At 66.2% G+C, this 55,281-nt stretch carries 52 protein-coding genes (2 of these 52 only partly in view); 26 read left to right on the plus strand and 26 right to left on the minus strand.

Translation table 11 applies throughout. From position 1 onward, the window contains the following. The 3 genes in view from FHW64_RS00615 to FHW64_RS00625 are tightly spaced (at most 55 nt apart) and all read right to left on the minus strand, a layout consistent with a single transcriptional unit that may run on beyond the window. Window positions 1-671 carry the 5' portion of a sensor histidine kinase gene (locus FHW64_RS00615; protein ID WP_260303591.1) on the minus strand. It extends 397 nt beyond the left edge of the window, so the window shows 671 of its 1,068 coding nt (coding positions 1-671); its start codon is at window positions 669-671; its stop codon lies beyond the left edge, outside the window. A 55-nt stretch (window positions 672-726) separates the two neighbouring features. After that, the gene (locus FHW64_RS00620; protein WP_184521993.1) at window positions 727-1,008 is read right to left on the minus strand and encodes a 2TM domain-containing protein; all 282 of its coding nucleotides are present in this window, start codon (window positions 1,006-1,008) and stop codon (window positions 727-729) included. A gap of 30 nt (window positions 1,009-1,038) precedes the next feature. Further along, entirely contained in the window at window positions 1,039-1,551 is a 513-nt protein-coding gene (locus FHW64_RS00625; protein ID WP_184521996.1) for a DUF6622 family protein, read from the minus strand. A gap of 236 nt (window positions 1,552-1,787) precedes the next feature. Here FHW64_RS00625 and FHW64_RS00630 point away from each other — a divergent pair, with 236 nt between their 5' ends. Genes FHW64_RS00630 through FHW64_RS00660 form a run of 7 tightly spaced genes read left to right on the plus strand, consistent with a single transcriptional unit; the run spans window position 1,788 to window position 13,198 of the window. Further along, the gene (locus tag FHW64_RS00630; RefSeq protein ID WP_184521999.1) at window positions 1,788-3,068 is read left to right on the plus strand and encodes an efflux RND transporter periplasmic adaptor subunit; all 1,281 of its coding nucleotides are present in this window, start codon (window positions 1,788-1,790) and stop codon (window positions 3,066-3,068) included. 19 nt (window positions 3,069-3,087) lie between these two features. Then, window positions 3,088-6,240 carry an efflux RND transporter permease subunit gene (locus tag FHW64_RS00635; protein WP_184522002.1) on the plus strand — a complete coding sequence of 1,051 codons (3,153 nt, stop codon included), beginning with the start codon at window positions 3,088-3,090 and terminating at the stop codon, window positions 6,238-6,240. A gap of 12 nt (window positions 6,241-6,252) precedes the next feature. Continuing rightward, window positions 6,253-9,516: an efflux RND transporter permease subunit gene (locus FHW64_RS00640; RefSeq protein ID WP_184522005.1), complete on the plus strand. Its 3,264-nt coding sequence runs from the start codon at window positions 6,253-6,255 to the stop codon at window positions 9,514-9,516. A 56-nt stretch (window positions 9,517-9,572) separates the two neighbouring features. Next, window positions 9,573-10,985 carry an efflux transporter outer membrane subunit gene (locus FHW64_RS00645; protein ID WP_260303670.1) on the plus strand — a complete coding sequence of 471 codons (1,413 nt, stop codon included), beginning with the start codon at window positions 9,573-9,575 and terminating at the stop codon, window positions 10,983-10,985. A gap of 14 nt (window positions 10,986-10,999) precedes the next feature. Then, a complete protein-coding gene (locus FHW64_RS00650; RefSeq protein ID WP_184522011.1) occupies window positions 11,000-11,641 on the plus strand; it encodes an aspartate/glutamate racemase family protein in 642 nt (213 codons plus the stop codon). Next, window positions 11,638-12,315 carry a GNAT family N-acetyltransferase gene (locus FHW64_RS00655; RefSeq protein WP_221210185.1) on the plus strand — a complete coding sequence of 226 codons (678 nt, stop codon included), beginning with the start codon at window positions 11,638-11,640 and terminating at the stop codon, window positions 12,313-12,315. The genes FHW64_RS00650 and FHW64_RS00655 overlap by 4 nt, the downstream gene beginning before the upstream one ends. 58 nt (window positions 12,316-12,373) lie before the next feature. Continuing rightward, a complete protein-coding gene (locus FHW64_RS00660) occupies window positions 12,374-13,198 on the plus strand; it encodes an undecaprenyl-diphosphate phosphatase (protein ID WP_184522014.1) in 825 nt (274 codons plus the stop codon). A 120-nt stretch (window positions 13,199-13,318) separates the two neighbouring features. Here FHW64_RS00660 and FHW64_RS00665 read toward each other — a convergent pair whose 3' ends face one another. From FHW64_RS00665 to FHW64_RS00690, 6 genes are all read right to left on the minus strand, one after another. Continuing rightward, on the minus strand, window positions 13,319-14,125 hold the full coding sequence (locus FHW64_RS00665; protein WP_184522016.1) for an alpha/beta fold hydrolase: 807 nt from the start codon (window positions 14,123-14,125) through the stop codon (window positions 13,319-13,321). Between the two features lie 166 nt (window positions 14,126-14,291). Next, on the minus strand, window positions 14,292-15,131 hold the full coding sequence (locus FHW64_RS00670; RefSeq protein WP_184522019.1) for a proteasome-type protease: 840 nt from the start codon (window positions 15,129-15,131) through the stop codon (window positions 14,292-14,294). Between the two features lie 26 nt (window positions 15,132-15,157). Next, a complete protein-coding gene (gene mutS, locus FHW64_RS00675) occupies window positions 15,158-17,785 on the minus strand; it encodes a DNA mismatch repair protein MutS (RefSeq protein WP_184522021.1) in 2,628 nt (875 codons plus the stop codon). 79 nt (window positions 17,786-17,864) lie between these two features. Further along, window positions 17,865-18,368, minus strand: a complete 504-nt coding sequence (locus FHW64_RS00680; protein ID WP_184522023.1) for a hypothetical protein — start codon at window positions 18,366-18,368, stop codon at window positions 17,865-17,867. A gap of 123 nt (window positions 18,369-18,491) precedes the next feature. After that, window positions 18,492-19,322: a siderophore-interacting protein gene (locus FHW64_RS00685; protein ID WP_184522026.1), complete on the minus strand. Its 831-nt coding sequence runs from the start codon at window positions 19,320-19,322 to the stop codon at window positions 18,492-18,494. Between the two features lie 5 nt (window positions 19,323-19,327). Then, a complete protein-coding gene (locus FHW64_RS00690) occupies window positions 19,328-19,909 on the minus strand; it encodes a PadR family transcriptional regulator (RefSeq protein ID WP_184522028.1) in 582 nt (193 codons plus the stop codon). Window positions 19,910-19,960: 51 nt separating this feature from the next. Here FHW64_RS00690 and FHW64_RS00695 point away from each other — a divergent pair, with 51 nt between their 5' ends. Both FHW64_RS00695 and FHW64_RS00700 read left to right on the plus strand, forming a co-directional pair. Then, window positions 19,961-20,926: a GyrI-like domain-containing protein gene (locus FHW64_RS00695; RefSeq protein ID WP_184522031.1), complete on the plus strand. Its 966-nt coding sequence runs from the start codon at window positions 19,961-19,963 to the stop codon at window positions 20,924-20,926. A gap of 86 nt (window positions 20,927-21,012) precedes the next feature. Next, window positions 21,013-21,210, plus strand: a complete 198-nt coding sequence (locus tag FHW64_RS00700; protein WP_184522033.1) for a hypothetical protein — start codon at window positions 21,013-21,015, stop codon at window positions 21,208-21,210. 59 nt (window positions 21,211-21,269) lie between these two features. Here the strand turns inward: FHW64_RS00700 and FHW64_RS00705 are convergent, their stop codons facing one another. From FHW64_RS00705 to FHW64_RS00715, 3 genes are read right to left on the minus strand one after another with little or no spacing between them, the layout of a single operon-like run. Further along, window positions 21,270-22,586, minus strand: a complete 1,317-nt coding sequence (locus FHW64_RS00705; RefSeq protein ID WP_184522036.1) for a sulfatase — start codon at window positions 22,584-22,586, stop codon at window positions 21,270-21,272. Between the two features lie 5 nt (window positions 22,587-22,591). Further along, window positions 22,592-23,560, minus strand: coding sequence for a Bug family tripartite tricarboxylate transporter substrate binding protein (locus FHW64_RS00710; RefSeq protein ID WP_184522039.1), 969 nt, complete (start codon window positions 23,558-23,560; stop codon window positions 22,592-22,594). 26 nt (window positions 23,561-23,586) lie between these two features. Further along, window positions 23,587-24,573 (minus strand): tripartite tricarboxylate transporter substrate binding protein, encoded by a 987-nt coding sequence (locus tag FHW64_RS00715; protein ID WP_184522042.1) that lies wholly within the window; start codon window positions 24,571-24,573, stop codon window positions 23,587-23,589. A gap of 115 nt (window positions 24,574-24,688) precedes the next feature. Between FHW64_RS00715 and FHW64_RS00720 the strand changes: the two genes are divergently transcribed. Then, window positions 24,689-25,198, plus strand: coding sequence for a MarR family winged helix-turn-helix transcriptional regulator (locus FHW64_RS00720; RefSeq protein ID WP_184522045.1), 510 nt, complete (start codon window positions 24,689-24,691; stop codon window positions 25,196-25,198). Window positions 25,199-25,219: 21 nt separating this feature from the next. Here FHW64_RS00720 and FHW64_RS00725 read toward each other — a convergent pair whose 3' ends face one another. After that, on the minus strand, window positions 25,220-26,212 hold the full coding sequence (locus FHW64_RS00725) for a tripartite tricarboxylate transporter substrate binding protein (RefSeq protein WP_184522048.1): 993 nt from the start codon (window positions 26,210-26,212) through the stop codon (window positions 25,220-25,222). Window positions 26,213-26,339: 127 nt separating this feature from the next. Here FHW64_RS00725 and pcaQ point away from each other — a divergent pair, with 127 nt between their 5' ends. Then, window positions 26,340-27,359: a pca operon transcription factor PcaQ gene (pcaQ, locus tag FHW64_RS00730; RefSeq protein ID WP_184522050.1), complete on the plus strand. Its 1,020-nt coding sequence runs from the start codon at window positions 26,340-26,342 to the stop codon at window positions 27,357-27,359. Here pcaQ and FHW64_RS00735 read toward each other — a convergent pair. The 3 genes from FHW64_RS00735 to FHW64_RS00745 are packed head-to-tail and all read right to left on the minus strand — an operon-like array spanning window position 27,265 to window position 31,630. Continuing rightward, entirely contained in the window at window positions 27,265-28,341 is a 1,077-nt protein-coding gene (locus tag FHW64_RS00735) for a mechanosensitive ion channel family protein (RefSeq protein ID WP_184522053.1), read from the minus strand. The two genes, pcaQ and FHW64_RS00735, sit on opposite strands and share 95 nt — an antisense overlap. Continuing rightward, complete coding sequence (locus FHW64_RS00740; RefSeq protein WP_184522056.1) at window positions 28,338-30,593, minus strand: FUSC family membrane protein; 2,256 nt, start codon at window positions 30,591-30,593, stop codon at window positions 28,338-28,340. Before FHW64_RS00740 ends, FHW64_RS00735 begins: the two co-directional genes overlap by 4 nt. Further along, a complete protein-coding gene (locus FHW64_RS00745) occupies window positions 30,593-31,630 on the minus strand; it encodes an inositol monophosphatase family protein (protein WP_184522059.1) in 1,038 nt (345 codons plus the stop codon). The genes FHW64_RS00740 and FHW64_RS00745 overlap by 1 nt, the downstream gene beginning before the upstream one ends. A 121-nt stretch (window positions 31,631-31,751) precedes the next feature. On the opposite strand from FHW64_RS00745, the gene FHW64_RS00750 reads away from it, so the two are divergent. Both FHW64_RS00750 and cysE read left to right on the plus strand, forming a co-directional pair. Beyond that, the gene (locus FHW64_RS00750) at window positions 31,752-32,504 is read left to right on the plus strand and encodes an RNA methyltransferase (protein ID WP_184522061.1); all 753 of its coding nucleotides are present in this window, start codon (window positions 31,752-31,754) and stop codon (window positions 32,502-32,504) included. 49 nt (window positions 32,505-32,553) lie between these two features. Further along, complete coding sequence (gene cysE, locus FHW64_RS00755) at window positions 32,554-33,330, plus strand: serine O-acetyltransferase (RefSeq protein ID WP_184522064.1); 777 nt, start codon at window positions 32,554-32,556, stop codon at window positions 33,328-33,330. A gap of 60 nt (window positions 33,331-33,390) precedes the next feature. On the opposite strand, the gene FHW64_RS00760 is transcribed toward cysE, so the two are convergent. Continuing rightward, window positions 33,391-35,088: an electron transfer flavoprotein-ubiquinone oxidoreductase gene (locus tag FHW64_RS00760; protein WP_184522067.1), complete on the minus strand. Its 1,698-nt coding sequence runs from the start codon at window positions 35,086-35,088 to the stop codon at window positions 33,391-33,393. 116 nt (window positions 35,089-35,204) lie between these two features. On the opposite strand from FHW64_RS00760, the gene FHW64_RS00765 reads away from it, so the two are divergent. Both FHW64_RS00765 and FHW64_RS00770 read left to right on the plus strand, forming a co-directional pair. Next, window positions 35,205-35,987 carry an SDR family oxidoreductase gene (locus tag FHW64_RS00765; RefSeq protein WP_184522070.1) on the plus strand — a complete coding sequence of 261 codons (783 nt, stop codon included), beginning with the start codon at window positions 35,205-35,207 and terminating at the stop codon, window positions 35,985-35,987. 15 nt (window positions 35,988-36,002) lie between these two features. After that, entirely contained in the window at window positions 36,003-36,425 is a 423-nt protein-coding gene (locus FHW64_RS00770) for a thioesterase family protein (RefSeq protein WP_184522073.1), read from the plus strand. A gap of 11 nt (window positions 36,426-36,436) precedes the next feature. Here FHW64_RS00770 and FHW64_RS00775 read toward each other — a convergent pair whose 3' ends face one another. After that, the gene (locus FHW64_RS00775; RefSeq protein WP_184522076.1) at window positions 36,437-37,804 is read right to left on the minus strand and encodes an ATP-binding protein; all 1,368 of its coding nucleotides are present in this window, start codon (window positions 37,802-37,804) and stop codon (window positions 36,437-36,439) included. After that, window positions 37,801-38,478 carry a response regulator transcription factor gene (locus FHW64_RS00780; protein ID WP_184522079.1) on the minus strand — a complete coding sequence of 226 codons (678 nt, stop codon included), beginning with the start codon at window positions 38,476-38,478 and terminating at the stop codon, window positions 37,801-37,803. Before FHW64_RS00780 ends, FHW64_RS00775 begins: the two co-directional genes overlap by 4 nt. A gap of 115 nt (window positions 38,479-38,593) precedes the next feature. Here FHW64_RS00780 and FHW64_RS00785 point away from each other — a divergent pair, with 115 nt between their 5' ends. Further along, complete coding sequence (locus tag FHW64_RS00785) at window positions 38,594-39,304, plus strand: phosphatase PAP2 family protein (protein ID WP_184522082.1); 711 nt, start codon at window positions 38,594-38,596, stop codon at window positions 39,302-39,304. 46 nt (window positions 39,305-39,350) lie between these two features. Next, window positions 39,351-41,120: a phosphoethanolamine transferase gene (locus FHW64_RS00790; protein WP_184522084.1), complete on the plus strand. Its 1,770-nt coding sequence runs from the start codon at window positions 39,351-39,353 to the stop codon at window positions 41,118-41,120. Between the two features lies 1 nt (window position 41,121). Here the strand turns inward: FHW64_RS00790 and FHW64_RS00795 are convergent, their stop codons facing one another. From FHW64_RS00795 to FHW64_RS00805, 3 genes are read right to left on the minus strand one after another with little or no spacing between them, the layout of a single operon-like run. Further along, on the minus strand, window positions 41,122-41,700 hold the full coding sequence (locus FHW64_RS00795) for a peroxidase-related enzyme (protein WP_184522087.1): 579 nt from the start codon (window positions 41,698-41,700) through the stop codon (window positions 41,122-41,124). Between the two features lie 31 nt (window positions 41,701-41,731). Continuing rightward, window positions 41,732-42,499 carry an ethanolamine ammonia-lyase subunit EutC gene (gene eutC / locus FHW64_RS00800; protein WP_184522090.1) on the minus strand — a complete coding sequence of 256 codons (768 nt, stop codon included), beginning with the start codon at window positions 42,497-42,499 and terminating at the stop codon, window positions 41,732-41,734. Beyond that, window positions 42,496-43,890: an ethanolamine ammonia-lyase subunit EutB gene (locus FHW64_RS00805; RefSeq protein WP_184522093.1), complete on the minus strand. Its 1,395-nt coding sequence runs from the start codon at window positions 43,888-43,890 to the stop codon at window positions 42,496-42,498. The genes eutC and FHW64_RS00805 overlap by 4 nt, the downstream gene beginning before the upstream one ends. Before the next feature lie 118 nt (window positions 43,891-44,008). Between FHW64_RS00805 and FHW64_RS00810 the strand changes: the two genes are divergently transcribed. Beyond that, the gene (locus FHW64_RS00810) at window positions 44,009-44,383 is read left to right on the plus strand and encodes an FKBP-type peptidyl-prolyl cis-trans isomerase (protein ID WP_184524144.1); all 375 of its coding nucleotides are present in this window, start codon (window positions 44,009-44,011) and stop codon (window positions 44,381-44,383) included. A gap of 13 nt (window positions 44,384-44,396) precedes the next feature. Here the strand turns inward: FHW64_RS00810 and FHW64_RS00815 are convergent, their stop codons facing one another. Next, window positions 44,397-45,995: a glucan biosynthesis protein gene (locus FHW64_RS00815; RefSeq protein ID WP_184522095.1), complete on the minus strand. Its 1,599-nt coding sequence runs from the start codon at window positions 45,993-45,995 to the stop codon at window positions 44,397-44,399. Between the two features lie 173 nt (window positions 45,996-46,168). Here FHW64_RS00815 and ada point away from each other — a divergent pair, with 173 nt between their 5' ends. From ada to alkB, 3 genes are read left to right on the plus strand one after another with little or no spacing between them, the layout of a single operon-like run. Next, window positions 46,169-47,251 carry a bifunctional DNA-binding transcriptional regulator/O6-methylguanine-DNA methyltransferase Ada gene (ada, locus tag FHW64_RS00820; RefSeq protein ID WP_221210182.1) on the plus strand — a complete coding sequence of 361 codons (1,083 nt, stop codon included), beginning with the start codon at window positions 46,169-46,171 and terminating at the stop codon, window positions 47,249-47,251. A gap of 26 nt (window positions 47,252-47,277) precedes the next feature. Beyond that, window positions 47,278-47,958 carry a 2OG-Fe(II) oxygenase gene (locus FHW64_RS00825; RefSeq protein WP_409350598.1) on the plus strand — a complete coding sequence of 227 codons (681 nt, stop codon included), beginning with the start codon at window positions 47,278-47,280 and terminating at the stop codon, window positions 47,956-47,958. Between the two features lie 10 nt (window positions 47,959-47,968). Next, entirely contained in the window at window positions 47,969-48,616 is a 648-nt protein-coding gene (gene alkB, locus FHW64_RS00830; protein ID WP_184522101.1) for a DNA oxidative demethylase AlkB, read from the plus strand. A 149-nt stretch (window positions 48,617-48,765) separates the two neighbouring features. Here alkB and FHW64_RS00835 read toward each other — a convergent pair whose 3' ends face one another. Both FHW64_RS00835 and FHW64_RS00840 read right to left on the minus strand, forming a co-directional pair. Continuing rightward, on the minus strand, window positions 48,766-49,818 hold the full coding sequence (locus tag FHW64_RS00835) for an MBL fold metallo-hydrolase (RefSeq protein ID WP_184522104.1): 1,053 nt from the start codon (window positions 49,816-49,818) through the stop codon (window positions 48,766-48,768). A gap of 12 nt (window positions 49,819-49,830) precedes the next feature. After that, on the minus strand, window positions 49,831-50,391 hold the full coding sequence (locus FHW64_RS00840; RefSeq protein WP_177142549.1) for a LuxR C-terminal-related transcriptional regulator: 561 nt from the start codon (window positions 50,389-50,391) through the stop codon (window positions 49,831-49,833). 126 nt (window positions 50,392-50,517) lie between these two features. Here FHW64_RS00840 and FHW64_RS00845 point away from each other — a divergent pair, with 126 nt between their 5' ends. From FHW64_RS00845 to FHW64_RS00865, 5 genes are all read left to right on the plus strand, one after another. Next, on the plus strand, window positions 50,518-51,318 hold the full coding sequence (locus FHW64_RS00845) for a CoA transferase subunit A (RefSeq protein ID WP_184522107.1): 801 nt from the start codon (window positions 50,518-50,520) through the stop codon (window positions 51,316-51,318). 1 nt (window position 51,319) lies between these two features. Further along, window positions 51,320-51,958: a 3-oxoacid CoA-transferase subunit B gene (locus tag FHW64_RS00850; protein WP_184522110.1), complete on the plus strand. Its 639-nt coding sequence runs from the start codon at window positions 51,320-51,322 to the stop codon at window positions 51,956-51,958. Window positions 51,959-51,968: 10 nt separating this feature from the next. After that, the gene (locus FHW64_RS00855) at window positions 51,969-52,886 is read left to right on the plus strand and encodes an NYN domain-containing protein (protein WP_184522113.1); all 918 of its coding nucleotides are present in this window, start codon (window positions 51,969-51,971) and stop codon (window positions 52,884-52,886) included. Window positions 52,887-52,924: 38 nt separating this feature from the next. Next, window positions 52,925-54,304 (plus strand): CoA transferase, encoded by a 1,380-nt coding sequence (locus FHW64_RS00860; RefSeq protein WP_184522115.1) that lies wholly within the window; start codon window positions 52,925-52,927, stop codon window positions 54,302-54,304. Between the two features lie 101 nt (window positions 54,305-54,405). Further along, window positions 54,406-54,669 (plus strand): hypothetical protein, encoded by a 264-nt coding sequence (locus FHW64_RS00865; RefSeq protein WP_184522118.1) that lies wholly within the window; start codon window positions 54,406-54,408, stop codon window positions 54,667-54,669. Between the two features lies 1 nt (window position 54,670). On the opposite strand, the gene FHW64_RS00870 is transcribed toward FHW64_RS00865, so the two are convergent. Beyond that, on the minus strand, window positions 54,671-55,281 hold the 3' portion of the coding sequence (locus FHW64_RS00870) for a LysR family transcriptional regulator (RefSeq protein WP_184524148.1). Its footprint extends 301 nt past the window's final position; 611 of the gene's 912 nt are visible here — the last part of the coding sequence; its start codon lies beyond the right edge, outside the window — the gene reads right to left on this strand; it ends in the stop codon at window positions 54,671-54,673.

Genomic DNA, 55,281 nt, shown 5'->3' on the forward strand with positions numbered 1-55,281 from the left:
CGGTCGAACTCGGCCGCCAGCGGATGCGCCAGCGAGCGCGAGCCGCCGAGCGTCACGCGCAGGTAGCTGTTGAGCCGGTCGAGCATCGCGATCGCGCGATCCGGGTCGGTCTTGATCAGCACGCGCAGGTTCGCGAGCGTATTGAAGAGCATGTGCGGCTCGAGCTGCGTTTCGAGCAGCTTGAGCCGTGCATCGGCCGCGTCGCGCTCGGCGATCGCGATGGCGCCTTCGAGGTACTTGCTGCGCCCGCGGCTGTAGTAGTAGTAGCAGATGACCACGCCCGAGACGACGGTGATGACCACCATCGAGGCCAGCTTCTGGGGTGCCATGGTCCAGAGCCCGAAGACCGGCGCGCCGTTGTAGGCATCGCCAATCGCATTACCGACGACGAAGCCCACGAAGATGCCGAAGACCACCAGCGCGATGCCCTTGGGGCCGTGCGGCCAGAGTTTGCTGGGGTCCGGGCTCATCATCAGGCGGCCCAGATCGATGATGAGCCAGCTGATCAGGCCGATCGCGAGCGAATAGACGAACTGCGAGATCCAGCTGCCATGCCCCGTGATGATGAAGATGATCGCGATCAGGCAGCAGATGAACGCGGTGCTCACCCCGTGTCGCAACACGTCCCGCATGTTTTCGCGCGTGAGGTTGCGCTTGAACGTGGCGATCAAGAGGCGTCTCCGGTCATGGCTGCCGATTCTGGACGAAGTTGCCAGTCAAAGGCCTTCACCACGGATCGCCATGGCTCGCATCGAGCTTGGCGCGCTCGTGCGCCACCATCCGTTCGAGCAGATTGCCGCCGGGCGCGAAGAGCCAGACGGAAGCGCCGTGCAGCGCAAGGCCCAGGCCCCATCCGAGCAGCGGGAAGATCGCCCAGCCGCGGCCGGTGTAGAGCGACAGCCCGATGAGCATCATGTTGACCGTCGCGTAGACGGTGGCGTGGATGAACCAGCCGATCTTCGCCTTCGCGCGCTTGCGGGCCAGGTGGTCGATGTCTTCGTTGGTCATGATCAAGCTCCTTCGTCTCTGGTTTGCGGTTCAGGCGGCGACCCCGGCGGCGTCTCCGCGCATCGCAAGGCGCCACAGGCGGATCGCACGGCCGACGAAGACGCCGGTAAACGTGCCGTACAGGGCGCTGATGCCGATGCTGAAGGGCGTCTGGTGAGCGTACTCCGGATGGAATGCCATCAGCACGCCGACGATGTACTTGGTGAAGAAGATGCCCATCATGAGCATCAGCGGCACCGCAGTCCCCGCGATATGGAAGCGGCGGGCCGCAGCGTCGTAGCGTGTGCCCGCGGGCAACTCGCGTTGCAGCACCAGCGCGAGCGTCGCGAAGACCATGGCAGCCCAGGCCAGCAGCGACACGATCGAATCGCCGAAAGCAGATGCGACCCCGAAGACCGACAGGCCGCCCATCACCACCGGCATGAGCGCCGTGCGGGTCATGCTCAGGCTGGACGCGACGAGTTGGCGGGCGCCGAGCCACAGCAGCAACGCGAAGAGGCCGAAGACCCACTTGGGGGTGTGAAGGAGGATCTGCATCAGCATGGTGTGCTCCGTGAGAGGTGGATGGGTTCCTGAATCGATGGGCGGACTGTGCCGGCGACCCGTCCCGCCCGCCATGGCGATGCGACGAACTGCACCCCGGCGGCGCCAGTTGCAGATCGCTGTCGCCAGATGCAGACGGCAACCTGGGCTTTACCGAGGCTTTACGGTTTGTAAGAACGGAGCGCTACGATTCCCGGCTCCACTCAGAGGCATACGTCCAAAGCCTGACTCCAACAATGTCGTCACCCAACGCCGAGCCCAACCTTCCCATCCATCCCGAACCCCGGCCTCCTTCACGTGGACGGCGCTGGCTGGGTACGTCGCTGGCGCTGATCCTCGTGGCGGGACTGGCGGCAGGCGGGTGGTATCTCATCAAGCGCTCGGGCGAGCCGGCAGGCGGACGTCCCGGCTTCGGCGCCGGTGGCCTCAGCCAGACGGTCGGCCATTCGGAGGCACGCCGCACGGACCTCCCCATCCTCATCGACGCGCTCGGCACCGTGACGCCGCTGGCGACCATCACGCTGCGGCCGCAGGTCGGCGGGGTGCTGACCGAGGTGCTCTATACGGAAGGGCAGACGGTCACCAAGGGACAAGTGCTCGCGCGAATCGATCCGCGCCCTTATGAACAGGCGCTGGCCCAGGCGCAGGGCACGCGGGTGCGCGACGAGGCGCAGCTCGAGGCCGCCCGCGTCACGTTGGCGCGCTATCGCACGCTGCTCGGCCAGGACTCGATCGCCCGGCAGGACGTCGACACGCAGGCCGCGCTGGTCAAGCAGCTCGAAGGTGCGGTGATCACCGATCGCGCCGCCGAAGCCGCAGCCAAGCTCAATCTCGAATACACGCGCATCACCGCACCGGTGGCGGGCCGCATCGGGCTTCGCACGGTCGACCCGGGCAACAACGTGACGGCCAACGCGACCACGGGCATCGCGGTCATCACGCAGATGAACCCGATCGACGTGCAGTTCGCGGTGCCGCAGGACCGCGTGCCCGACATCCAGGCCCAGCTCTCCAAGGGCGAGCCGCTGCACGTAAAGGCCATGGACCGCGTGCGCGCTTCGGTGCTCGACACCGGCACCTTCTCGACGCTCGACAACGTGGTCGACACCAGTACCGGCACCGTCAAGGCCAAGGCGCGCTTCGCGAACCAGGGCGCGCCGCTGTTCCCGAACCAGTTCGTCAACGTGCAGATGACGCTGCGCACCATCAGCGCCGTCGTCGTGCCGGTGACCGCGGTGCGCACTGGGCCAAACGGCACGTTCGTCTATGTGATCAACGAGGACCGCACCGTGTCCATGCGCGCGGTCAAGCGCGGCGAGTCGACGGTCGATCTGGTGGCGATCAACGACGGTGTGAAGGAAGGTGAACTCGTCGTCACCGAGGGCGGCGATCGCCTCAAGGACGGCGCGCGTGTGATGTTGCAGGGCGAAAAGCCGACGCCGCCGCGCCAGGGTGCGAAGGGCCAGCGCGGCGAAGGGCAGCAGCAAGGGCGTCGCCAGCGTCCGCCACCGCAGTAAGCAAGGGACAGGTAAGAAGATGAGTCCTTCGCGCGTCTTCATCGAGCGGCCGGTCGCGACCGCGCTGCTGATGCTCGCCATCGTCCTCGCGGGGCTGGTCGGCTTCCGGTTCCTGCCGCTGGCCGCTCTGCCGCAGGTCGATTACCCGACCATCCAGGTGCAGACGCTCTATCCGGGCGCGAGCCCGGAGGTCATGAGCCGCACCGTCACCGCGCCGCTGGAACGCCAGTTCGGCCAGATGGCGGGCCTCGATCGCATGAGTTCGACGAGCGCCACGGGCGTGTCGATCATCACGCTGCAATTCGCGCTCGACCAGACGCTCGACGTCGCCGAGCAGCAGGTGCAGGCTGCGATCAACGCGGGTGGCTCGCTGCTGCCGGCCGACCTGCCCGCGCCGCCGGTCTACGCCAAGGTCAACCCGGCCGATGCGCCGATCCTCACGCTGGCGGTCAGCTCCGAAACCATGCCGCTCACCGAGGTGCAGAACCTCACGAACACGCGGCTCGCGCAGAAGATCAGCCAGGTCGGCGGCGTCGGCCTGGTGACGCTCAACGGGGGACAGCGACCGGCGGTGCGTATCCAGGCAAACACCAATGCGCTTGCGTCGGTGGGTATCGGCCTCGACACGCTGCGGCAGGCGATTGCCGCGGCCAACTCCAACAGCGCAAAGGGCAGCTTCGACGGCCCTAAGCGCGCCTACACGATCAATGCGAACGACCAGCTCGTTGCCGCGGCCGACTACAAGAACCTGATCGTCGCGTGGAAGAACGGGGCGCCCGTGCGCATGAGCGACGTGGCCCGCGTGATCGATGGCGCCGAGAACACCCAGCTCGGCGCCTGGGCGGCGGTGCGGCCCGACGAGAAAGCGGGCGACGAAGAGGCCAAGCTGTATCCGGCCATCATCCTGAACGTGCAGCGCCAGCCCGGCGCGAACGTGATCGGCACGGTCGACGCGATCAAGAAGCAACTGCCCGAGCTCGAATCCTCGCTGCCCGGCTCGATCAAGGTCGAGGTGCTGAGCGACCGCACCACCGGCATCCGCGCATCGGTCAGCCACGTGCAACTCGAACTGGCGCTTGCTGTGGTGCTGGTCGTGCTGGTGATCTTCTTCTTCCTGCACAGCCTGCGCGCGACGATCATCGCCAGCATCGCGGTTCCGATCTCGCTGATTGGCACTTTCGGTCTGATGTACCTGCTGGGCTACAGCCTGAACAACCTCAGCCTGATGGCACTGACCATCGCGACCGGCTTCGTGGTGGACGACGCGATCGTGATGATCGAGAACATCGCCCGCTATCTGGAGGACGGTGAGCCGCCGTTCCAGGCTGCGCTGAAGGGTGCGACGCAGATCGGCTTCACCATCATTTCGCTGACGGTGTCGCTGATCGCGGTGCTGATCCCGCTGCTCTTCATGGGCGACGTGGTCGGCCGCCTGTTCCGTGAATTCGCGGTGACGCTGGCGATCACGATCCTGATCTCTGCCGTGGTTTCGCTCACGCTGGTGCCGATGATGTCGGCGCGCTGGCTCAAGCCCGAATCGGAAGAGGGCGGCCGTTTTGGCGCGAGCGTGCAGCGCTTCTTCGAGCGGGTGATTGCCCGCTACGACACATGGCTGCAATGGGTGTTCCGCCACCAGACGCTCACACTCATCGTTGCGGCGCTGACGATGGCGCTCACGGTGTTGCTCTACGTCGTGATCCCGAAGGGCCTTTTCCCGACGCAGGACACCGGCCAGCTCAAGGCCCGCATCGAAGCCGCCCAGGAAGTCTCGTACGCGCGCATGGCCGACCTGCAGCAGTCCGCCGCGAACGCAATCCTGGCCGATCCGGACGTGCAGAGCCTGAGCTCTGTGGTGGGCGTCGATGCCGCCAACAACACCGCGCTGAATATCGGCAGCATGCTCATCAACCTGCGCAAAGGCCACGATTCGCAGGCCGATGTGATGCAGCGCCTGCGCGAGCGCGTGCGCGCCAATGTCGCCGGCGCCACGCTGTACCTGCAGCCGACGCAGGACCTGACCATCGACGCTGAAACCGGACCGACCGAATTCCGCGTGTCGCTCGAAGGTGTGGACACCGCGACGGTGAACACCTGGGCCACCAAGCTGGTCGAGCGCCTGCGCAGCGAGCCGCTGGTGCGCAACCCGACCACCGATGCGGGCGCGCAGGGCCTTGCTGCGTATGTCGACATCGACCGCAACACCGCGTCGCGGCTCTCGGTCACCGCCAGTTCGGTGGACGACGCGCTCTACAGTGCCTTCGGACAGCGCATCGTCTCGACCATCTTCACCGAGACCAACCAGTACCGCGTGATCCTCGAAGCGCAGCGCGAGCCGCTGTCTTCGCCCGAGGCGCTGGGCAATCTGCAGTTGCGCACAGGCGCCGGCACGGCGACGCCGCTTTCGTCGCTGGCGGCGGTGCGCGAGCAGTACGCGCCGCTCCAGGTCACCCGCGTGGCGCAGTACCCGGCGGCGACCATCGGCTTCGACACCGCGCCGAACGTGGCGCTTGGCAAGTCGGTCGCGGCGATCCGTTCAGTGGCGAAGGAAATCGGCATGCCCGCAAGCGTGAGCATGACCTTCCTCGGTGCGGCGGGCGCCTACGAGAAGTCGCTCACCAACCAGCTCTGGCTCATCCTTGCGGCGGTCGTGTGCGTGTACATCGTGCTGGGCGTGCTCTACGAGAGCTACATCCATCCGTTGACGATCCTCTCCACACTGCCTTCGGCCGGCGTGGGTGCGCTATTGGCGCTCATCGTGACCGGCAACGACCTCGGCGTTATAGGGATCATCGGCATCATCCTGCTGATCGGTATCGTCAAGAAGAACGCGATCATGATGATCGACTTCGCGATCGATGCCGAGCGGCACCAGGGCAAGTCGCCGCTGGAAGCTATCCACCAGGCTGCGCTGCTGCGCTTCCGGCCGATCCTGATGACGACGCTGGCCGCGCTGTTCGCCGCGCTGCCGCTGATGTTCGGGTGGGGCGAAGGTGCCGAGCTGCGCCGGCCGCTGGGCCTCGCGATCTTCGGCGGACTGGTGGTGAGCCAGGTGCTGACGCTTTTCACCACGCCGGTGATCTACCTGGCTTTCGACCGCATGGGCCGCAGGCTGGGTGGTGGCCGCAAGGGCGACCGTGATGGCGACACCGAAGACAGCGGGGTGGCCGCGTAAGCGGGGCCGGACATGAACCTTTCCAGGCCTTTCGTCCAGCGCCCGGTGGCCACAGTGCTGCTGACCATCGGCATCGCGCTGGCCGGCATCATCGGCTTCCTGGTGCTGCCCGTCTCGCCGCTGCCGCAAGTCGACTATCCGACGATCTCGGTGCAGGCCAGCCTCGCGGGCGCGAGCCCCGACACGATGGCCTCCAGCGTCGCAACCCCGCTGGAGCGGCGACTGGGCATCATTCCGGGCGTCAACGAACTCACATCCACGAGTTCGCAGGGCTCGGCACGCGTCACGCTGCAGTTCGACCTGAGCCGCAACATCGACAGCGCCGCGCGCGAAGTGCAAGCCGCGATCAACGCCGCCCGCGTCGATCTTCCGGCGACGCTGCGCAGCAACCCGACATACCGCAAGCGCAATCCGGCGTCGGCGCCGGTGATGATCCTCGCGCTCACCTCGAAGACGCGCACGCCCGGCCAGATCTACGAAGAGGTCTCGAACATCGTCAGCCAGCGCCTTTCACAGGTGGAAGGTGTCGGCGAGGTCGAGATCGGCGGCGGTTCGCTGCCGGCGGTGCGGGTGGAGCTGGAGCCCTTCGCGCTCAACAAGTTCGGCATCAGCACCGAGGATGTGCGCGCTGCCATCCAGGCCAACAACGCCAACCGGCCCAAGGGCGCGATCGAGAGCGCCGACCGCAAGCTGCAGATCTACACGCCAGCACCGGGACGGAAGGCGGTCGACTATCGCGACCTGGTGATCGCCTGGCGCAACAACGCGGCGGTGCGCCTCAGCGACGTGGCACGGGTGATCGACGGCGTCGAGAACACCCGGACGCTGGGCCTCTTCAACGGCGAACCGGCGGTGATCGTGCTGGTGACCCAGTCGCCCGGCGCCAACATCATCGAGACCGTGGATGGCGTGCGCAACCTGCTGCCCGAACTTCGGGAGCAGTTGCCGCAGGACATCAACATCGAGGTGGCCTCGGATCGCACCAATTCCATCCGCGCCTCGCTGCACGAGATCGAGACCACGCTGTTGATCTCCGTCGCGCTGGTGGTGCTGGTGGTGGGCCTCTTCCTGCGCAAGGCGCGCGCGACCATCGTGCCGGCGGTGGCGACCGTGGTGTCGCTGCTGGGCACCTTCGGCGTGATGTACCTGCTGGGCTACAGCCTGAACAACCTGAGCCTGATGGCGCTCACGGTGGCCACTGGTTTCGTGGTCGACGACGCGATCGTGGTGCTCGAAAACACCATGCGCCATGTCGAGTCCGGCATGAACCGCGTGGAAGCCGCATTGCGCGGTGCGCGCGAAGTCGGCTTCACCGTGCTGTCGATCAGCCTGTCGCTGGTGGCGGTGTTCATCCCGCTGCTCTTCATGGGCGGGCAGGTGGGGCGGCTGTTCCGCGAGTTCGCGGTCACGTTGTCGGTCTCGGTGCTGATTTCGCTGGTGATCTCGCTCACCACCACGCCGATGCTGTGCGCGATGCTGCTGCGCAGCGAGGCGGAAGAGGGCGACAAGAAGCCCGGCAAGGTGCGCGGCTTCTTCATCCGCATCACGGAGAGCGCGTGGAACCGCACGCTGGTCGCCTACGCCCACAGCCTCGACTGGGCGCTGGCGAGCAAGGGTGTGGTGATTGCGGTTCTGCTCGCCGTGATCGCGCTCAACGTCTATCTCTTCAATGCGATTCCGAAGGGCTATTTCCCGCAGCAGGACAACGGCCAGCTCAATGCCGGCCTGCGCGCCGACCAGAGCATCTCGTCGGCCGCGATCGCCGAGAAGCTCAGGCAGGCGGTGGACATCATCCGCAAGGATCCGGCGGTCGATACCGTCGTCGGGTTCTCGGGCGGCGGGCGTGCGGGCGGCGGCTTCATGTTCGTCAACCTCAAGCCGGTGTCGCAGCGCACGGATCGCACGCAGGCGGTGATCGATCGGCTGCGTCCGCAGCTCAACCAGCTCACCGGGCTGCGCGTGTTCCTGAGCCCGGTGCAGGATCTGCGCATGGGCGGCAGGTCGAGCAACTCGACCTACCAGTACACGCTCAAGAGCGACAACCTCAATGACCTGCGCGCATGGTCGACCAAGCTCGCCGACCGTCTGCGGCAGGAGACCGCGCTGACCGACGTCGACAGCGACGATGCGGACAACGGCGTCGAGACCTTCGTCGATGTCGACCGCGATGCGGCCGCGCGGCTGGGCGTCAATTCGGCCGCGGTCGATGCCGCGCTCTACAACGCCTACGGGCAGCGATCGGTTGCGACCATCTATGACGAGCTGAACCAGTACTCGGTGATCATGGAATGGGCGCCGCGTTTCCAGCGTTCGCCGATCGTGCTGCGGGACCTCTACGTGCCCTCGACGCTGTCCGCCACCACCAACGCGAGCGGCGCCACGATCGTCAGTTCGGTGGAGGACAACAAGGACACCACCACCGGCACTTCGACGCTCGTGTCGGCCAACCCGTCATCGCGCACCGCATCGACCGGACAGCAGGTCGCGACCGACACCACGCTGATGGTTCCGTTGTCGACCTTCGCCAAGTTCAGGGAGCGCGCGGTGCCGACGTCGATCGATCACCAGGACACCGAGCTCGCGAGCACCGTCTCGTTCAGCCTCGCCGACGGTGTGAGCCTGAGCGACGCGAAACGCGTCGTCGCAGAGGCCGAGGCCGACATCGCGATGCCGGTCAACGTGCGCGGCAGCTTCCAGGGCACGGCGCTTGCGGCCCAGCAGTCGCAGGGGCAGCAGTGGTTCCTGATCGTCGCGGCGCTCGTGGTGATCTACATCGTGCTCGGCGTGCTCTACGAGAGCCTCGTTCATCCGATCACGGTGCTGACAACCTTGCCTTCAGCCGGTGTCGGCGCGGTGTTGGCACTGCTGCTGTTCCGCATGGAGTTTTCCATCATCGCGTTGATCGGCGTGTTCCTGCTGATCGGCATCGTGAAGAAGAACGCGATCCTGATCATCGACTTCGCGCTCGAAGCGGAGCGTGCGCGCGGCCTGACCGCCACGCAGGCGGTGCGTGAGGCCTGCCTGCTGCGCTTCCGCCCGATCCTGATGACCACACTGGCTGCCGCGCTGGGCGCATTGCCGCTTGCGATCGGCTTCGGACTGGGCGCCGAGCTGCGTCAGCCGCTGGGCGTGGCGATCATCGGCGGCTTGATCGCGAGCCAGATGCTGACGCTGCTGACGACGCCGGTGGTGTATGTGTTGCTGGACAAGCTGCGGCGCCGCACGTCCAACGAAAGAAACCTTAGCCGTGCGGCCGACGTGAACCCGACATCATGAGTGCTTCGAATCCATTGATCTCCCGCAACCCCCCGCGAGCGCTCGCGCGAACGGCGATGGCCCTGGCATTGATTGCCGCGCTGGCCGCGTGCGCGGTCGGCCCTGAATATGTCCAGCCGGAAACGGCAAATCCCCCGGCTTGGAAGTCCGCACCTGCCGCCGAGGGATGGCTACCTGCCGCGCCCGCGGATGCGCTGGATCGCGGTGAATGGTGGAAGCTCTTCGGCGACGCGACCCTCGACGATCTCGCCTCTCGCGTGCAGGTGTCGAACCAGAACATCGCTGCCGCCGTCGCCAACTACTCGCAGGCGCAAGCGCTGGTTCGCGGGCAACGAGCGGCACTGTTCCCGAGCGTGGCGGTCGACGGCAGCGCGCGCCGCAGCGGTGCGCGCAACACATCGCCGTCGAACGCGATGGCCGCTTCGCTCAACGCCGACTGGGCACCGGACGTGTGGGGACGCTTGCGCAAGGCGGTCGATAGCGCGCAGGCGAACGCGCAGGCGAGCGAGGCCGATCTGGCGCTGGCGCGCCTGTCCGCCATCGGTGATCTCGCGACCAACTACTTCTCGCTGCGTGAGGCCGACGCCGAACTGCGCATCCTCGACGTCACGCTCGAAGGCTACGAACGCAGCCTGAAGATCACGCGCAATCGCTATGAGGCCAGCATCGCGGCGCAAAGCGATGTGCTGCAGGCGGAGACGCTGCTGGTCACGACCCGGGCGGAACGCGTGGCGCTCAAGCGCACGCGAGACACGCTGGAGCACGCAATCGCCGTGCTGATCGGCGCGGCGCCGGCGGAGTTCTCGCTGCCCGCCGCCGACTGGAAGCCGGTGGTGCCCGGCATTCCGTCCGGCGTTCCGACGCTGCTGCTTCAGCGCCGTCCCGACATCGCGGCCGCCGAGCGCGACGTCGCCTCTGCCAATGCGCAGATCGGCATCGCGCGATCGGCCTACTACCCGAGCTTCACGCTCAACGGCGCCGTCAGCAGCACCACAACGCGCGTGGGTGATCTCTTCAACGCCTCGAATACGCTCTGGTCGCTCGGGTTGTCGGTGGCGCAGGTGGTGTTCGACGCGGGCGCCATCAGTGCGAGCGTCGATGCGGCCAAGGCGAGCCATGAGGCATCCGTTGCGCGTTACCGGCAGACGGTGCTGACCGCGTTCCAGAACGTCGAGGACCAGCTGACCGCCGGCGCCAGCTTGGCCGAGCAGGAAACCATGCGCAGGCAGGCTTCGGCTGCAGCGGACCGGACCGAGGAGCAGTTCCTCAATCGCTATCGCGCGGGCACCATCGACTACACCAGCGTCGTGGTGGCGCAGGTGTCGGCGCTCAATGCGCGGCGCACGCTGCTGCAAGTGCAGGTCAGCCGGCAGACCGCGGCGGTGGCACTGATCCAGTCGCTCGGCGGCGGATGGCATGCCGACTGGATGCAGGACGTCGTCCAGCCTGTCGCGAGCAGCGGCTCCTGAGCTACGCTCGGGGCATGACACGCATCGCCCTGATTCATGCCCTGAGCCATTCGATCGCGCCCATCAACGACGCCTTCGAACGCGATTGGCCCGAGGCCGTTCGCATGAACCTCATGGACGACAGCCTTTCTGCCGACCTCGTGCGCGCTGGTGGCCTCGATGCGGCGATGCACGAACGCTTCCTGCGGCTCGGGCAATACGTGGTGGATGCCGGTGCGAACGGCATCCTGTTCACCTGCTCGGCGTTCGGATCGTGCATCGAGGCAGTCGCGCGGCGGCATGCCGGCATCCCGGTGCTCAAGCCCAACGAAGCCATGGTGGAAGAGGCCGCGGCAGGAACGGGTCGCCTCGGGTTGATCGCCACCTTTCAACCGACGCTGGATTCGATGCCGTCGGAGTTTCCGGAAAGCGTGGACCTGGAGACCGCGCTCGCCGCTGGCGCGATGGAGGCACTGAATCGCGGGGACGTGCGGCAGCACGACGAGCTGGTCGCTGCGCAGGCCAGGGCCCTGAAGGAACGCGGCTGCGTGCGTATCGCGCTGGCCCAGTTCAGCATGGCGCGCGCACGGGCCGCCTGCGAGGACGCATCGGGACTGCCCGTGATGACGACCGTGGACAGCGCCGTGCGGGCATTGCGCGAGCGCGCATCAGCATGAACCAGCTGCTCGACAACATCGCCTGGAACGCGCTTTCCGGCGCGCACGCGAAGTTCTCGTCCGGCAATGACCGGGCACGGCGCTACGCGCCGGGCTTCTCGCCGATCGCCGGTTTCGCGGACACGCGGCATCCCGATTTCGATGCGCTCGCGCCGCTCTGCGAACCCGGCGAAGCCGTCTATTGCATGGACTGGACCGGCGTCGCGCCGACAGGGTGGAACATCGATGTGGATGCCACCATGTACCGGATGGTCTGGGTCGGCGCCATGCCAGGCGACGATCCCGCGCTGGAAGCTGTGCCTCTGCGGCCGGAGCATGCCGCGCAGGCGGTCGAACTCGCAACCCTGACCCGGCCCGGCCCCTTCGGTCCGCACACGCCCGAACTGGGCGAGTATTTCGGCTGCTTCGAGGATGGCCGCCTGATCGCCATGACCGGCGAACGCATGCACGCCGGCACGCTGCATGAAATCAGCGGCGTGTGCACGCACCCGGACTTCCAGGGACGCGGACTCGCCCGACGGTTGATGGAAAAGCTGATCCGCCGCCAGTTGCTGCGTGGCGAGACGCCGTTCCTCCATGTCATGCGCGACAACGACAGCGCGCACCGGCTGTATCTGCGCATGGGCTTCCGAGACCACTGCGAAGCGGCAGTCCGCGTCATCTCGCGGTGCTGATCTGAGTCGCACCTGACTTCTTCCATCGCGATAATCGACGCTCTTTCAAGGAGCACGCGTGGATATCGTTTTGCTGGTCAAGGCCGCCATCATGGGCATCGTCGAGGGGCTGACCGAATTTCTTCCCATCTCATCGACCGGCCACCTCATCCTCGCGGGCTCGCTGCTCGGCTTCGATGACGACAAGGCGAAAGTCTTCGATATCGCGATCCAGACCGGCGCGATCTTCGCGGTCATCCTGGTCTACTGGCAGAAGATCCATTCGACCATCGTCGCGCTGCCGCGCCAGCCCAAGGCGCGGCGCTTTGCGCTCAACGTGCTGATTGCTTTCCTGCCGGCGGTGGTGCTCGGGCTGCTGTTTGGCAAGGCGATCAAGGCGCACTTGTTCATCCCGATCGTGGTGGCGAGCACCTTCATCATCGGCGGCTTCATCATCCTGTGGGCCGAGAAGCGCCCGCCGGGCTCAGTGCGCATCGAGCACGTGGACGACATGACGCCGTGGGACGCGCTGAAAGTCGGGCTCGTGCAGTGCTTCGCGATGATCCCTGGCACCAGCCGGAGTGGCTCGACCATCATCGGCGGCATGCTGCTCGGGTTGTCGCGCAAGGCGGCGACCGATTTCTCCTTCTTCCTCGCAATTCCGACCCTGATCGGCGCGGCCGTCTACAGCCTCTACAAGGAACGCGCGCTGCTGTCCGCGGCAGACATCCCGCTGTTCGCGGTGGGACTCGTGTTCTCGTTCGTGAGCGCCTGGCTTTGCGTCCGCTGGCTGCTGCGCTACATCAGCACCCACGACTTCATCCCGTTCGCGTGGTATCGCATCGCCTTCGGCATCGTGGTGCTGGCGACGGCGTGGAGCGGGCTGGTCGTCTGGGCTGATTGAGCTCGCCCCCAGGCTTCGCGCACTTCGTGTCGCTTCGCCAACCCCCTTCCGGGGGCAATACCAGCGGCCCGGCCAAGCCGGTTCCGCGGTATTTCTGGTACGAGTGGGGCGATCGACCCGTCAGCCGAGCAGATTCCTGAGCGACGCCTCGACGGCCGCCGCGGTGGCGATCGGCTTTTCCATCGGGAAGAGGTGGCTGCCATCGAGCATCGTGATGCGGCCCTTGGTGACCTGCTGGGTCATCGTCATGCCGACTCGGCGCATCTCGACCGACTGGCGGCCGCCGATGAAGGCGGCGGGGCACTTCAAAGGATGCTCGCGCAAGAGAGTGCTGAGGTTGTGCGGCAGGGTGTTGTAGATGGCGGTTTCCACATCGCGATCGAAGCTCAGCGTGCGTGAGTCCTCGGCGTCGAAGGTGCCGTGCTCGATGTAGTCGCGCAGTACGCGCTCGTCCCATTTCGCGAAAGCCTTCTTGCTGCGGAAGTGCTCGAACACGGCGTCGCGGTGTTCCCACGTGTTCTTGCGCTTGCGGCTGATCACGCCGGGCGAGACGCTCTTCATGAGCGGCGTGCGCTTCATGAGGTTGATGGTGCCGGCCCGCCAGCCGCCGATGATCGGCGAGTCGATCAGCACCACCCCGCGCGCGAGTTCGGGATGCTGCGCTGCGCACATCAGGCTCAGGAAGCCACCAAGCGAATGCCCGACAAGGAACACCGGCCCGCCGAGCTTCTTGGTCCGCGCGCGCGTGAAATCGGCCAGCTGCTCCACAAGATGCGGCCAGTTGTCAGTCACCGGGTACTTCGGGTCATGCCCGAATTTCTCGATCGCGTCGATGTCGAAGCCGCGGTTGCGCAAGCTATCGAGCATCACCCGATAGGTGCTCGCCGGGAAGCTGTTGCCGTGGGAGAAGATGACAGGAGGAAGCATAGGAATCAGGGGACCATGACACACGGAGCAAACCGGCCAGCGAAGCGAAGCCCGTTCGAGAAACCCCGCGGAACCGGCTCCGCCGGGCCGCCGGGGTTGCCCCCTGAAAGGGGGTGCCCGAGCCACACGCAGTGGGCGAGGCTGGGGGTGAGTTCTCGATCTGGGGTTAGATCAGTTTTTCGTCTGGGGTTGAGATCTTGCGCAGCGGGCTGTGCCGCGTCGCAGGCATCTTGAGCGGGTGCTCGGTGTAAGCGTCGTCCCAGACCGGGTCCTCGATGCTGTCGAACACCTCGCGCAGCTTCTGGCCCCAGCTGTTATGCATCATGCGGTAGTAGGGGTTGTCGGCGTCGATGCAGATGACCTTGTCGGTCTCCAGTCGGTTGGCTTCGTACACCACGAGATCCAGCGGCAGGCCGACCGAGAGGTTCGACTTCATCGTCGAATCCATCGACACCAGCGCGCACTTCGCGGCTTCGTCCAGCGGGGTTTCGGGCGTCAGCACGCGGTCGAGCACCGGCTTGCCGTACTTCGATTCGCCGACCTGAAAGTAGGGCGTCTCGGTGGTGGCCTCGATGAAGTTGCCGGCCGAGTAGACGAGGAAGAGGCGCATGCCTTCGCCCTTGACCTGCCCGCCGAAGATGAACGAGACGTTGAAGTCCAGCCCCGCATGCTTGAGTGCTTCGGCGTCGCGGTCGTACACATGGCGCACCGCCGAGCCGAGCACGCGGGCGGCATCGAACATGCTCTTGGCGTTCCAGATGGTGATCGGCGGGCCTTCCTCGCCGTCCTCGCGCGTTTCGCGCAACTCTTCGATCTGCAGGATCTCGCGTACCGACTGCGAGATGCTCAGGTTGCCGGCGGACAGCAGCACCATGACGCGGTCGCCCGGCTTTTCGTAGACGATCATCTTGCGGAAGGTGCTGATGTGGTCCACCCCCGCATTGGTGCGCGAGTCGGAAAGGAACACCAATCCGGCGTTGAGTTTGATGCCTACACAGTACGTCATGAGGTCTTGTTGCACGAATCGGACCATCAGCCCTGTTCGCGCGTCTGGAGTTTTTTCAAGGTGTAGAGCGCTTCGAGCGCCTCCCGCGGACTCATCGCGTCGGGGTCGAGCGCAGTCAGCGCGGATTCTACGGCGCTGACCGTCGGAGCCTCTGTCACGGGGGGTGGCGCGAAGAGGTCGACCTGCGCGCGCGTCTGGGTCTGCTGCGCTTCCAGCGCCTCCAGAGCCTGGCGGGCGTGGTTGACCACTGCGGCGGGCATGCCCGCCAGCCGCGCGACCTGGATGCCGTAGCTCTTGCTCGCCGGCCCCGGCTGCATCTCGTGCAGGAAAACGATGTCGCGGCCGGCTTCGGTCGCGCTCACATGCATGTTGACCGCGCCGTGGTGCGTAGCGGGGAATTCCGTCAGCTCGAAATAGTGCGTGGCAAACAGCGTGAAGGCCTTCGTGCGGTCGTGCAACTGCGCCGCGATGCCCGCCGCGAGCGCGAGGCCGTCGAAGGTGCTGGTGCCGCGGCCGATCTCGTCCATGAGCACCAGCGAGTGCGCCGAAGCGCCATGGAGGATCTGCGCCGCCTCGGTCATCTCCAGCATGAAGGTCGACTGTGCGTTGGCAAGGTCGTCCGCAGCGCCGATCCGCGTGTGGATCGCATCGATGGGTCCGAGCCGGCAGGCGTCGGCCGGCACGTGCGAGCCGATCGATGCGAGCAGCACGATGATCGCCACCTGCCGCATATAGGTGGACTTACCGCCCATGTTCGGTCCGGTGATGATCTGCATGCGCTGCTGCGGGCCCATGCGCGTGTCGTTTGCAATGAACGCACCCGATGATTTTTCGGCAAGCCGAGCCTCGACCACCGGATGCCGGCCCTTGTCGATCTCGATGCACGGATGCGCCACGAAGCCGGGTGCGCGCCAGTGCAGCGTGTGCGAGCGCTCGGCCAGCGCGCAGAGCGCATCGAGCGTGGCAAGCGCGCCGGCGAGGCGGTTCAGCCCGGCGACGAAGGGTTGCAGGTTGTCGAGCAGCTGCTCATAGAGCCACTTCTCGCGCGCCAGGGCCCGGTCCTGCGCCGAGAGTGCCTTGTCCTCGAAGGCCTTGAGTTCTGGCGTGATGAAGCGCTCGGCGTTCTTCAGCGTCTGGCGGCGGCGGTAGTTGTCGGGCACCTTGTCGAGCGCGCTTTGAGTGACTTCGATGTAGAAGCCGTGCACCCGGTTGAACTGCACGCGCAGGTTGCTGATGCCGGTGCGTTCGCGCTCGCTGATTTCGAGTTGCAGGAGGAAGTCGTCGCAGTTCTCGCTGATGGCGCGCAGCTCGTCCAGTTCCGCGTCGTGTCCGGTGGCGATCACGCCGCCGTCGCGCACCAGGGCGGCCGGCTCCGGGCTGATCGCGGCGACCAGCGTTTCGACGCAGCCGGCCGGTGGCGCAAGGCGCGACGCGATGGACGCGAGCAGCGGCGCCGAGCCTGGCAACCCCGGCGCGAGTTGTTCCGCCTTGGCGAGCGCCATGCGCAGTGCGACCAGTTCGCGCGGACGCACCTGCCGCAGGGCGATGCGTGCGGCGATGCGTTCCACGTCGCTGGTGTTCTTGAGTTGATCGCGCAGGGTGCGCCATGGCGCCGAAGTGCCGCCGGGCGGCGTGGCCTGCAGCGCATCGATGGCATCGAGCCGCGCCTGCGCGTCGGCGCGGTCGCGGCGCGGCGCCAGCAGCCAGCGCTTGAGCAGACGGCTGCCCATGCCGGTCATGCAGGTGTCGAGCAGCGAGAACAGGGTCGGCGAATCCTCGCCGCGCAGCGTCTGCACCAGTTCCAGGTTGCGTCGCGTGGCGGGCGGCAATTCGATCAGGTCGCCGTCGCGCTCCACCGACAGGCGCTGCACATGCGACAACGTCCGGCCCTGCGTGTGCTCGGCATATCCCAGCAGCGCGGCCGCGGCCGCATGCGCGTTGGAGAGCGATTCGGCATTCCAGGCCGCGAGGCTGTTGCTGCCCATCTGTTCGCACAGCTTGCGCTCGCCGAGGCCGCCGTCGAACTGCCATGCGGGACGCACCGAGAGCGTGAACGACGAAGTCCCGTTGCGCATCGCCTTCAGGCGCTGCTCGAAGGCCGGTGTGACTTCGGCGCTGTAGAGCACCTCGCTCGGCCCGATGCGCGTGATCCACGCATCGAGCGCATCGGCCGGGCACTCGGCCAGCCGCAGTTCGTCGCCCGTCACGCTAAGCCACGCGAGCCCGCAGAAATTGCGCATGCCCGGGTGCACTGTGAGCAGCAGGGAATCACTCTTATCGTTGAGCAGTTCGGCATCCGTCAGCGTGCCGGGCGTGACCACGCGAACCACCTTGCGCTCCACCGGGCCCTTGCTCGCGCCGACTTCGCCGACCTGTTCGCAGATCGCGACCGATTCGCCGAGCTTGATGAGCCTTGCGAGATAGGTGTCGACCGAGTGAAACGGCACGCCGCACATGATCACCGGCTGGCCGGCCGACTGGCCGCGCTGTGTCAATGTGATGTCGAGCAGCCGTGCTGCCTTCTCGGCGTCTTGGTAGAAGAGCTCGTAGAAATCGCCCATCCGGTAGAAGAGCAGGGTGTCCGGATGGTCGGCCTTCAGGCCCAGGTACTGGGCCATCATGGGCGTGTGAGGTGCCGTCGCAGGGAGAGTCATCAAAGAGAAAGCTGCGCCGGCCGATGGGCCGGCAGGCACGCATCATAAGGAACCGACGCGGTGCGAGCCGCGGTATTCCTCAGGCTTGCCCGCGTCGCCGCCGCGCGACGCGCACCGCCTCGACCCACGTGTCGACGTTGAAACGCTGACCCGTTTCGGCGACGCGGGCCGAATGGATGCGATGAAGCGGCACCCGGCGGACTTCGCCCGGTATTTCGCTGTGGCCGGAGATGACCTTCTTCTGCAGGTCCAGGTTGTCCACCTGGATCACGCATTCGATCTTCTTGTCGTGCGCGTCGACGTATCGCACGCGGATGCGTGGATGCTCGTCCACGATCGCGTGCTCGCCCTTGCCCTGGATGAACCATTCGGGCAGGGTGTCGGGCACCGAATCGTCGCCCGAGGGTCCGAGCCCGCCGCGCACGGTCGGAATCTCGAGCGGAACGTGGCCCGAGCGTATGCGCGCTGCCTCGATGCGGCGTTGCGATTCACGCCGCCCGGCCGCCCGCCGCCACGCCCACATCACTGCGAGCAAGAGCAGGACGCCGGTCAACAAGGCCGCGAAGAACTGCCACTGCGCCATGCTGAAACCCATCCGTGTGCCCCAAGGAATTACTTCCTAAGTATTCAAACGGCAGAATTCTCAAACTCGCTGCGGCGGTCGTAAACCGGACACGCGACATAGCGCTTTTGGTAGGTCGGGTACTCAACCTTCGTGGGTGTCGTGCGTGGCAGCGGCGCCTCGGCGCCAGTAGCCCGAAGCGCGGATCCATTTCGGGTGCGCACCGCGTTCGTCGACAAGGTGCGCGCGCAGGGCCTTGGCCGCGCCCGATTCGCAGGCGACCCAGGCGTGGAAGTCGCCCTGCGGCAGCTTCAGGCCCCGCAATGCATCGAGCAGCGGAGCGCGGGCGCCGGGCTCGGCGCCGCGTCGGTGTACCCAGTGCAGTTCCACATTCGCGGCGGACGCGAGCGGGAGTTGGTCGGCCTCGCCGTCGACCTCGACCAGCACGACCGCGCGCGCGCCGGCCGGCAGTTCGCCCAGGCGCCTCGAGATCGCGGGGAGGGCGGTGTCGTCGCCGATGAGCAGGTGCCAGTCGAAGGCGGTGGGCACGATGAAGGAGCCGCGCGGCCCGCCGACGCCGATGACGTCCCCGGGCTTGGCGTTCTCGGCCCATTGTGTTGCGGGGCCGGCGTCGTGCAGCGCGAAATCGAATTCGAGCGTGCCAGCCTCAGCGTCGTATCGCAGCGGCGTGTAGTCGCGCATCGTGGGCTTCGCGCCGCCCCATACCGGGCCGTCAGGTCCGACCGTAGGCAGTTGAAGGACGCCCGTTTCGGCGTCGGGGAAGAAGAGTTTCGCGTGGTCGTCGAAGCCGGGGCTGTTGAAGCCTGCAAGGTCATCGCCTTCGAGCGTGACGCGGATCAGGTGAGGGGTGACGCGGCGCACCGCGCGCACCTGCAGCTTGCGAAAGCGCAGTTCGTGGCGCACGCGGCGCGGCAGGCGGTCGGGGAGGGAGGTGTCGTGTTGAGGAGTTGTCATGAATGTCAGATGCGTTCCAGTTGTTGGGCGGCGCTGTCGAGCACCGCGGCGAATTCGTGGGCTTGTTGTTCGGTGAGGGGTGACGAGAGGCGCATGCGCATGGCGAGCTTGAGGTTCTCGAGCGCACGGACGACCTGCGGTGGACGGCCGGCACGCATGCCCGCACCGTCCACGCCGCCTTGCATGCGCGCCATGAGCTCGTCGGTCGTCGCGCGGTTGGCGTCCAGGAATTCGCGGCCCGCGTCCGTGACGGTGTAGCGCTTGCGATTGCCGCCTTCGGGTGTGTCGACGCTGACGTAGCCCAGTTCCTCGAGCAGCGTGAGCGTCGGGTAGACGATGCCGGGGCTTGGCGCGTAGCGGCCGCTGAGACGCTCTTCGATGGCCTTGATGAGCTCATAGCCGTGGCTGGGTTTGTCGGCGATGAGTTGCAGCAGCACGAAGCGCAGGCCGCCGTGGCCGAAGATGCGGCCGCCGCCGCGACCGGCGCGCAGGCCGCGGTGCATGCCGCCGTCGTGCCGGCCGCCGCCGAGTCCGTCGTCGTGTTCATCGCGGCGGGAGCTGTGTACAAAATGTCTGAAATGGCGCATGGGATGAGTCCTCGATATCGTTATCTGATTTCGTAAAGATATATCTGAATAATGTCGAAGTCAAGTCTGATCTCGCGGCACACCTATGTCACGCGCATCAACCGCGTGATCGACCATATCGACGGGCATCTGGCGGATCCGCTGGATCTCGCCTCGCTGGCGCAGGTTGCGCACTTCTCTTCGTGGCATTTCCACCGCGTGTTCCAGTCGATGACCGGCGAAACGCTCGCGGACCGCGTACGGCGTCGCCGGCTCGAAGTGGCGGCGGGGCGGCTGCTGTTCCTGCCGCCGGAGCCGGTACTCGTGATTGCGATGGACGTGGGCTTCGGGTCTGCCCCGGTCTTCACCCGCACTTTCAGGGCGCATTTCGGGGTCACGCCGACGGAATGGCGGCGCGGCGCATTCCAGGACTGGGCGGCGGCCCGCCGCGTGCAGCTCAGCAAGATTCATCAAGCGGATAGCAAGCGCTATCAAGCTGTGATCGAGGCTTTTCGCGACGATGAGCTTTCCTGGCCCAAAGGCCGCGTTTCAGGAGACGAATCCATGAAAGTCGAGATCAAGACCCTTGCCCCGGTGCGCGTTGCCTACATGCGCCACGTCGGCCCCTACGGAAGCTCGGGCATCGCCCAGCTCTGGCAGCGCTTCGCGGCGTGGTGCGGCGAGCACGGGTTGATGGAGCCGCGCCGCGTGATGTACGGCATCAGCCATGACAACGCCGACGTCACGCCACCCGAGAAATGCCGCTACGACGCGTGTATCGAGGTGGGCGACGAGTTCAGTCCCCAGGGCGAAGTCGGCGTGCAGACCCTGCGAGGCGGGCGCTTTGCCTGTGCGCGGTTTGCGGGCACTTCCGCCGATATCCATGGCGCCTGGGTGCAGTTGTGCGACTGGCTGCCGGACAGCGGCCATCAGGCCGACGATGCGCCCCCGGTCGAGGTCTACGGCAAGGATTTCGCGATGGACGAGAAGACCGGCGCCTTCAACTGCGAGCTCTGCATGCCGATCCGGGTGCTCTGACCGGCGGCGCGTGACGAAATCCCGGGTTGAAGGGGGATTTCGGGGTGTGCCTGCAAAAATCAGGGTAAACCCCTAGAATTGCGGCCATGACTGCTTCGACCTCGTACTTCCCCCGCAATCCCAAGTTCACGGACTCGTTCGAGCGCGACCTGACGAACGACGATGCCCGCCATATCGGCCGCGATGAGCCGTCCCTCCTGGCAGCGGCTTTCAAACGCCTCCTCAAGGCCTGCGCCAACGTGGTGCGCGGCACGCGCCTGAAGAGCGGCATGCAGGTCGGCTGACCTCCGGCGCCGCTCCATGAAAAAAGCCCCTCATCGAGGGGCTTTTTTGTTGGCTGCGCTCAACGCTGCGGCATGTCCTTGACCGAGTAGCCGAGGCTCACGGTGGCGTCCTCCGGGATCGGCGGCATCGTGGCATTCCACGCCAGCCAGGCTTCGCGCATGCGGGCGAGGCGTTCCGGATCCTTCTTGGCCTGATTGGCCCGCTCGCGTTCGTCGCCCGGGATGTTGAACAGATATTCGTTGCCGTCCACCTGGAGGTACTTCCAGTCGCCTTCGCGCAATGCGCGTTGGTCGCGATGGTTCATGCGCCAGTGCAGCGGGCGGGCAAAGCTGTGCTTCGCATCGCGCAGCACCGGCATCAGCGAGACGCCGTCGAGCGGGTAGGCCGGATCGGCTTTCACGCCAGCGGCATCGAGCATCGTCGCGGACCAGTCCATCGTCATGCAGTGCTGCGCGGTGTCGCCACCGGCGGCGATCACCTTCGGCCAGTGCGCGATCCATGGCACACGGATGCCGCCTTCGGTCAGGTCCATCTTGCCGCCGACCAGCGGCCAGTTGTCCGAGAAGCGTTCGCCGCCGTTGTCGCTGGTGAAGACGACCAGGGTGTTGTCGGCCATGCCGTGCTTTTCGAGGGCATCCATGATCCAGCCGATGCCTTCGTCCATGTGATGGATCATGCGGCGATAGGTGTGGATGTTGCCGCCCGAGAGATCGAACAGGTTGTCCTTCACCGCAGGCGCCTTGGCTGCGTCGTCGCGGGTTTCCCATGGCCAGTGCGGCGCGGTGTAGTGCAGGCTCATGAAGAACGGCGCGTCCTGCTTCGCCATGCGCTCCACGTAGTCGACCGCGCGGCGCGAGAGCACGTCGGTGAGGTAGCCGTCCTCCTGGTGATCCTCTTCGCCCGACCAAAGATCGTGCCGGCCGGCCGAATCGCAGTGGGTGAAGTAGTCGACACCGCCCGACATCGGCCCGAAGAATTCCTCATAGCCCGAGCGCAGCGGCCCGAACGCCGGCGGAAAGCCCAGGTGCCACTTGCCGATGAGCGCGGTGCGATAGCCCGCGTCGCGCAGCAACGAAGGCAGCGTCGGATGCTCGGGCGGCAAGCCGAGCGTGGTGCTGCCGCGGCTCTTGCTGTTGATCGGCTCTTCGGCCGCGCCGCGCAGGCGGTATTGGTAGCGCGCGGTGATCATCGCGAAGCGCGTGGGCGAGCACACCGGCGAGTTCGCGTAGCCCTGCGTGAACTTGATGCCCCGGGCGGCGAGCCGGTCGAGCACCGGCGACACCGGCCCGAAGTTGGCGTCACGGCCGCCGTAGCAGCCGAGGTCCGCATAGCCGAGGTCGTCGGCGACGATGAAGATGATGTTGGGTCGTTGCATGGATTTCAGGGTTGGTAGCCGGATTTCTGGACCACGGGTGCCCACTGCGCACGGTACGCCTTGAGCATCGCTGCCGTCTGCTCCTGCGTGCTGACGACCGGCGTCATCAGTGCGTCCTTGAAGCGGCGCTGGGTGTCGGGGTCCTGCATCACCGCGTGGATGTCCTTGGACAGCCGCGCGACTTTCTCGCGCGGCATGCTGGCCGGCGCGAAGAACGCGTTGAAGCCGGTCGCGACGAGGTCGAGGCCGGATTCCTTGAAGGTCGGGATTTCCGGCGCGAAGGCCGAGCGTTTTGCGCTCGACACCGCGAGGATCCGGATCTTGCCGGACTGATGCTGCGGAAGGTCGACATCGAAGGTATCGAAAGCGATCGGCACCTGGCCACCCACCAGGTCGGTCAGCAACGGGCCGGACCCACGGTAGCCGACCACCTGTGCCTGCACGTTCGCCTTCTCGCCCATCATCAGCCCGAAGAAATGCGGGAGGCTGCCGGTTGCCGGCACGCCGAAGTTCGCCTTCTCGGGATTCGCGCGCATCCAGGCGATGAGGTGAGACAGCTCGCGCACAGGCACGGCGGTCGAGACGGCGAGCGCGAACTCGTAGTCGTTGACATGCGAGACCGGCACGAAGTCGCGCTCCGCGTCATAGCCGTTGTCCTTGAACACGAGCGGCGCGACCACCATCACGGCGGGGTTCGCGACCATCAGCACGTTCTGCCCGGCCGGTGTGGACTTGACCTGCTGTGCAGCCAGGCGTCCACCGGCGCCGGGCTTGTTGTCCACGATCACCGGCACGCCGACCTTGGCCTGAAGCTTGTCGGCCACGATGCGCGCCACGCGATCGGTCGCACCGCCGGCCGAATAGCCAACCACGATGTGCAGCGGTCCGCCTTCGAGCGTTTGCGCCTGCGCGGCAATCGACGCGGCCGCCAACGTCAGGGTCGCGGCGATGCGTGGGATGAATTTGCGAAACATGGGTCCTCCGAAGAATTCGCGTTGTGTCAGTCGTTGGCCTGGAAGTTCACGGCCTTCATGATCACGGCCCAGCGGGCGGTGTCTTCGCGCATTGTCTTCAGAAGCGTGTTCGCGTCGTCGTTGACCGCATACATGCCGTTCTGCAGCAGTTGCTGCTTCACCTCGGGCGAATTGACCGCGCGGGAGAACTCGGCGCGCAGCTTGTCGACGATCGGTTGCGGTGTCTTCGCAGGCGCGTAGTAAGCGAACCACGCGGTCGCAACCACGTCTTTCAACCCCGCTTCGACGAAGGTCGGCAGATCGGGCATCAGCGGCGAGCGCTTCTCGCCGCTGGTCGCGAGCACCTTCACGCGGCCGCCTTGCTGCATCTGCAGCGCGCCGCCGACGGTGTCGAAGTAGACCGGGATCTGTCCGCCCATCACGTCCTGCCGCGCCGGCGTGGAGCCGCGATAGGGCACATGGACCATCTTGAGTCCCGCCGAGCGATTGAGCATCTCGCCAAGAAAGTGCGATGGCGTGCCCGCACCGTACGAGCCGAAGCTGACCTTGTCGCCCTGCGCCTTCGCCCAGGTGATGAACTCGGCCAGCGTGTTGGCCGGCACGTCCTTGCTTACCACCAGCGCAAGCTCGAAGCGCGCCGCGTTGATGATCGGCACGAAATCCTTGATCGGGTCATACGAGAGCTTGGCGTAGGCGCTCGGGTACATCGTCATCATGCTGGCGGTGCCGAGCAGAAGCATGCGCCCGTCGGGTGGTGCGTGCTTAACCGCTTCGACTGCGATGCGACCCGACGCGCCCGAGCGGTTGTCGACGATCAGCGGACCGAGCGACTCACGTGTCTCCTGCGCAATGGCGCGTGTCAGCACGTCTTGCGTGCCGCCGGCCGGGACGCCGATCAGCACTCTGATCGGCTGTCCGGGCGTGAACGCCGCTTCGGCGCTTGCCAGCGGCGAGAGCGCGAGGGCGCAAAGGCCGGCGATCAGGCTGCGGCGGTCGAGGTCGGTGCGGGGCATGAATGTCTCCTGGAATGTGTTCGTGCATCGGGCCTTCGGGAGGGCCCGGCCTCGGATGACTTTAGAGTTGCGACATTCGATTGATCTAATCAACCATCCTCCGGACTAACCCCAGATGACCCCGACGCCCGAGTCGCGCCGACCGCTCGATGACCTGCTCCTGTACCGGCTGTCGCGGCTTCTTTCGGTTGCGGGCAGCATGGTCATCAGGATCTGTGAGGGGCGCTTTCGCATCACGCGGCGCGAGTGGCGGCTCATCGCGACGCTCGCGAGCCGTGGCGAGCTCAGCTCGTCCGGGCTGGCCGAGCATGCGCAGCTCGATCGCGCGCGCACCTCGAAGGCCATCGGTTCGCTGGTGGAGAAGGGGCTGATCGCGCGTTCGCATCCGGCGGGCGACCGGCGGCAGGTGCTCCTTTGCCTGACGGAACGCGGGCGCAATCTGTACGACGAACTGTTCCCGCTGGTGACGCGCATCAACGCGGACCTGCTCGGTGCGCTCGATGACGACGCGATCTCGCACCTCGATGAATCCCTCGCGCGACTGCAGTTGCATGCCGAACGCATGGTCGCCGAAGCCGTGCTGCCCAAGGCGGACCGCCGGCGGCGTGGCGCGAAGGCGGATTGAGCCGCAGGCGAGGGCATCGGATCAGTCCAGTTTCATGCCGGTGGACTTGACGATCTTGCCGTAGCGTGCGCGGGCGCTTTCCAGATGCTGGGCGGCTACATCACCGGTTTCACCCAGCGCCACCATGTCGAGCATGGCGAGCCGTGATTTGACCTCGGGCAGCGCGAGTGCGGACTGGAGCGCATCGCGCAGCGTCTTCATCACCGGCTCGGGCGTGGCGACCGGCACCATCGCGAGATAGAGCACCTCGAACTCGAGGTCCTTGAGGCCCAACTCGCCCACGGTCGGCACCTGCGGCAGCAGCGGGGAGCGCTGGCGGCCGGTCACGGCCAGCGGACGCACCTTGCCGGCCTGGATCTGAGACAGCAGCCCCGGCGTCGCGAGGATGCCGGCCTGCACCTCGTTCGACAAAAGTGCCATCACCGCCGGCGCGTTGCCCTTGTACGGCACATGCGTGATCTTCGCGCCGGTCGCGGTGGAGAAGATCTCGGCCGCGAAATGGCCCGGGCTTCCGTTGCCGGCGGACGCGAAGGTCATTGCCTCGGCCTTGCTCTGCGTGACGAACTCCGGCAGCGTCTTCGCACTGACCGATGAGCTCACGCCGAAGGTCAGGCCCGAGGAGCTGAAGATCATCAGCGGCTTCAGGTCCTTCGCCGCGAAGGGCATCGATGCGTAGAGGTGCGGGTTGATCGTGAAGGTGGTGTCGATCGACAGCAGCACGGTGTAGCCGTCCGCCGGGCTCTTGGCGACGGCATCGGCGCCGATGTTGCCGCCCGCGCCGGGGCGGTTGTCGACCACGAAAGGCTGTTTGAGGCTCTTCTGCAGCGGGTCCGCGAGCGCGCGGCCGAGGATGTCGAGTGGTCCGCCGGCCGGGAAGTTGGTGACGAACCTCACCGGCTTGCTGGGGTAGAGCGTGTCGGCGTGTGCCGTGGTCGCGAGCGGGGCGACAAGCAGCGCGCACGCAGCCGCGAGGGCGAGGCGGCGCAATGCGCCAAAAGGGGCGGGGTGTGTCATGTCTCGTGTCTCCGATGCCGCACTCTAGGAGCGCGGGCGGGGCGGCACAACTGAAAGCTCTTCCGCCTGCTATTCCGGTTCGTTATATTTTGCGTTGACCTCTCCAGAGGAAGACCGTCGATCAGCCATGAACTTTGCTCGTCTCAAGCTGCGCCATCTGCAGTGCCTCGTCATGGTAGCGCAGGAGCGCAATCTCGTTCGCGCCGCCAAGGCGCTCGCGCTCACGCAGCCTGCGGTGTCCAAGACCGTGGCCGAACTCGAAGACATCGTGGGCCGCCAGTTGCTCGTCCGGCGCCGACGCGGTGTGGAGCTGACGCCCGCCGCGGAGGTGCTGGTGCGCCATGCAGTTGTCGCGTTGCGCGGACTGCGCGACGGGCTGAGCCTTGCGCTCGACCAGCCCGAAGCGGACCAGCTCCGGGTCGCGGTCGGTGCCTTGCCGAACATGGCGGCCAACCTGCTTCCGGCAGCCGTCGCGCTACTGCAGGTGGACGCACCGGCGCTGCGAGTCCGCGTGGTCAGCGGCACCAACGCGCAATTGATGACGCAACTGCGCCAGGGCGAGATCGACCTGGTGCTGGGCCGCATCGCGCAGGCTTCGGCCATGGCCGATCTTGCGTTCGAGCTGCTCTACAGCGAGCCGCTGCTGCTGGTGGCCCGGCCCGGGCATCCGGTCGCAGCGCTGCGGCGTCCGACGCTCGATGCCTTGTCGGCCTATCCGCTGATGGTCCCGGTGTCGGGGACGCTGATCCGGCATACGGTCGATGCCTTCCTTCTCGCGCAGGGCATGGCGCCACCGCGCAGCTTGGTCGAGGCGACCGACACCAGCTTCGCGCTCGGTCTGCTGCGATGCTCCGATGCGGTCTGGTTCGCGCCGCAGGGCGCTGTCGAAGGCTTTCTGGCGGGAGGAGAGTTGGTCCGGTTGCCGATCGACACGAGCAGCACCGAAGGGCCCGTGGGCATGACCATGCGCCGCGGCAGCGAGCCGGGCGAGGGCGCGCGCAGGTTGATCGAGGCGATCCGCAGCGTGCTGTCGCGGCGCGCCGAAGCGCGTGTCAGCCGGCCGCCACCGGCCCGGCAGGCTTCGCGTCGGCAGGCCCGGCGTCGATCCGGACCCTCGGCAGGAACTGCGGGTACTCGCGCTGCATGAAGTCGATGAGCCCTTCACGCACCGTGCAGCGCAGGTCGAAGGCCAGCGAGGACGACGCTGCAGTGCAGAGCACTCGGATCTGCATCGTGCGCTCGGTCGCATCGGTCACGCGCAGGTTGAAGAAGCGGCCGTCCCATTCGGGCGCGGCCTTGACGATGCGTTCCACCTCCGCGCGCAGCGGCGCGAGCGGCATGCCGTAGTCGGCATAGATGAAGACGGAGCCGAGCAACTGCGAGTCGTGGCGCGTCCAGTTCTGGAAGGGCTTCTCGATGAAGTAGCTGAGCGGCAGGATCAGCCGCCGGTCGTCCCAGATCCTGAGCACCACGAAGGTGCCGGTGATCTCTTCCACCCGGCCCCATTCGCCCTCGACCACCAGCACGTCGTCCATGCGGATCGGCTGCGCGAGCGCAATCTGCAGCCCGGCGATGAGGTTGCTGAACACCGGCTTGGCCGCCAGACCGGCCACGATGCCGATCACGCCGGCCGATGCAAGCAGGCTCGCGCCCACCTGCCGCGCACCGGGGAAGGTCATGAGCATGAAGGCGCCGCCCGCCACGATCAGCACCGCATTCGCGGTGCGTGCCAGCACGCGCGTCTGCGTGAGCACGCGCCGCGCATGCAGGTTGTCGGTCACGTCATACGGGTTCTGCTTGACGATGCCTTCGGCGAGGCCGTTGATCGCCTGGACCAGCAGCCAGGTGGACACCGCGATCACCAGCAGCCCGTTGAAATGCCGGATCTTCTCGATGAGGCGCAGGTCGTCGGGCGAGGCCTGCCACACCAGTTCCATCGCGATCAGCGGCAGCAGGAAAAGGGCCGGTCGCCGGATGTGGGCCAGCATCGAGTTCAGCACCGGCATCGAGCGGGTCACGCGCCGAAGCACGAAGGCGCCCAGGTAGTGGACGAGCAGCGCCAGCACCGCCGCGATGAGAGCGGCGACGATCGGGCTCACCCATGGCTCGCCGAGGATTTCCTTGATCATCGAACCGTCCCGGCCTGCGTATGCGCTTCGGCCTCGGCTTCTGTTTCGGCGAGCGATTGAAGGATGCGCGCGGCGTCATCGCGCAATTGGGCGGCGATGCCGGTCGCCATGTCGAGCCGGCGCAGCAGCCACGGCGTGATGTCGTTGTTGAACGGGTCGGGCAGCGGGATCGAGCCGGCGATGGTGGTCGCGGGTGGGCTCTCGGGCATCGCGGGGCCGCTGGTCGGCGCGGTTCCGATGGCTGCCTCGATGCGCTGGATGGTGCGGGCCAGCGGCCCTTCGATGTCGGCCACCGTGAGCCGGTCGCGCCGCAGCACGAGCATCGATTTGACCGCGCTCAATTGCGCGAGCAACTGGTAGCTGTGCGCCTGCAGGTGCTCGAGCGGCTCCAGCGGCGGGCGCACCGCGCGCGGTTCCGACAGCGAACGTTGCGTGGCCTGCACCAGCGCGGAAAGGCTGTCGAAAGCCTCGCGGCGCGCAAGTCGCCAGTCGAGTTCCGGCGAGGCATCGACCGAGCGGAATTGCCCGAGCCCGAGCGCCAGCCGCGCATGCCGCGCCTGTGCCTTGAGCGTGCGTGCGACAAGCGCCGGGATCTGGCCGCGCTCCCACGACGGCAGCACGTAGCAGAACGCCCATGCGAGCGCCGCGCCGATCAGCGTGTCGGCCACGCGCTCGAAGAGCGCGAACGCGGTGCTCACACCCGTGTTCAGCATGTGGGCCTGCACCAGCCCGAGCACCGTGGCTGCGACGGAGGTGATGAGATAGCGGCGGACCGCGAAGCCGTGCGCGATCGCCTGCGCGAGCGTCATACCGATCAACAGGGACAGCGGCGAGAGGTGTGCCGACAGCAGGCCGACCGCGAACACACAGCCCAGCAACGTGCCGGCCACGCGGCTGTTGCGCCGCTCCAGCGTCTGTGAAAGGCTGCCCCGCAGCACGACCACGATGGTCAGCAGGATCCAGTAGTCGTGCGAGCCCCAGGGCATGGCGAGCGCGATGCCGTAGGCGGCGGCGATTGCCAGCGTGGCGCGAATGGCATGGCGCAGCGGCGGGGCGTCCCAGTTCCACAGCGCGAGGAACGGGCGCAGCGACCATTCGGTGGGGCTCACGAACACCTGCCAGCTCGCGCGCACTACGGCGAGATCGGGTTCGCGGTCGCCCCGCGCGAGCCCCGACAAGCGCAGCACTTCGTCGTTGATGTGGCCGATGCGGTTGGCGAGCCCGCGGGACAGCATCGCCGGCGTGGGGCCGGTGTAGCTGCCGGCGGAGACGTCGTCCTGCAGGTGGATGGCCGCGAGACGTGGGCGGCGATCGGTCACCGCATCGGGCTTGCGGATCAGCAGCAGCGAGTCCGCGAGCGCCGTCGTGTCGTCTGCCAGGCCTTGAAGGATGTCGCGCATCTCGGTGAGTGCGGGCGCGTGGTCGGGGTGTGTCTTGAGCGCATCGAGATCGAGTTCGCTCGCCAGCAGCAGGTCGCGAAGCTCGAGCACCGTCACCAGCATGCCGGCCAATTGCTGCCGGCGCGGCGTGCGGGGCGATTCGAGCACGATGTCGCGGGCTGCTTGCAACTGGTCGGCCAGCGCCGCCTGTTCTCGCAGGAGCTGGCCGAGCAGCGACGGCGGAATCTCGCGCACGTCGCCGGATTCGTCAATTGGCATGAACTGGCGGGCCTCGGTGCGCATCAGCGCCGCCAGCGAGAGCAGCAGGTCGGCCGTCACTTGCACGCGGTAGCGCGCATTCAGTGCGGAATTGGCGATCACCGCGTAGATCACGTAGAGCCCCGCGCCGAGGCCGAAGTGCATCGTGCGCTGCACGGCCTCCGCCATGCCGGTCGGCGTGGGCGTGGCCATCGAGAAGATCATGGAGAACATGACCGCGATGGCGATCGGAATCCCGCGCTTGCCCCACGCCATCGCCAGGAATGCGAGGAAGGTCGCCGGTACAAGCAGCAGCCCCAGTTGCAGCGGCTTCGCGTGCAGGAGCTGGACCATGAAGAAGAGCGGCAACCCGATCAGCGGCGCCGGCAGCATCTGGAAGAACTTGCCGCGCCGTGGTGCAGCGAGGTCGGGCGGTGCGGTCACGATGACGCCGACCGATGCGGCCGAGGCCGCGAGCGTGCCGAGCGCGAGATGCACGCCCCCGGAAATCAGCAGCAACCCGAAGGCGACCGCGATGCCGTTGAGCACGTAGTGGCTGAGTGCCACCCGCAGGGCCGCGCGGCCCCGCTCGGTGGCCGCGCGCTGCGACGCCATCACCGGGCCGGCGCGTCGCCCTCGTTGGGCGCCGCAGGGGCGTCGCGGCGGACGCGGGTCAGCTTGCGGGGCTGCGGCGCGGCGGCCTCGGCGGGGACTGCGGGCGCCTCCTCATCGGCTTTTTCCTCGGTCAGACCGACCGTGCTGCGCGCGTAGAGGTCGGCATGCGAACGCGAAGGATCGACGGATCGGATGCGGTCGCTGGCGCGAAGCTTTTCGTCCACGCTGGCGAACTTCGAGTACTGGGCCAGCAGCGGCACGAGCTGGCCGTAGATGCGCGGCGCGCCCGCCAGGCATTCGCGTTGTTCGAGGAAGTCGGGCTCGCCGGTGAAGTTGCCGATGAGGCCCCCAGCCTCGGTGACGAGCAGAGAGCCGGCCGCCACGTCCCAGACGTTCAGACCGGTCTCGAAGAAGGCGTCACTGAAACCGGCTGCCACGTAGGCGAGGTCGAGCGCGGCGGCGCCGGGGCGGCGAAGACCGGCAGCGCGGGGCATGAGGTCGGCCATGATGGCCAGGTATTGCTTGAAGTTGTCGCCCGTGCGGAACGGGAAGCCCGTGGAGATCAGGCATTCGGCGAGGCGGGTGCGCTTGCTCACGCGGATGCGGCGCTCGTTCATGAAGGCGCCGCGGCCCTTGGTGGCGGTGAAGAGGTCGTTGCGGGTCGGGTCGTAGACCACGGCTTGCTCGATCTTGCCGCGCACCGACAGCGCGATGGACACGCAGTAGACCGGGAAGCCGTGGATGAAGTTGGTGGTGCCGTCGAGCGGATCGATGATCCAGACGAAGTCCGAATCCTTGGCGCCATGCTGGGAGCCCGATTCTTCGGCGAGGATGCCGTGCCCCGGATAGGCGGTGAGCAGCGTTTCGATGATCGAGTGCTCGCTCGCGTGATCGACTTCGGTCACGAAGTCGTTGACCTGCTTTTGGGAGATACGCACTGCTTCGATATCGAGCGCTGCGCGATTGATGATGGCGCCGGCGGCGCGGGCGGCCTTGATGGCCACGTTGAGCATGGGGTGCAGGTTCGGGGACGACATGAATTGTGCGAAGAACGGTATGGGAGCAACGACGTTTGCATGTAGCCCCCTGGGAATGCGGCCCGGCGATGCGGGCAGCGAGAATCGGGGGATTTTACCGGCTCCGCGCTTCCGTGCCCCCATGCGTACCCGATTCATCCTGATCCAGACCAGCCACGCCGGCAATGTCGGCGCCGCCGCACGCGCCATGAAGACCATGGGCTTCGATGAACTGGTGCTGGTTGCGCCGCGCTGGGCCAACGTGCTGCGACGCGAGGAAACCATCCAGCGCGCGAGCGGGGCGCTCGACGTGCTGGCCAATGCGCGCATCGTCGACACGCTGGATGAGGCGCTCGACGGCGTAACCCACCTTTGCGCAACCGCGATGATCCCGCGCGACTTTGGCCCCCCGACGCGGACCCCGCGCGAACACCTCGAACCGCTGGCGAAGGGCGAGGCGCAGCATGTCGCCTTTCTCTTCGGCTCCGAGCGCTTCGGCATGCGCAACGAGGACGTGTACCGCTGCAATGTCGCGCTCAGCATCCCGACCGATCCGGAGTTCGGCTCGCTCAACCTCGGTGCGGCGATCCAGGTGATCGCCTACGAATGGCGCCAGGCGCTGGGCGGCTTTGACGTGCGCGACGCGACTGCGCCGGTGCGTGCCGCCGATGCGCAGGCGGTCGCGGGCATGTTGGACCATTGGGAGCGCTCGCTGGTACAGATCGGCTTCCTCGACCCGCAGGCGCCCAAGAAGCTCATGCCACGCCTGCAGCAGTTGTTCAACCGCGCACAACCGACGCAGGAGGAAATTCACATCCTGCGCGGCATCGCCAAGGCCATGGCGGACGCTGCGGACGGCGGCGGACCGGGCAAAACCCCCATCCGCCGTGAGTGAAGAAGGGCGGTAATAGACTGCCTGCCCCATATCGATATAACAACAACCGATGTTCTCCCGGCTGCGTTCCGACATCCAATGCATCCTCGACCGCGACCCGGCGGCCCGGTCGCGCTGGGAAGTGCTGACCCTCTACCCGGGGCTGCATGCCGTGGTGCTGCACCGATTCGCGCACTGGTTCTGGACCCACGGCTTCAAATGGGTCGGGCGCTTCATCTCCCAGTTCTCGCGCTGGTTCACGGGCATCGAGATCCATCCCGGCGCGATCGTCGGCGAACGCGTGTTCTTCGATCATGCGATGGGCGTGGTCGTCGGCGAAACCGCGGAAATCGGCGACGGCTGCACGATCTACCAGGGCGTGACGCTGGGCGGGACTTCGCTCTACAAGGGCACCAAGCGGCATCCGACGCTGGGCCGTAACGTAGTGGTCAGTGCGGGGGCGAAGGTGCTGGGCGGCTTCGTTGTAGGCGACGGCGCGAAGATCGGCAGCAATGCGGTCGTGATCAAGCCGGTGCCTGCCGGTGCGACGGCCGTGGGCATTCCGGCGCGGATCATTCCTTCGAAGGCGGGGGAGAGCGCTGACGTGACGCAGCCGGCGGCCGCGAAGTTCTCGGCCTACGGCGTCACGCTGGAGGACGATCCCCTGAGCCAGGCCATGAAGGGCCTCATCGACCACACTGCGAGCCAGGAACACCAGATCGCGATGCTGTGGCAGGCCCTTGAGACGCTGTCGAAGCAGCCGGGCAAGAAGGACTGCGTGCCTTGCGATGCGGCAAAAGACGAGTCCTTTGAGGCGGAGAAGCTGACGCAGTTGATCGGGAAGTGACGCGGGTCTGATCCGCCCAAAGAAAAAGGCGCCCTGGGGCGCCTTTTTCATGTGCGGGCCTTACATGCCCACGTAGTTCGGTCCACCGCCGCCTTCAGGCGTGACCCACACGATGTTCTGCGTCGGGTCCTTGATGTCGCAGGTCTTGCAGTGCACGCAGTTCTGCGCGTTGATCTGCAGGCGCTCCTTGCCGGTCGATTCGTCGGGCACGAACTCGTAGACGCCGGCCGGGCAGTAGCGGCCTTCGGGCCCGGCGTACTCGGGCAGGTTGATCTGCGTCGGGACCGCCGCGTTCTTCAGCGTCAGGTGCGCCGGCTGGTTCTCTTCGTGGTTGGTGTTGCTGATGAACACCGAAGAGAGCCGGTCGAAGGTCAACTTACCATCGGGCTTGGGATAGTTGATCTTCTTCGAGGCCGATGCGCGCTTGAGCCGCTCGTTATCGGGCTGGTTGCGGTGAATGGTCCATGGCACGTGGCCACGCAGCAGGAACTGCTCGATGCCGGTCATGATCGTGCCGACCGCGATGCCCTTCTTGAACCACTGCTTGAAGTTGCGCGCCTTCTTCAGCTCGGTGTGCAGCCAGCTGCGCTCGAAGGCGGCCGGGTAGCCGTTGAGCTCGTCATGCTGACGGCCGCCCATCACGGCGTCGTAGGCGGCTTCTGCCGCGAGCATGCCGGTCTTGATTGCGGCGTGGCTGCCCTTGATGCGGCTGGCGTTGAGGTAGCCGGCATCGCAGCCGACCAGCGCGCCGCCCGGGAACACCGTCTTCGGCAGCGAGAGCAGGCCGCCTGCGGTGATTGCGCGTGCGCCGTAGCTCAGGCGCTTGGGTGCCTTCAGGCCCTTGTCCTGGCCTTCGAAGTACCAGCGGATGTTGGGGTGCGTCTTGAAGCGCTGGAATTCCTCGAACGGGCTCAGGTACGGGTTCTGGTAGTCGAGGCCGACGACGAAGCCGACCACGATCTGGTTGTTTTCGGCGTGATAGAGGAACGAGCCGCCGTAGGTGTCCGAAGGCAGCGGCCAGCCGGCGGTGTGCACGGCGAGACCGGGCTCGTGGCGCGCGGGGTCGATTTCCCACAGTTCCTTGATGCCGATGCCGTAGCTTTGCGGGTCCTTGCCGGCGTCGAGCTTGTACTTGGCGATGAGCTGGCGGCCCAGGTGGCCGCGTGCGCCTTCCGCGAAGATCGTGTACTTGCCGAGCAGCTCCATGCCGAGCTGGAAGTTCTCGGTGGGCTCGCCGTCCTTGCCGATGCCCATGTTGCCGGTGGCGACGCCGCGCACCTTGCCGTCCTCGGTGTAGAGCACCTCGGCCGCCGGGAAGCCCGGGAAGATCTCGACGCCGAGTGCTTCAGCCTGTTGTGCCAGCCAGCGCACCACGTTGCCGAGGCTGACGATGTAGTTGCCCTCGTTGTGGAAGTTGTGGGGCAGCATGAAGTTGGGGGTACGCGTGGCGCCGGTCTCGGTCAGCATCAGGAACGTGTCCTGCGTGACGGGCTGGTTCAGCGGTGCGCCCATTTCTTCCCAGTCGGGGAGCAACTCGTAGAGCGCACGCGGATCCATGATCGCGCCCGAGAGGATGTGCGCGCCAGGCTCGGAACCCTTCTCGAGCACGACCACCGAGATCTCCTTGCCATGAGAGGCGGCGAGCTGCTTCAGCCGGATGGCGGTCGAGAGGCCTGCGGGGCCCGCACCTACGACCACCACGTCGTATTCCATGGATTCGCGGGGGCCGAACTGGGCAAGTATTTCGTCGTTCGTCATGTGGGTCTCGTCGATAATGATCTGAGGGTGCGAGGCACCGCTGTGGCGGGGCCATTTTATGCGGCGGTTGTGGGTGCTCCGAGCCGTCGCATTGGCGACTCCCAGAGGATCTCTCCATGGCGTACAGCATCGATCTTTCCGGCCGGGTGGCCTTCGTCACCGGCGCGTCGAGCGGCCTCGGCGCGCAGTTCTCCAAAACACTGGCACGCGCGGGCGCAGCAGTGGTTCTCGCGAGCCGCAGCACCGACAGGCTCAAGGAGCTTCGCGCGCGCATCGAGGGCGAGGGCGGCGACGCTCACGTCGTGGACCTCGACGTCACCGATCTGGACAGCATCAAGGCCGCGGTCGCTCGTGCGGAAACCGAAGTCGGGCCGATCGACATCCTTGTCAACAACTCCGGTGTCAGCACCACGCAGCGCCTGCAGGAAGTGTCCGGCGAGGACTACGACTTCATCTTCGATACCAACGTCAAAGGCTCCTTCTTTGTCGCGCAGGAGATAGGCAAGCGCATGCTTGCCCGTGCCAAGGGCGCGGCGCCGGGCACCTACATCGGCGGGCGGATCATCAACATCGCCTCGGTCGCGGCGCTCAAGGTGCTGCCGCAGATCGGGGTCTATTGCATGAGCAAGGCGGCCGTGGTGCAGATGACCAAGGCCATGGCGCTTGAGTGGGGCCGCTTCGGCATCAACGTCAACGCACTGTGCCCCGGCTACATCGCGACCGAGCTCAACGAAGAGCACTGGGTCACCGATGGTGGGCAGAAGCTTGTCGGCATGCTGCCGCGCAAACGCGTCGGCAAGCCCGAGGACCTCGACGGGCTCATCGTGCTGCTCGCCAGCGGCGAGAGCCATTTCGTGAACGGTGCAGTCATCGCAGCGGACGATGGCTTCGCGCTCTAGAGACCAGGACCATCCATGCGGATCGAAATCCCCGAAAAGAAGAAGCTCGTCTATGAAACGTCCATCCCCATCCGCTGGGGCGACATGGACGCGATGGGGCATCTCAACAACACCACGTATTTCAGGTACCTGGAAATCGCGCGCATCGACTGGATGCATTCCCTTGGCCATGAGCCGATGCCGGAAGGCCAGGGCATCGTGATCGTCAATGCGTTCTGCAACTTCTACAGGCAGATCGAGTATCCGGGTGACGTGCTGCTGAAGATGTACGTGAGCGACCCGGGCCGGACCACCTTCGAGAGCTGGGCCACGATGGCGCGTGCCGATGCGCCCGAAGTGATCTGTGCGGCGGGTGGCGCCACCACGATCTGGATCGACGTCGCCGCGCAGAAGGCGCTGACGCTGCCGGACTGGCTCAGGGAGCTGGCGACGGTGTAGCCGCCGCCTCGTCAAGCCGGCCGCAGCACGATCCGGGCTTCAAAGCCGGTCGCTGCGCCGGGCGGCGGCGAAGCCAGGTCGAGCCGGCCGCCGAGCTTGTCGACGATGGTGTTCACGATCGACAGCCCAAGCCCGTAGCCCGCGCGGTCCGAGCCGTGACGCACATGGCGTTGCTGCAGCGTATGCAGTTCCTCCGGGCTCACCCCCGGCCCGAAATCGCGCACGGCGAGGGTGCAGGGCGACATCACTTCGATCGAGACACGTCCCTTGCCATAGCGCAGGGCGTTCTCCACGAGGTTGCGCAGTGCGATCGCAAGCGAGTCGACATCACCGAGCGCAATCGGCGGCTCGGTATCGGGCACCTTGAGTTTGAGGCGCTCGTTGACGCGCGCGTCCTGCCAGAACTCCTGTGCAACGGTGCCGGCGAGCTGGACCAGGTCGACCCGCGCGCGCGTTAGCGAAGCCCCGGATTCGGCGCGCGAAAGCTGCAGCAGCTTCTCGGCGCGATGGCCGAGTACCTGCAGTGCTTCGAGCGCGGCCGCCACTTCCTCGCGCTTCAGGTCGTGTTCGAGCGCAGTCTGGAGCCGCAGCCGGGCTGCGGCGAGCGGCGTGCGCAGTTCGTGCGCGGCATTTGCGGCGAGCGCGCGCTCGACGTCGAGCGAATGCGACAGCCGCTCCAGCAACTGGTTGACGTGGTCCCCAACCGATCGCAGCTCCTTGGGCAGGCCCGGCAGGCGGATCGGGCGCAGGTCGGTACCGCTGCGCTGCTCGATCTCGGCGGCCAGCGCCTGCAGGCCGCGAAGCTCGCTGCGCGCGACGTTGCGCAGGACCAGCGCGAGCAGCGGCAGCACCGCGCCCAGCGGAATGATCAGCCCCAGCAAGGTCCGATTGAGGGCGGAGCGCCGCTCGTCCAGTGGGTCGGCGACCTGGAAGTAGAGGTTGCGCGAGGGGTGATGCACGGTGTAGATCCGCCACGGCTCGGCGTTCGCGAAACCCGGGGCCAGCGGCACGTCGAACGATGTGCCGGCCGCTTCGGCGGAACGCAGGAGGATGTGCTCGCCCGGATCGACCACCTGATAGATCACCGCATCCGAAGAGAAGAGCTGCGGCCGCGCAATCAAGGGCTTGGGTGCGTCCGGATGGGCAGTCTGGAGCTTGTCGAGCTCGCTGAGCGCCATGTCGAACATCCGGTGCGAGACCTCGATCAGTTCGTTGTCGAAGTTGTGGTTGATCTCGCGGTCCACATACCAGACCACGCCAAGCACGCACAGGAGCCAGACCCCGCCAACCCAGACGATGAGCGTGCGCGTGAGCCGACCGGCGAGCGAATCGCGCTTGAGCGGCTCGGTGGTGGACAGGCGCAGGAAGCCGAGATTCATTCGTCCTCGTCGTCGGGGCTGAACGAAAGCCGGTAGCCGAGTCCGCGCAGGGTCTGGATGTGATTGCGGCCGAGCTTGCGGCGCAGGCGGCTGATGAACACCTCGAGCGTGTTGCTGTCGGCTTCGTCACCGAAGCCATAGAGCGCGTCGGCCAGGTTCTCACGCGTGTGGATGCGGTCGGGCCGCGTGGCCATCACCCGCAACAGCGCCCATTCCTTCTGGGTGAGCGTGACCGGAATGCCGTCCTTGCGCACCAGGTCGCGCGCCAGGTCGATCTCCAGCTTGCCCAGTTGAAGCACCGGCGAACTGTTGGTGCTGCGCCGCCGCTCGACCGCACGCAGCCGTGCGAGCAGCTCAGCAGGGTCGTAGGGCTTGATCAGGTAGTCGTCTGCGCCCGCGTCCAGGCCGCGGATGCGGTCGGTCACCTGATCACGGGCGGTGAGCACGATCACGATGGGGCGGTCGCGCAGTGCCCGAACGCTCGGCAGGAGCGAAAGGCCATCCCCGTCGCCCAAATGCAGATCCAGCAGGACCGCCGCGTACTGCACGGCCGCGAGCGCTGCACGCGCCTCGGCGAGGCCTGGCGCGACGTCGACCACGAAAGCCTTGGCGACGAGATAGCTGCAGAGTGCGCTCGCGAGGGCGGCGTCATCTTCGACCAGCAATATGCGCACCTCGGCCCCCTTTCCAAATGACAAAAGCGGAAGTCTAGTGCCAGCGCCGGCCGGCGGCCGCTCGCCCTGCAGGCTTCAGCCTGGATTCATGCGGTGGCCATAAGCTCGCGCCCCGATGTCCCGGTCCCCGCTCGTCCGTCCGTTTCCCCTGACTTTGCTGGCGCTGCTCCTGTTGCTGCTGTGGGACGCCAGCGGACTGGATCTCGTGCTCGCCCGCGCGATGGGCACGCCGCTGGGCTTTCCGTGGCGGGACAACTGGTTCCTCGTGAACGTGATGCACGAGGGTGCCAAGGCATTGAGCTGGGTGCTGACCATGGCGCTCTTCGTCGCGATCCCGTGGCCTTTCGGAGCGTTGCGACGGCTCGGGCGCAGCGACAGGGTGCAGCTTGCGATCAGCGCGCTGGCATCGGTCGCAGTCATTTCCCTGATGAAGCGCGCAAGCAGCACGAGTTGCCCTTGGGACCTGCAGGTATTCGGTGGCGCGGCGCAATACGTCTCGCACTGGTCGTGGGGCATGCGTGATGGGGGCGGCGGCAACTGCTTTCCGGCAGGTCATGCGTCGGCCGCCTTTGCCTACATGGGCGGCTACTTCGCGTGGCGACGCACATCGCCTTCGATCGCGCGAGGATGGCTGGCCTGCTCGATGATCGCCGGACTGGCGCTCGGTCTCGCCCAGCAATGGCGCGGCGCTCATTTCATGAGCCACACGCTGTGGACCGCCTGGTTGTGCTGGGTCACGGGCTACGTCATCGAACTGGCAATGCGGTGGCGTGCCGCACGCTCGACAGGCGATGCCGCTCGCCAGCGCAGTCTGAATGGAACCTGATTGAAACATTCAGCGAGTTTTCAGTCCTGATTTCTAGTCTCGTGCGATGTTCGGCTTACGTGCGCATTCCACCTCTCTTCCGCCCGACCTCGCTTCAGCAGGCTCCACGGAAGATGCGCAGCCGGCCCTCACGCCATGGCGTGCGCTGGACGCCTGGTTTGCGCGTCCGCGCTCGGCGCGCAGCGTCATCATCTGGTTGAGCCTCTATCTCGCGGTGGCCGCGAACTGGCCGCTGTGGAGCGAACTTGCCCGGATCGGCGGCGCCCCCAGCGTCTACCTGCCGCTGATCGTGCTGATGTCGCTGCTGCTGATCTGCGGCATGGTCGCGGTGCTTTCGTTCACCGCATGGACGCGATGGATGAAGCTGCTGTGGTTCGGCGTGGCCGTCCTCGCCGCGGTGGTGCAGCACTACATGCTCACCTATCGCGTCGTGATGGACCCGTCGATGATGGCCAGCGCCCTGCAGACGGACTCGAGCGAAGTCCAGGACCTGCTGAGCTGGCGCATGCTGTTCAACGTGCTGTGGGTCGTCGCGCTGCCCGCCTGGGCGCTCTGGCGAGTGCGCCTCGTGCCTGCAACTGCGTTGTCGCAGGTCTGGCGCAACCTGGGGCTGCTGCTGATCTCGGCGGCGGTCGCCGGCGCCGGGGCGTTCGCGATGAACCGGCAGCTTGCACCGCTGATGCGCAACAACGTGCATCTGCGCTACATGCTGAACCCGCTCGCGAGCATCTATTCGACGACCACGGCGGTGATCAAGCCGATGTTCGTTCACGGCCGGAAGCTGATCCCGATGACTGGCGGCACCGTTCTCGGCGCGAGCTACGCGAACCAGGCAAGGCCTCCACTCTTCGTGCTGGTGGTGGGCGAAACCGCGCGAGCCGATCACTTCGGGCTCAATGGCTATGCGCGCAACACCACGCCGGAACTCGCCGCGCGGCATGTGCTGAGCTACCGCGACGTGCGTTCCTGCGGTACCAACACCCTCGCTTCGGTGCCCTGCATGTTCTCGCCGCTCAGCAAGGACGCATTCGAGGCGCGTGAGGATGAATTCGAGAACCTCATGGACGTGCTGCAAGCCTCGGGCCTTGCGGTGCTGTGGCTGGACAACCAGGCAGGCGGCTGCAAGGGCGTGTGCGACCGCGTTCCGCATGCGTCGGCTTTCGACCGTGTGGACCCGGCGCTCAAGAGCACGATGTGCGATGTCGACGAGTGCCTCGACGACGTCATGCTGCATGGGTTGGATGAACGGATCGCCGCGTTGCCGGCCGAGCGCCGCAGCAAAGGCATCGTGCTGGTGATGCATCAGATGGGAAGCCACGGCCCGGCTTACTACAAGCGCTCGTCCACCGACATGAAGCGCTTCATGCCGGAGTGCCGGACGAATGCGCTCGCCGAGTGCAGTCACTCCGAACTGATCAACGGCTATGACAATTCGATCGCCTATACCGATCGCTTCCTCGGCAAGACCATCGACTGGCTCAGGGGGAAGTCACGGAAATTCGATCCGTCGCTACTCTACGTGAGCGATCACGGCGAGTCGCTGGGCGAATACGGCCTGTTCCTGCACGGCGTGCCGTACGGCTTCGCGCCCGATGTCCAGAAGCGCGTGCCGATGGTGACCTGGTTCGGCGACGGCATGATCGAACGCGAAAAGCTATCGCGCTCGTGCATGGAATCCGGGCTCGACAAGTCGCTCACGCACGACAACCTCTATCACACCGTGCTGGGTCTGATGGACGTGCAGACGCCAACTTATCTGCCTTCACTCGATGCGCTGGCGAGTTGCCGCGGGCACGAGCCCGCCGCGACCAGTTGAGCTACTTCTTGTCGCGCGGCAAGCGCCCCAGCAGGTAGAACTCCGGATTCGGCAGCATGCCGCTGAAGCTCGCCATGCGGTTGGAGAGCCCGAAGAACGCGGTAATGGCCGCGATGTCCCAGATGTCCTCATCGCTGAAGCCGTGCGCGTGCAGCGGAGGGAAATCGCTTTCTTCGATCTCGTGCGAACGCTCGCAGACCTTCATCGCGAATTCGAGCATCGCGCGCTGGCGCGGCGTGATGTCGGCCTTGCGCCAGTTGACGGCTACCTGGTCGGCAACCAGCGGCTTCTTCTCGTAGATGCGCAGCAGTGCGCCGTGCGCGACCACGCAGTAGAGGCACTGGTTGGCTGCGCTGGTGGCGGTGACGATCATTTCGCGCTCGCCCTTGGTGAGTGAGCCTTCCTCCTTCAGCATCAGCGCGTCGTGATAGGCGAAGAAGGCTCGCCACTCCGCAGGCCGGCGGGCGAGGGCGAGGAACACGTTGGGCACGAAGCCTGCCTTTTCCTGCACTTCGAGCACCGCGGCGCGAATGTCGTCGGGCAAGTCCTTGATCTCGGCAAGAGGGTAGCGCTCGGTCATGAAGTCTCCTGATGATTCGCAACGCGGTCCATCATAGGGAGCCGCTCTCGTCGACCAGTGCCAGATGGCTTTCGTCCTTCAAGTTGACGCCGGTCAATCCTCGCCGCAGCGATTCGCGGATCAACCATGCGAGCTTGAATGCCGCCGCCGCGTAGCCGAGGCCTTCCGGGCGGATGTTCGAGATGCAGTTGCGTTCGGCATCGTGCCGTCCACGACGCGGCGCGTGCGTGATGTAGACGCCGAGGCTGTCCGGCGAACTGAGGCCGGGGCGCTCGCCGATCAGGATGATCGACAGGCGCGCGCCGAGATCCTCCGCGATCTCGTCCGCCAGCGCGACGCGAGCCTGGGAAGCGATGACCACTGGCGTCATCGAGAGGCCCGGTGGCAGTTTTGGCCGCAGTTCAGCCAACAGCGGCGCTGCGTGACGCTCGATTGCCATCGACGAGAGCCCGTCGCCGATGACGATGCAAAGGTCCTTCGGAGATCCGGCTAGCGAGCGAAGGCGTGACGAATCCTCGGGGGCCAGTTGACGGCCGAGGTCAGGTCTTCGCAGGTAATACGTGCGATCGCCCGCGCGGCTGTGTACTTGCAGGGTGTCCCAGCCCTGTGAGTGCAACGATTCTGCAAGAGCTTGCGCGTCGAGCGCCGCGTGGATCGCATCGCGCGCCATGGCATGCGCCCAGCCGAAGCGGAGTACCTCGTTCGTGGGCATGCCCGCGCCGGCGCGGCCCAGTGCGATACGGGCCGGCGTTGCAGCACGCCAAGAGTCCAGCGGGCCGGTGGTGGTGGGTTCGTTCATCCAGCAAGTGCCTTCAGCGTGCCCATGTCCGAGAGCATGGCGTTGGAGGAGGCGGGCGCCAGTCGGCCCGCTGCATTGGTGATCTGCATGCCTTGCAACCACGCCTCGAACTCAGGGGCACGCTTGAGGCCCATCGTCTCGCGCAGAAACAGCGCGTCGTGGAAGGACGTGCTCTGGTAGTTGAGCATCACGTCGTCCGCGCCTGGCACGCCCATGATGAAGTTGATTCCCGCAGTGCCGAGCAGCACCAGCAGCGTGTCCATGTCGTCCTGGTCGGCTTCGGCGTGATTGGTGTAGCAGATGTCGCAGCCCAGCGGCAGCCCGAGCAGCTTGCCGCAGAAGTGATCTTCGAGCCCAGCGCGGATGATCTGCTTGCCGTCGTAGAGGTACTCCGGCCCGATGAAACCCACCACCGTGTTGATCAGCAAAGGCTTGTAGCGCCGGGCAAGGCCATAGGCGCGTGCCTCGCAGGTCTGCTGGTCGACGCCGAAGTTGGCGTTGGCCGAGAGCGCGCTGCCCTGGCCGGTCTCGAAGTACATGACGTTGTTGCCGATGGTCCCGCGCTTCATCGCAAGTGCGGCCGCGTACGCCTCGTCGAGCAACTCGGGCGTGACGCCGAAGGAGCGGTTGGTCTTCTCGGTGCCGCCGATGGACTGGAACACCAGATCGACCGGCGCGCCAGCATCCGCGAGCTTCAGCGTGTTGGTGACATGCGTGAGCACGCAACTCTGCGTGGGAATCTGGAAGCGCTGGATCACCTCGTCCAGCATGCGAAGCAGGTCGCCGAGCACCTGCATGCTGTCGGATGCGGGGTTGATGCCGATCACCGCATCGCCAGCGCCCAGCAACAGCCCGTCGAGCAGCGAAGCCGCGATGCCGCGCAGATCGTCCGTCGGGTGGTTGGGCTGCAGCCGCACCGCAAGATGGCCGGGCAAGCCGATCGTGTCGCGAAAACGCGTGACCACGCTGCACTTGCGCGCGATCGACACGAGATCCTGGCTGCGCATGAGCTTGGAGACCGCGGCCACCATCTCCGGCGTCAGGCCCGGTGCGAGCGCAGAGAGGGCGTTGGTATCCGCCTCTTCCGACAGCAGCCAATTGCGGAAGTCGCCAACCGTCAGGTGCGCCACCGGCGCGAAGGCCTGCGCGTCATGGCTGTCGATGATGAGGCGGGTGATGTTGTCTTCCTCGTACGGCACCAGCGCTTCGTTGAGGAATTGCTTCAGCGGTGTCTCAGCGAGGACGTGTCGTGCCGCGAGCCGCTGCTGCGCCGTCGCCGCCGCAATCTCTGCGAGATAGTCGCCCGAACGTGCCGGACTCGCGCAGGCCATGACCTGCTTCAGATCGGCGAACTCGAAGACGTGCGAATCGATCGTGGTTCGGTAGCGCATGAGTGTGAGCCTGCAAGAGCGATGCCAAGCTGGCTTGCGGCGCGGCAATAATGAACCCGTTCATTCAAACATCAAAGGGGTATCCGTGCGATCCATTCTCTGTACCGCCATCGTTTCGATGTTCGTGTTGCCGTCCGCCTTCGCGCAATCCGCGCCGGTCACCAAGCCGAGCGGGCTGATCTTCCAGTCGCTCGTGGATGGGAAGGGCGCGTCACCTGCCGCCACCGACGTCGTGCGCGTGCACTACCGCGGCACCTTTCCCGACGGCAAGGAATTCGACAGCTCCTTCAAGCGCGGCGAGCCGGCGGAGTTTCCGCTCAATGGCGTGATCCCGTGCTGGACCGAAGGCGTGCAACTCATGAAGGTCGGCGGCAAGGCCAAGCTGACCTGCCCGCCGGGGATCGCCTACGGGAAGCGCGGTGCGGGCGGCGTGATTCCGCCGGATGCGACGCTCAATTTCGAGATCGAGTTGCTCGCGATCAAGGACAAGTGACGAACTCCGGGGGTCAGAAGGGCTGAAACTGGTACAGCCAAGTCTCCGTCAGCGTCTGATCCCCGTTCTTCATGTACAGACGCATGTCGACGGGATCCGTCCCCTCGGCCGCGAAGTCGAATTGCGCCCGCCAATGCCCAGGCACCCCGTTCGGCACCGCCTCGGTAAAGATGTACGAGAACTTCCCGCGCGAAGCGGTCAGTACCAGCTCGGGCTTGACGCCGAATGGCAATGTCTCGAGCGGCTTGCCGATGAACTCGACCATGAACTTGCGCACGCCCTGCGGCCTCGGCGTGCCCGGCTGACCGCCACGCCCGATGCGCGTCGCGACGCAGCGCGCGAGCGGCGACGGGAAGGGCTCCTCCGCCGCCCAGTGCAGCCGGTACTTGAGCTCGAAGCTCGACCCGGCCTTGGCCGGCGCCTTGGGCACCCAGCACGCGAGGATGTTGTCGTGGATCTCGTCGTCGGTCGGGATCTCGATCAACTGCACCGAGCCCTCTCCCCATTGGCCAAGCGGCTCGACCCAGAGGCTCGGGCGCTTGTCGTAGTAGACGCCGTCCTGGTAGTGGTCGAACGCACGGTCCCGCTGCAGCAGGCCGAAGCCGCGCGGGTTGTTGTCGCTGAAGGCCGATGCGCGTGTCTGCGCGGGATTGTTCAGCGGGCGCCAGATGCGCTCACCCGCGCCGTTCCACATCGAGAGGCCATCCGAATCGTGCACTTCAGGGCGCCAATCGATGCCGGTCGGCTTCACGGTCTCCGAATACCAGAACATCGATGTCAGTGGCGTCAGGCCGAAGCGGCCGATGTCGCGACGCAGGAAGAGGCGAGCGTCGATGTCCATCAGCACCGCCTTTCCCCGCTGGAGCACGAACTTGTAGGCGCCGGTGATGCTGGGCCCTTCGAGCAGGGCGTAGACCGTCACGGCGTTCGATGAATCGTTCGCCGGCGGCTCGAAGTAGAACTGCGTGAAGGTCGGAAACTCTTCGGCACGGTCGGGCATGGCCGCATCCAGTGCGATGCCGCGTGCCGAGAGACCGTACTGGAACAACTCGCCGATCGCACGGAAGTACGAAGCGCCGAGAAAGGCCACCCAGTCGTTGGTCTGCCACGGCAGCTTCTTCTGGTCGCCGAGGCGGCTTTCCTGAAGGCGGAAGCCCGCGAAGCCGGCGCCGTCAGGCAGTTGTTTCGCCGGGCTGTCCGGCGGCATGTTGAAGTACCCCGGGTCGTAGACGATCTCGCGCGCGAAGCTGTCGCCGCCCGCGATTTCCAGCACGTGCATGTGCACGGGCACCTGGAAGTAGCGGCCCAGGTGGAAGAAGGTGACCGGGAACTGCCCCGGACCGTCGCGGAAGAGGGCGTTGTCGGTGTTGAACTTGATCTTGCCGTGCGCGTCGTAGTCGATCTTTTCCAGGATGTCGGCCGGTAGCGATTTGTCGGCGACGTATGGCTGCGCGCCCAGCGCCTTCGCCTGCGCCACGAGGCGGTCGAAGGAGAACGGCCTTGGCTGGCTCAACTGGAGCCCGGCGGCCGCAAATGCATCGGCGGAGATGCCCAGGGAAGCGAGCGCCAGGGAGGCACCGCCAGCGGTGAGGAGTGAGCGTCGGTCGATCATGTGGCGCAAATGTTAACGACGGTGGGGCCGCGGCTCCGTAGGTCGATGGCTGAAACGGGTTCGCCGAAGTCGGCATCGTCCTACGATCGAATTCGAAAGCAAGCGGCGGAGTGCCCGTTCCACCCCTGATCCCTACAGTGAATGCACCGATCAACGACACTGAAGGACTCGAGATGAACATGCGTAACGACAACGAAACACGTGCACTCGCCACGGTGAGCGATCCACGCTGGGCCGCAGTGGTGGCGCGCGACGCGAAGGCTGACGGCAGCTTCTTCTATTCCGTTCGCAGCACAGGCGTGTACTGCCGGCCGTCCTGCGCGTCGCGCCGGGCGCGGCCGGAGAACATCGAATTCCACGCCACGGTGGCGGATGCCGAGCGCGCGGGTTTCCGTCCGTGCAAGCGCTGTCGGCCTGACGAACCGGCGCGATCCAGCCAGCAGGCGGATCTGGTGGCTGAGCTGTGCCGCTATATCGAGAGCGCCGAGCAGGAGCCGACGCTGGACGAACTCGCCGAACGTGCCGGGCTCAGCCCCTGGCACCTGCACCGGCTCTTCAAGGAAGTGACCGGGGTGACGCCCAAGGCGTACGCAGCAGCGCATCGAGCGAGCCGCGTCCGCCGCGAGTTGACACGCAGCGACACGGTGACCGAGGCGATCTACGACGCGGGCTACAACTCCAACGGCCGCTTCTACGAGGACTCGAACGAGATCCTCGGCATGACGCCGACGGCATGGCGTTCCGGCGGTGCGGACACCGAAATCCGCTTCGCGATCGGCCAATGCGCGCTGGGCGCGATCCTCGTTGCGCAAAGCGAGCGCGGCATCTGCGCGATCGCTCTGGGCGACGATCCCGATGCCTTGGCGCGAGACCTGCAAGACCAGTTTCCGCGTGCCCGGCTGATCGGCGGCGACGCCGAATTCGAAGCGCTGGTCGCAAGGGTGGTCGGCTTCGTCGAGGCACCGCGCGTCGGGCTGGACCTTCCGCTGGATGTACGTGGCACGGCCTTCCAGCAGCGCGTCTGGCAGGCGCTGCGCGAAATCCCGGTGGGCGAGACGGCCAGCTACAGCGAGATCGCGGAGCGCATCGGTTCGCCGAAGTCGGTTCGCGCGGTGGCGCAGGCGTGCGGCGCGAATGCGCTCGCGGTGGCGATCCCTTGCCATCGCGTGGTGCGCAGCGATGGTGGCCTCTCAGGGTACCGCTGGGGCGTCGATCGCAAGAGCGCGCTGCTGCGCCGGGAAGCCGAGCCCGCATGAGCACGTGGAAGGAACGGGTGACGCACATGGACTGGGCACAGGCCGAAGCCGATCTCGATGACCAGGGCTGTGCGCTGCTGCCGTCTCTGCTCACGCCCGGCGAGTGCGAGTCGCTCGCCGGGCTGTACGGGGCCGAGAAGCCCTTTCGCAGTCGCGTGGTGATGGAGCGGCACGGCTTCGGTCGCGGCGAGTACAAGTACTTCGCCTATCCGCTGCCGGAGCCGATCGCGGTGCTGCGCGAGCGGCTCTATCCGCATCTGGTGCCGATCGCGAATCGCTGGAACGAGATCATGGACATCGACGTGCGCTATCCGGCGCGGCATGCCGAGTTCATCGATCGCTGCCATGCGGCGGGCCAGTTGCGGCCGACGCCCTTGCTGCTGCAGTACGCGCCGGACGACTACAACTGCCTGCATCAGGATCTGTACGGCGAGCATGTGTTTCCGCTGCAGGTGGTGATCCTTCTTTCCGAGCCCGGCCGCGACTTCACTGGTGGCGAGTTCGTGATGACGGAGCAGCGACCACGGATGCAGTCGCGACCGATGGTGCTGCCACTGCGGCAGGGTGATGCGGCGGTGATCGCGGTGCATCACCGGCCGGTGCAGGGCACGCGAGGTGCGTATCGCGTGAATCTGCGCCATGGTGTGAGTCGCGTGCGTTCGGGGCAACGGCATACGGCCGGCATCATCTTCCACGACGCTCAATGAGCAGCACGCGATGACGCAGGATTTGTTCGACGACGAAGTGCAGTCCGCAGCACTGCCGCTCGGGCCCGGCGCGGTGGTGTTGCGCCGCTTTGCGCGGCCTGATGAGGCTGCGCTGCAGGATGCCGTCCGGCAAGTGATCGAGCAGGCACCGCTGCGCCACATGGTGACGCCTGGCGGCTTCCGCATGTCGGTCGCGATGACCAACTGCGGTGATCTCGGCTGGGTGACCGATCTCACCGGCTATCGCTATGACCCCCATGATCCCGAGAGCGGCAACCCGTGGCCGCGCCTGCCGGATGTGTTCAGGCGGCTTGCATCCGAAGCCGCATCGCAAGGGGGCTTCGACGGCTTCGTGCCCGATGCATGCCTCATCAATCGCTACGAGCCGGGCACGCGGCTCTCGTTGCATCAGGACCGCAACGAAAGGGACTTCAGCCAGCCGATCGTTTCGGTGTCACTTGGCATCTCCGCGGTGTTCCTGTTCGGTGGGCCGAAGCGTTCGGACAAGGCGCGCCGCGTTCCGCTGGACCATGGCGATGTCGTGGTCTGGGGCGGACCGGCGCGGCTGCATTACCACGGCGTGTTGCCTTTGAAGGAGGGCACGCATCTGTTCTGGGATGGATGCCGGATCAATCTCACTTTTCGAAAGGCGGGTTGACATGAAATCCACCGCTCGCCTCGTCCTCGCTGCCGTTCTGAGCGCGACGCTCCTGACCGGATGCGGCGTTTTCGGTTGCGCCGCCGGGGGCGGCAGTGGTCGCGCTTCCGGGGGATGCACGGCAGGCACCAGGTTCTAGGCGCCTGCGATCACCCGAGGCGCGACGCGAGCCTGCGCGTTTCGCCCACTGCGACAGCGAAGAAATGCTCCTCGGGAATGCCTTGCGCGTCGCGCACTTCTGCCAGCTTTCGTGGCGGATCGTCGAGCGCCTCATCGCTCAGTTCGAAGACGCCCCAATGAATGCCGAGCGAACGCTTGGCGCCGACATCGGCGTGGATGCGCAACGCCTCCTCGATGTCCACGTGCTGCGACTTCATGAACCAGCGCGGCGCATAGGCCCCAATCGGGATCAGCGCGATGTCGAATCCGCCGCCTTGCTCCGGCGCCTGCCGGTCGCTGAAATGCCGGCGGATGTCGGCGAAGTCGCGCGAATAGCCGGTGTCGCCGGTGTAGAGCAGATGGCAGTCCGGCGCGATCACCGCGAAGCCGCCCCATAGCGTCGCCATTGCATCGCGCGGGCTGCGCGATGACCAGTGCTGCGCAGGCACGAGCGCGATCTCCACCTCGCCGTGCGCGCCGGGCACCGTGTGCCGGTCCCACCAGTCCAGTTCGACCGTATTGCGGATTCGGCGACCGTGCAGCCAGGGCTTGACGCCCAGCGGGACCACGAACAACGGCGGTCCGCCCGGCTGCCGGTTGAGCGCATCCACCGATGGTGCATCGAGATGGTCATAGTGGTTGTGCGACACCAGCACCAGGTCCACGCGCGGCAACTGCGGCAGCTCGATCCCCGGCGGCGTGTGCCGCCTGGGCCCCGCGAAGGGCACCGGCGATGCGCGCAGCGAGAACATCGGATCGGTCAGCACCGTGAGCCCGCCCATCTGCACCAGCACCGTCGCATGGCCGATCCAGGTGAAGCAGGGCGCCATCGCCTGGCCTGCACGCGCATTGGCGTGAAGCCAATCCAGCTCTGGCGCGACGCGGGGCGTCGGTGCGAGGGGCGGCCGGGGCAGGCGGTCGCGGAGGGCCTGCCGGCGCCAGCGCAGCAGTTCCGAGAGGCTCTTCGGCTGGAACTCCACGTAGTTGTTCTGGAAACCGTGTTCGCGGTGGTGCGGTTTGGCGGGGTCGTGATAGCGGTTCATCTGAGCCGCAATCTATCCGGCAATCAGTTTCTGGACCAGTTCAGCGGTCGTGGCCGCGGCGTACTTGCGCATCAGCCGCGCGCGGTGTATTTCGACCGTGCGATGGCTGATCTGCAGCGCCTTGCCGATCTCCTTCGAGGTGCGGCCCTGCATGACCTGCGCCGCCACCTCGCGCTCGCGCGGCGTGAGTTCGGCTTTGACCGAGCGCCGCGACCCCAGATCCTCGAAGGTCCAGATGCCTGCCTCGTGCGGTGCCTCCCGGTTCAAGGCCTGGCCGCTGACGTGGCACCAGAAGGTCTCGCCGGCGAACATCCCGTGCAGATTGCCCAGGCGCTTCATCATGCGGTTGTCGGCGTAACGTCCGCTTGCATTGAGGATCGGCTCCATGCGCTTGCCGATGCGCTCGAATTCGGCGACGCTCGGGTAGAGCACCTGGAAGGATTGGCCGACGAGCGCATCGCGCGTGGCGCCGAACATCTCGCACACGCGGGCGTTGCAGTCCACGATGATGCGGTGTCGAGACAGCACCATGCCCACCGGCGCAAGCTCGAAAGCCAGCCGGTAGTCGACCATCGGTAAATTTCCTTCGGGTGTCTCCATTACGAAATACTACGTATGCCTGTACGTAGTATCGTCGCTGTCACGGATTCAGCCGGATTCAGCCGGATTCAACCACCCACCACCACCGAACGAGGAACCATGGCGAACAAGATCTACCCCTCCGCCGACGCGGCGCTCAAGGGCGTCGTGGCTGACGGCCAGACCCTCGCTGTCGGAGGCTTCGGCCTCTGCGGCATCCCCGAGGCACTCATCGACGCACTGCACGATTCAGGCGTCAAGAACCTCACCTGCATCTCCAACAACGCGGGCGTCGACGGCTTTGGCCTCGGCAAGCTGCTCGAGACGCGCCAGATCAAGAAGATGGTCGCGAGCTACGTCGGCGAGAACAAGGAGTTCGAGCGCCAGTACCTCGCAGGCGAACTCGAGCTCGAATTCACGCCGCAGGGCACGCTGGCCGAAAAGCTGCGCGCCGGCGGCGCCGGCATCCCGGCCTTCTTCACCAAGACCGGCGTGGGCACGCAGGTCGCCGAAGGCAAGGAACTGCGTGAGTTCGACGGTGAGACCTATGTGATGGAACGCTCGCTCGTTCCCGACGTTGCCCTCGTCAAGGCCGACGTGGCCGACAAGTCCGGCAACCTGCGCTTCCGCCTGACGGCGCGCAACTTCAACCCGGCCGCTGCGATGGCCGGCAAGATCTGCATCGTCGAAGTCGAGAAGATCGTCGAAGTCGGTGAGCTCGCACCGGACGACATTCACCTGCCGGGCATCTACGTGCACCGCATCGTGCTCAACGCCACCCCAGAGAAGCGCATCGAGAAGCGCACCGTGAGCGCGTCGGTCGACGCCGTCGCCGCCAAGGTCGAAGCACAGGCTGCCATCGCACAAGCCGCTGCCGGCAGCGAAGTGCCAGCGCCGATCAAGAACACCAAAGGAGCCTGACATGCCCTGGACCCAAGACCAGATGGCCGCGCGCGCGGCCCAAGAACTCGAAGACGGCTTCTACGTCAACCTCGGCATCGGCATCCCCACGCTGGTCGCGAACTTCGTCGGCGACAAGGAAGTGTGGCTGCAGAGCGAGAACGGCATGCTCGGCATCGGCCCGTTTCCGACCGAAGACCAGGTCGACGCCGACCTGATCAACGCCGGCAAGCAGACCGTGACCACGCTGCCCGGCAGCGCCATCTTCGGCAGCCATGACAGCTTCGCGATGATCCGCGGCGGCAAGATCAACCTGTCGATCCTCGGCGCCATGCAGGTGAGCGCCAAGGGTGACCTCGCCAACTGGATGATCCCCGGCAAGATGGTCAAGGGCATGGGCGGCGCGATGGACCTCGTCGCGGGCGTCAAGCGCGTGATCATTCTGATGGAGCACGTCGCGAAGAAGAAGGATGGCACCGAGGACCTCAAGATCCTCGACAACTGCTCGCTGCCGCTGACCGGCGTGGGCGTGGTCGACCGCATCATCACTGACCTGGCTGTGATCGACGTGACCTCTGACGGCCTCAAGGTCGTCGAACTGGCACCGGGCGTGAGCTTCGAGCAACTCCAGTCGAAGACCGGGCCGAAGCTGATTCAGTAATCTCCCGCGGATGAAAGCCAACGGCGAAGCGAAGGTCGCGATCTACTGGGATTTCGAGAACCTGCACGCGGTCCTCACCGACCAGAAGAACGGGCAGGACTACTACCGTGACCATCGCATGAGCGTGCAGGCGCCGGTGGTCGACGTGACCCCGGTGCTCGACTACGCAGCGTCGTTCGGCGATGTGATCATTCATCGCGCGTACGGCAACTGGCAGTTCTTCGCGCGGTACCGCGATGCGCTCAACGGCGCGGGCATCGATCTGATCCAGATGTTCCCCCGTGGCGCCAACATGAAGAACAGCGCCGACATCCGGATGGCGCTCGACGCGCTGAGCGACATCCACGCGCATCCGCACCTGACGCACGTCGTGATCGTCTCGAGCGACAGCGATTTCATCAGCCTGGCGCAGAAGGCCAAGCAGGCGGGCCGCTTCGTTGCGGGCGTGGGCGTCGAGAACAACAGCAACCGCTTCTGGATCGCGAGCTGCAACGAGTTCAAGTTCTATCGTGCGCTGGTCGAGCTCAGCGAGGCCAGCGAGCTTGCAGCCTCGGTCGCGGCCGCTGCGGTCCCATCGGCACCCGCGGCTTCCGAGGCACCCGCCAATCCCGTGCCGGACGCCGCCGTGACGCCGGCCGCGCCTGAGTTGCCGACGCTTCTCTCAGTCGATGAAGCGCGCGAAACGCTGATCAAGTCGCTGACGCAGCTTGTCGCGCGGCAAGGTGACAACTACGTGAAGCGCGGAGCGCTCAAGTCCCTGATGAAGCGGCTGATGCCGGCCTTCGACGAGCGGACGCTGGGTTGCAGCAGCTTCACGAGCTTTCTCGAAAAGTTTCCCGACATCGTGCGGATCGTGGACGCGGACGGCGGTGGTCACGTCGCGCTGGTCGATGCCGCGCTGGCTGAGCCGGAGTCCGCCACACGCTGAGCGCGGGGTGGCCTCTGCCTTTGCATGGAGGTCCGAACATGATTGCGAAAGACGCGCTGGGTGGAATCTGGCGAATGGCCGGTTTGCCCGAGGATGCGCTGGCCTACGTGCAACTCAGTGGCGAAGATCCGGTTCTGCCCTCGTCCTTCGCGGTCGGTGCAGCCGCGCAGAGCACCATCGCGGCGGCCGCACTCGCTGCATGCGAACTGGGCCATGCGCGCGGTGCGCCGCGCCAGCAGGTAGCGGTGGACATGCAGCATGCGGCGCTTGAATGCACCGCATGGTTCAGCATCGATGGTCGCGCGCCGGATATCTGGGATGCGTTCTCGGGCCTCTATCGCGCGTCCGACGGGTGGGTGCGAATACATGCCAATTTCGCGCACCATCGCGAAGGCGCGCTGCGGTTGCTGGGACTCGATCCGGCCACCGCGCAACGCGCGGACGCAGAAGCGGCGATGCAGTCGTGGAAGGCCAAGGACTTCGAGGACGCGGCCGCTGCCAAGGGTTTGGTCGCCACCGCGTTGCGGCGGTTCGACGAATGGGACGCGACGCCACAGGGCCAGGCGCTCTCCGGCCAGCCGCTGTTCACCATCGAGCGCATCGGCGATGCGTCGCCGCTCGCACTGCCGCCGCTCGCGGACGATGCGCGTCCGCTGTCGGGCGTGCGCGTACTCGACCTCACCCGGATCCTCGCCGGCCCGGTCGGCGGTCGCGCGCTGGCGGCCTATGGAGCCGACGTGATGCTCGTCAATTCACCGAACCTGCCGAACATCGAAGCCGTCGCGGACACGAGCCGCGGCAAGCTTTCAACGCACATCGATCTGCAGAACCAACAAGGGCGCGACGCGCTCGGCCGTTTGCGGGGCGATGCGCATGTGTTCATTCAGGGCTATCGACCCGGCGGCATTGCGGCGCTCGGATTCGGGCCGGACGATGCGGCGCGCGCACGTCCGGGCATCGTCTACGTCTCGCTCACCGCCTACGGCACGCAGGGCCCTTGGGCATCGCGCCGTGGCTTCGATTCGCTCGTGCAGACGGCCATGGGCTTCAACCATGCCGAAGGCGAAGCTGCAGGCGGCGGCAAGCCGCGGCCGCTGCCGATGCAGATCCTCGACGAAGCGACCGGCTATCTCATCGCCATGGGCGCGTCGGCCGCGATGTGCCGCCAGCGGCGCGAAGGCGGAAGCTGGCATGTGCAGGTGTCGCTCGCGCAAACGGGCCACTGGCTGCGCAGCCTGGGTCGCGTGCCTGATGGATTGAAGATCGCCGTGCCCGACAAGACGCCTTTTCTCGAAACCTCACCTTCCGGTTTCGGCGAATTGACCGGCCTGAGCCACAGCGCACGCCTGTCGCGCACACCCGCCGCATGGCCGCGGCCTTCGATGCCGCCCGGGAGCCATCCGCCGGTGTGGCCCTAGTCATCACCTCGCCAAGGGATGTGCCGCTGCGCATCGCCGACTAGATTTGGCGGTGCACGGTCGACCTGATCGACCGGCAATCAGGAAGGAAGGTGATCGTCATGAACAAGCGATCAACAGGGGGCTTTCCAAAGTTCGGATGGCAATGGGTCATCTCGCTGGCGCTGCTGGCGACAGTAGGACTCGGCAGCTCGATCGTCGAAGGCCTGTCTGAAACTGCGCATCGCTCGAAGGCTCCCGTGACGCGGCCTGCTGCCGCGCAAGCGCAATCCACCGAGCAAACTACCTACCCAGTGCCTGCGGCGAGCGACGTGTTCTCGGGCACGCCGGCTCCGCAGTCCACGGATGTGATTCCGAGCTTCTGAATCAGGCTGGCTCGCCGCCGTGCTCGGGCGGCAAAAGGATGTCGCGTTGCGCTTCCACGGTCTCCTTCAGAAAGTCCCACACCACCTTCATGCGTGCGAGGTGCCGCGTCTCGGCGGGCACCGACATCCAGAAGGTGCGGATGAAATTCGCCTCACCCGGCAGCACGCGCCGCAATGACTTGTCGCGTTCGGCGATGAAGGCTGGAAGCACCGCGATACCCGCACCCGCGGCGGTGGCCTGATGCTGCGCGAGGATGCTCGTGCTGCGCAGGGCGAACGAGTCGGGCTTGTACAGCTCGTCGAGGTACTGCAGTTCCTTGCTGAACAGCAGGTCGTCCACGTAGCTGATGAAGGTGTGGCCGCGCAGGTCTTCCCGCGACCGGATCGCGCCGTGTTTCGCGAGGTACTGCTTCGACGCATAGAGGCGCAGCACGTAGTCGGTCAGCTTGGTGACTACCACTGGCCCGCGCGCGGGACGTTCGAGCGAAATCACGATATCGGCCTCGCGCCGTGACAGGTGGACGAGGCGCGGCATCGCGAGCAGGTCGATCACCAGCTTGGGGTGCTGCTGCGCGAAGAGCGCAAGCTGCGGCGCGAGCACCACGGTGCCGA

The organism is Variovorax sp. Sphag1AA (assembly GCF_014192575.1).
In the GTDB taxonomy this organism is placed as follows: Bacteria; Pseudomonadota; Gammaproteobacteria; order Burkholderiales; family Burkholderiaceae_C; genus Variovorax.

What these genes read in the sequence shown, in the direction of transcription:
- FHW64_RS00620 (WP_184521993.1), bottom strand. Translation starts at nt 1,008, where the DNA reads ATGACCAACGAAGACATCGACCACCTGGCCCGCAAGCGCGCGAAGGCG.
- FHW64_RS00625 (WP_184521996.1), bottom strand. Translation starts at nt 1,551, where the DNA reads ATGCTGATGCAGATCCTCCTTCACACCCCCAAGTGGGTCTTCGGCCTC.
- FHW64_RS00630 (WP_184521999.1), top strand. Translation starts at nt 1,788, where the DNA reads ATGTCGTCACCCAACGCCGAGCCCAACCTTCCCATCCATCCCGAACCC.
- FHW64_RS00635 (WP_184522002.1), top strand. Translation starts at nt 3,088, where the DNA reads ATGAGTCCTTCGCGCGTCTTCATCGAGCGGCCGGTCGCGACCGCGCTG.
- FHW64_RS00640 (WP_184522005.1), top strand. Translation starts at nt 6,253, where the DNA reads ATGAACCTTTCCAGGCCTTTCGTCCAGCGCCCGGTGGCCACAGTGCTG.
- FHW64_RS00645 (WP_260303670.1), top strand. Translation starts at nt 9,573, where the DNA reads ATGGCCCTGGCATTGATTGCCGCGCTGGCCGCGTGCGCGGTCGGCCCT.
- FHW64_RS00650 (WP_184522011.1), top strand. Translation starts at nt 11,000, where the DNA reads ATGACACGCATCGCCCTGATTCATGCCCTGAGCCATTCGATCGCGCCC.
- FHW64_RS00655 (WP_221210185.1), top strand. Translation starts at nt 11,638, where the DNA reads ATGAACCAGCTGCTCGACAACATCGCCTGGAACGCGCTTTCCGGCGCG.
- FHW64_RS00665 (WP_184522016.1), bottom strand. Translation starts at nt 14,125, where the DNA reads ATGCTTCCTCCTGTCATCTTCTCCCACGGCAACAGCTTCCCGGCGAGC.
- FHW64_RS00670 (WP_184522019.1), bottom strand. Translation starts at nt 15,131, where the DNA reads ATGACGTACTGTGTAGGCATCAAACTCAACGCCGGATTGGTGTTCCTT.
- mutS (WP_184522021.1), bottom strand. Translation starts at nt 17,785, where the DNA reads ATGACTCTCCCTGCGACGGCACCTCACACGCCCATGATGGCCCAGTAC.
- FHW64_RS00680 (WP_184522023.1), bottom strand. Translation starts at nt 18,368, where the DNA reads ATGGCGCAGTGGCAGTTCTTCGCGGCCTTGTTGACCGGCGTCCTGCTC.
- FHW64_RS00685 (WP_184522026.1), bottom strand. Translation starts at nt 19,322, where the DNA reads ATGACAACTCCTCAACACGACACCTCCCTCCCCGACCGCCTGCCGCGC.
- FHW64_RS00690 (WP_184522028.1), bottom strand. Translation starts at nt 19,909, where the DNA reads ATGCGCCATTTCAGACATTTTGTACACAGCTCCCGCCGCGATGAACAC.
- FHW64_RS00695 (WP_184522031.1), top strand. Translation starts at nt 19,961, where the DNA reads ATGTCGAAGTCAAGTCTGATCTCGCGGCACACCTATGTCACGCGCATC.
- FHW64_RS00700 (WP_184522033.1), top strand. Translation starts at nt 21,013, where the DNA reads ATGACTGCTTCGACCTCGTACTTCCCCCGCAATCCCAAGTTCACGGAC.
- FHW64_RS00705 (WP_184522036.1), bottom strand. Translation starts at nt 22,586, where the DNA reads ATGCAACGACCCAACATCATCTTCATCGTCGCCGACGACCTCGGCTAT.
- FHW64_RS00710 (WP_184522039.1), bottom strand. Translation starts at nt 23,560, where the DNA reads ATGTTTCGCAAATTCATCCCACGCATCGCCGCGACCCTGACGTTGGCG.
- FHW64_RS00715 (WP_184522042.1), bottom strand. Translation starts at nt 24,573, where the DNA reads ATGCCCCGCACCGACCTCGACCGCCGCAGCCTGATCGCCGGCCTTTGC.
- FHW64_RS00720 (WP_184522045.1), top strand. Translation starts at nt 24,689, where the DNA reads ATGACCCCGACGCCCGAGTCGCGCCGACCGCTCGATGACCTGCTCCTG.
- FHW64_RS00725 (WP_184522048.1), bottom strand. Translation starts at nt 26,212, where the DNA reads ATGACACACCCCGCCCCTTTTGGCGCATTGCGCCGCCTCGCCCTCGCG.
- pcaQ (WP_184522050.1), top strand. Translation starts at nt 26,340, where the DNA reads ATGAACTTTGCTCGTCTCAAGCTGCGCCATCTGCAGTGCCTCGTCATG.
- FHW64_RS00735 (WP_184522053.1), bottom strand. Translation starts at nt 28,341, where the DNA reads ATGATCAAGGAAATCCTCGGCGAGCCATGGGTGAGCCCGATCGTCGCC.
- FHW64_RS00740 (WP_184522056.1), bottom strand. Translation starts at nt 30,593, where the DNA reads ATGGCGTCGCAGCGCGCGGCCACCGAGCGGGGCCGCGCGGCCCTGCGG.
- FHW64_RS00745 (WP_184522059.1), bottom strand. Translation starts at nt 31,630, where the DNA reads ATGTCGTCCCCGAACCTGCACCCCATGCTCAACGTGGCCATCAAGGCC.
- FHW64_RS00750 (WP_184522061.1), top strand. Translation starts at nt 31,752, where the DNA reads ATGCGTACCCGATTCATCCTGATCCAGACCAGCCACGCCGGCAATGTC.
- cysE (WP_184522064.1), top strand. Translation starts at nt 32,554, where the DNA reads ATGTTCTCCCGGCTGCGTTCCGACATCCAATGCATCCTCGACCGCGAC.
- FHW64_RS00760 (WP_184522067.1), bottom strand. Translation starts at nt 35,088, where the DNA reads ATGACGAACGACGAAATACTTGCCCAGTTCGGCCCCCGCGAATCCATG.
- FHW64_RS00765 (WP_184522070.1), top strand. Translation starts at nt 35,205, where the DNA reads ATGGCGTACAGCATCGATCTTTCCGGCCGGGTGGCCTTCGTCACCGGC.
- FHW64_RS00770 (WP_184522073.1), top strand. Translation starts at nt 36,003, where the DNA reads ATGCGGATCGAAATCCCCGAAAAGAAGAAGCTCGTCTATGAAACGTCC.
- FHW64_RS00775 (WP_184522076.1), bottom strand. Translation starts at nt 37,804, where the DNA reads ATGAATCTCGGCTTCCTGCGCCTGTCCACCACCGAGCCGCTCAAGCGC.
- FHW64_RS00785 (WP_184522082.1), top strand. Translation starts at nt 38,594, where the DNA reads ATGTCCCGGTCCCCGCTCGTCCGTCCGTTTCCCCTGACTTTGCTGGCG.
- FHW64_RS00790 (WP_184522084.1), top strand. Translation starts at nt 39,351, where the DNA reads ATGTTCGGCTTACGTGCGCATTCCACCTCTCTTCCGCCCGACCTCGCT.
- FHW64_RS00795 (WP_184522087.1), bottom strand. Translation starts at nt 41,700, where the DNA reads ATGACCGAGCGCTACCCTCTTGCCGAGATCAAGGACTTGCCCGACGAC.
- eutC (WP_184522090.1), bottom strand. Translation starts at nt 42,499, where the DNA reads ATGAACGAACCCACCACCACCGGCCCGCTGGACTCTTGGCGTGCTGCA.
- FHW64_RS00805 (WP_184522093.1), bottom strand. Translation starts at nt 43,890, where the DNA reads ATGCGCTACCGAACCACGATCGATTCGCACGTCTTCGAGTTCGCCGAT.
- FHW64_RS00810 (WP_184524144.1), top strand. Translation starts at nt 44,009, where the DNA reads ATGTTCGTGTTGCCGTCCGCCTTCGCGCAATCCGCGCCGGTCACCAAG.
- FHW64_RS00815 (WP_184522095.1), bottom strand. Translation starts at nt 45,995, where the DNA reads ATGATCGACCGACGCTCACTCCTCACCGCTGGCGGTGCCTCCCTGGCG.
- ada (WP_221210182.1), top strand. Translation starts at nt 46,169, where the DNA reads ATGAACATGCGTAACGACAACGAAACACGTGCACTCGCCACGGTGAGC.
- FHW64_RS00825 (WP_409350598.1), top strand. Translation starts at nt 47,278, where the DNA reads ATGGACTGGGCACAGGCCGAAGCCGATCTCGATGACCAGGGCTGTGCG.
- alkB (WP_184522101.1), top strand. Translation starts at nt 47,969, where the DNA reads ATGACGCAGGATTTGTTCGACGACGAAGTGCAGTCCGCAGCACTGCCG.
- FHW64_RS00835 (WP_184522104.1), bottom strand. Translation starts at nt 49,818, where the DNA reads ATGAACCGCTATCACGACCCCGCCAAACCGCACCACCGCGAACACGGT.
- FHW64_RS00840 (WP_177142549.1), bottom strand. Translation starts at nt 50,391, where the DNA reads ATGGTCGACTACCGGCTGGCTTTCGAGCTTGCGCCGGTGGGCATGGTG.
- FHW64_RS00845 (WP_184522107.1), top strand. Translation starts at nt 50,518, where the DNA reads ATGGCGAACAAGATCTACCCCTCCGCCGACGCGGCGCTCAAGGGCGTC.
- FHW64_RS00850 (WP_184522110.1), top strand. Translation starts at nt 51,320, where the DNA reads ATGCCCTGGACCCAAGACCAGATGGCCGCGCGCGCGGCCCAAGAACTC.
- FHW64_RS00855 (WP_184522113.1), top strand. Translation starts at nt 51,969, where the DNA reads ATGAAAGCCAACGGCGAAGCGAAGGTCGCGATCTACTGGGATTTCGAG.
- FHW64_RS00860 (WP_184522115.1), top strand. Translation starts at nt 52,925, where the DNA reads ATGATTGCGAAAGACGCGCTGGGTGGAATCTGGCGAATGGCCGGTTTG.
- FHW64_RS00865 (WP_184522118.1), top strand. Translation starts at nt 54,406, where the DNA reads ATGAACAAGCGATCAACAGGGGGCTTTCCAAAGTTCGGATGGCAATGG.